Here is a 54,413-nt window from a genome sequence, read left to right on the forward strand (position 1 = left end):
GGTCGGCCTGCTGGACAAGGGCCACCGCCTGCCCAAGCCGTTTCGCCTGGCCGCATTCGTGCTGGTGACTCTGGCCGGCATGAGCGTGGGCCTGTGGCAGTTCCTGCGCGGGCACAGCTACAACCAATGGAACCCCGACCAGACCCGATGAGTGCCTTCATGCCGATCAAGACCAGTCTCAAGCGCGCCAGCGGTTGGTTGTACCTGCACTCCCCGAAGGGCCGCAGCCAGCTGCGCGGCGCCGGGGTCATCCTGATGCTGCACCGGGTGCTGGCCGACGACGCCAGCGCGGCCCTGCCCCATCGCAACGAACTGTGCGTGGGCCCGCAGGCCTTCGAGCGCCTGCTGCGCTGGCTGCGCCAGCACTTCGATTGCGTACACCTGATGGACCTGCTCAAGGACCATCAGCAGCCCAGGGGCGACAGCCGCCCCAAGGTTGCCCTGACCTTCGACGACGGCTGGCGCGACAACGCGCTCAATGCGTTCCCGTTGCTGCAGCAGTACCAGGTACCGGCCAGCATCTTCCTGTCCACCGACTACATCGGCAGCCGCCAGCGCTTCTGGTGGGAAAGCCTGGGCGAAACCCTGTGGGGCAGCCATGGCGAAGGCCCGCGCCACACCCTGATCGAAGCGTTGCGCAAGATCGGCCGGCCGCTGCCGGCTGCCTACTTCATGAACCAGCGGCCCAACGCCCGCAGCCAGGCGCTGGCCGGCTACCTGCAAAGCCTCAAGACCCTGAGCCCGGCCGCCCTGCACCAACTGACAGACGCCTGCCCGGCCGAATCCCTGCCCCAGGCCCTGGACTGGCAGCAGGTGCGCGAACTGGAAGGCTCCGGGCTGATCAGCTTCGGCCCGCACGGGGCCAGTCACGCGCTGCTGCCGGGGCTGGACAACCAGCGCCTGGATGAAGAACTCAGCCGCAGCCACCACGCCTTGCAGCAAGGCTGCCAGCAGCCGCTGCCGGTGTACTGCTACCCCAACGGCGACCATGACGCCCGGGTACGCGCTCGCCTGGCCGCCCATCGCTACCCCTTCGCACTGAGCACCCGCGCCGGGATCTGCCAGGGTCATGACGACCCACTGGCGTTGCCGCGCATCGGCGTCAGCCAGCGCAACGCCAGCCGCCCCTCGCTGCTGGCCTGGCGCATCAGCCGCGGAGGCCGCTCATGAGTCGTGGCAACTACCTGCGCCACCTGCTGCTGAGCATGGGCACACGCCTGGCGATGATCGCCCTGCGCCTGGCGCGCAACGTGCTGCTGGCGCGCATCCTGGGGCCCAGCGAGCGCGGCCTGTTCGCCCTGCTCAGCACGCTGCCCGACCTGATCAGTGCCGCCACCAGCGGCGGGCTGAACACCGCGGTGGGCTATCAGGCGGCGCAGCAACGCTCGATGGGCCTGCTGCTGAGCCAGGTGCTGATCTACGGGTGCCTGCTGGCCGGGGTGCTGACCCTGATCTGCGTGGCGCTGATGCGCGAATTCGGCACTGAGCTGGAAGTGACCCTGCAACTGGGCCTGCTGGCCTGGCTGTTGCTGCTGGCGGTGCCGCTGACGGTGCTCAAGAGCGGCCTGCTCACCCTGCACAACGCCACCGGCGGGGTGGGCGCATTCAACGCACTGCGCCTGACCGAATCGCTGGTGCCGCTGCTGCTGTTCGTGGGCATGTTCTGGATGTGGCAGCACGCCGCGCTGGAGGCCGCGCTGATCAGCTGGCTGCTGGGCCTGGGGCTGGTCGCGCTGCTGGGCCTGGTGTGGCTGGGCCGCCAGCACGACATCACGCTGTGCTGGAACCGCGGCGGGCAGCGCGAGCTGCTCGCCTACAGTGCGCGCAGCCACCCGGACGTGCTGTTCCAGCAGGTCATCCTGCGCTCGGACTACCTGTTCATCAGTGCCTTCCTGGGCAGCGCCGCCCTGGGGCACTACGCCATGGCCAGCGCCGCCGCCGAACTGCTGCTGATCATCCCCGAGGCCGTCACCACCCCGCTGATGAAGCGCCTGCTGCAGCAGGATGCCGGCATGGACAAGCTCACCCCGCTGGCCCTGCGCCTGACTGCCACCGTGATGCTGGGGGCCTGCCTGAGCATGGCCCTGGTGGGCGAATGGCTGATCGTCACCCTGTTCGGCGCGGCCTACCAGCCGGCCTACCCGGCCCTGCTGGCACTGCTTCCCGGCTTGTTCGGCCTGTGCTACGCAAGCATCCTGCGCCTGGACCTGCTGGGCAAGAATCGCCCCGGCGCGGTCTCGCTGATGATGGGGGTGGGCGCGGCGGCAAACCTGATTCTCAACGTGGTCCTGATTCCCCGTTTTGGCATCGCGGGTGCGGCCCTGGCCTCCTCCATCGCCTACCTTGGGGTGACGGTGGCCATGCTCGTGCTGTACTGCAGGCTGAGCGGCGTACCGTTGCTGCGGACCTTGTTTGTGTTGCCTAGCGATCTGTTGCCTTTGCGCCAGATGCTGCAACGGAGAACGGTATGAAACGTACATGGATGTTGTTACCCGGCCTGCTGCTGGCCGCCACTGCCCACGCCGCCACCCTGCGCTGGCCGGACATTCGCGACGGCAGCCTGTACCTGGCTCCGCAGCGCAGCGCCCCGCTGCAACTGAGCTGGGTGCCGGCCTGGCAGGCCGATGCCAACCAGGAACAGGTGTACCTGCTCGACGCCACCGGCAAGCTCGATGCGCAACGCATCATTGCCCCCCATGAAGGCCGCGGCCAGCTGAGCTGGCCACTCACCGCCGGCACCGGCACCTACCAGGTGGCCATCCCCGGCTACAGTTTCAGGCGCTACCGCCTCGAATACGACGACACCACCAGCGCCCAGTTCGCCCCCGCCAAGGTGCACTTCAGCCTCGAAACGGACCGCGCCACCACCCTGTACTTTCGCGTGAAAGCCGGTGAAACGGCGGTGCTTGCCGGCAAGTATCACGACGGTGTGCGCAACCTGACCCTGGAGCGCGTGGACGATGGCAAGCGCCTCAGGCTGGCGCTGCTCGAACACCGGGCCTACTGGCAGTTCGATCAGGTGAACCTGCCCGCAAGCGCCCAGGACCAGACATGGCGCCTGAACTTCGAAGGCACCGGCAAGGTGGCCTTCTGGCTGGACGGCAGCGCCAACCTGTTCGCCCTGCGCCCCCAGGACCTCGCCCCACTGGTGCACCGCGACGGCCAGGTAAGCCTGCGCAGCAGTGCCAAGGTACTGGGCCCCACGCCCAGGCTGGGCAACAACCTGCCCTACGTGATGCCGCCACCGTCCAGCCATGCGGTGATCGATGCGCTGCAACTGCAGGCCGCCGGCTACTACACCTTTGCCGACGTGCTGGCACGCAAGCCGCGCTACGAACTGCCGTTTCGCCAGCTGTACCAGGAACGCTTCGGCATTCACCACGACATCACCCTGATGGCCGCCACCGGGCGCAAGTCCGACCTGATGCGCAGCCGCGCCAACGATGGCGCGCTGGACGACTGGCTGGCCACCAGCGTCGCCCTGGGCGGCAAGGGCCTGCATTACATCGCCTTTGCCGACGAACCCAACCTCAACTACGCCGACTACGCCACCTACCGCACCTTCTTCGCGGCCATGGCCCAGCGTGTGCGCGCCTACCCCGGCGCCCATGAAGCCGGCGTGCGCATCGCCATGCCGGCCAGCTCGCGGCTGGTCAACGGCCCGTTGCGCGGCGATGCGGCGCAGCGCGTCGGCCTGGACTGGGCACGGCGCCTGCTCAAGGAATTCGAACCGCAGATCGACGCCATGGCCTGGCACGAGTGGATGGTCCGCGACCTGCTCGCCACCCGCACCTACCGCGACTCGGTACGCCGCGCCGCCGAACTGGTGGGGCTGGACGCCTACGGTCGCCCGCGCAAGGCGCTGCTGCTCGACCAGACCAACCTGTCCAGTGGCTCGACCCTGAGCCTGTACGAGCAGAACACCCACTATGCCGGCGTATGGTGGGCCTCGGTGGTCATCAATGCGTCCCAGGACGGCCTGCTGGACATGCTCAACTGGTTCCACATCGCCGACGAGCCCGAGTGGCCCAAAGGCATGGTCAAGGTGCTGGGCAACAACCGCTTCGAGCTCAAGCCGGTGGGCCTGGCCCAGCAGTTCATCGCCCAGCACTGGCTCGACCAGGTGCTGCACCTGGACAACGACGCCTTCGAGGTCGATGCACTGGCCATGGCACGCGGCGCACAGCGCAGCCTGCTGGGCGTCAACAAGGGCGAACGCCTGCAACACGTCAGCTTCGCCACCCCGGCCAGCCGATGCCCGCAGGCCGCTGCCACGCTCACCCTGTTCGGGCCGGACAACCAGCCGCGCGCCGCGGCACTGGATTGCCAGCACGGCCAGGTACGTTTCGAACTGCCCGGGCAGACCCTGTTTGCCCTGCGATGGAGCGCCTCATGAACACAGTGCCGAAGATCTCTTCCCCTGCCGGATACGGGAGCCACCATGAATATCGTCAGCAAGTTCAGCCAGCGCGTACACCAGAAAGGCCTGCGCGCCACCCTTCGCAGCGCGTACAAGCGCTACGTGTTCTTTCACTGGGAGCTGCTGTGGATGGAGCGCGACCTGGTCAGCCCGGTGCCGCCGCATACCCTCAAGCCCTATGCGCCACTACGCGTGGAGCGCATCACGGTGCACAACGTGCAAGGCTTTGCCAAGCACTTCGGCGACCGAGTCGAAACCATGCGTGAACTGGCCGCCGAAGGGCATACCGGGCTGATGTTCCTGGACGAAGACAGCCACGTGGTGGCGTTCATCTGGGGCAGCCCGCGTCACTACCACGACCGTCATTACTATGGCTGCTGGTTCCCGGTCGAGCCGGGCGAGTTCTTCGAGTTCGGCGGTGAACTGGCGCGCCAGTACTGGGGTACGTCGCTGTCGGTCGACCTGCAACTGGCCCTGTGGCGCGCCATGGCCGAACAGGGCTGCGACAAGGTGGTCGACGTGTGCGAGACCCACAACATTCCGGCGCTCAAGCTGCACCTGCGCATGGGCTACGTCGAGCAGGGCCGTGTGATGCACGTGTACTGCCTGTTCGGTCGCTGGAAATTCTTCCGCGAAACGCGCTACAGCGGCTCGCGCCTGGATGCCTTGCGCAAACCGGCGCCGCGCAGCACTACTGCCACGGTGTCCTGAACCGATGACCCTGACCTTTACCTGGCACGCCTCGCTGCGTGCCGACGACTTCCCCGCCGACGCCTACGAGCAGTTGCGCGAGCGGCTGCCCGATGCCACCCCCTTCAACAGCCTGGCCTGGCTGCGCGCCGCCGAGGCTGCCTTGCCGGCCAGCCAGCACCTGCAGGTGCTGCTGGGGCACGCACAAGGACGCCTGGTGCTGTGCCTGCCGTTGGTCCGCACCCTTGAGCGCCACGGGCCGCTGGACTTTGCCGTGGTGCACCACCTGGGCTACCCCATGAGCGACCGCATCGGCCTGCTCATCGACCTGCCGACCAGTGCCGCCGGCCAGGTATTGGCAGCCATTCGCACGCGCCTGCCCCATGCCCTGCTGCAACTCAACGAGGTAACGGGCGATTCGCCCTGGCTGCAGCAGTGGGCACGCCGCAGTTCCACCCACGAACAGCGCACCGCCTGCCGTGCGCCGGTGCACCAGATAAGCGAGGCCGACCGCCAGGAAGTCAGTGGCGACCCGCGCTACAAGTTGCGCCGCGCGCGCAAGCGCATCGCCGCCTGCGGGGCACAGGTGCGCCGAGTAACCCCCGATGCCGCCAATGCAGCTTCCTGGCTGGAAGCCGTCAGCGCGGTCGAGGCCGTGAGCTGGAAAGGCGACGACGGGGTCGGCATCTTCTCGGTGCCCGCGCAGCGCCAATGGATGTTCCAGGCCTTCACCGCGCTGGCGGCCGATGGCCGTCTGCGCCTGGTGGTGCTGGAACTGGACGGGCGCTGCATCAGCTACCGCCTGGGCCTGCTCGAACGGGGCCGCCTGTACGACTACAACCTCGCCTTCGTGCCGCAGTATGCCGACCTTGGCAGCGGCCGGGTGCTGCTGCAGGAATGGATCGACTGGGGGCTGGACGAAGGCTGGACGTGGATCGACGCTTCAAGGGTGAGCCTGGAGAACTCCAGCCACCAGTTGCATGAGCGCATGACCGGCCAGGTCGAGCACCTGCGCCACAGTTTCTACAGCTGGCGCCCGTCGGGCCTGTGCCTGGGCATGGCGCTGCGCCTGTGGCAACGCATCAAGCCCTGGCTCAAACGCCGCCAACAGCAGCCCGTGCCGGCACCTGCCACTACCCCCACTGCCACACCGACAGCACAGGAGCGCCCGGATGCCGTCCCAAGTCATAGTCAACGCTGACGATTTTGGCCTCAACGAACACACCAACGCGGTGATCCTGCGCGCGTTCCAGTGCGGCCTGATCAGTTCGGCCACCGCCATGGCCAGCATGCCGGCATTCAAGGCCGCCTGCGCGCTGGCCCAGCAACCGGCCCTGCGCGGGCGCGTGGGCCTGCATTTCAACCTGACCTACGGGCGCCCGCTGAGCGAGCCGATCCGCGCGCTGGCGCAGTTCTGCAATGCCGAGGGCGAGTTCGACCTGGGCCTGTCGCGCAAGCGCCTGTGGCTGGGGCGCGCGGCCCGCCAGGCGGTGCACGAGGAACTGGCCGCGCAATGGCAGCGCTGCCTGGACCATGGGCTGACCCCCAGCCACCTGGACTCCCACCAGCACGTGCACAACCTGTGGCCCATCGGCGAAATCGTCGCCCGCTTCGCCGCCCGCGAAGGGGTGCCGATACGCCTGGCCCGCAATGTGGGGCACAACATCGGCCCGGCAAAACGCCTGTTCAAGACGTTGCTCAACCAGCGCCTGCGCCAGCTGGCCAGGCTGACCGCCGACCATGTGTGTACCCCGGTCGACCTGCGTGACGGCCTGGCCCCACGCCATGGCGTGCTCGAAGTGGTGGCGCACCCCAGTGCCCTGGGCAGCCACGACTTCGGCGATGCCTACCTGGGCAGTGGCGAGTCCTTGCAGGCCTTGCTCGACCAGCGCCTGGCGGGCGTGCCCAGGGTCGGCTACGCGTCGCTGCGCGAGGCGCGCCAGAGCACCCTGGACACTGCCTCCAACAGATAACTACCACCGCTTCGCCCGGCTGATCGGTTGTGCTGTCGGTCCACGGACCGGAGCACGACCATGCCTACCTCCCCTTCACGTATTCCCCACTCAACGTTCATCGTCCAGCGCCTGCCCACCTGGCTGAAACACACCAGCGCCCAGGACGCCGAAGACCTTCGGCGCCATCTGGCCCTGACCCATGTCATCCCCGATGCCGAACCGGACTGGCTGGCCAACGGCCTGCCCGATCAGCGTGACGCCGTGCGCGCAGCCAGGCGTCGCTATCGGCGGGCCAGCCAGACACTGGCAGGCACCCTCAAGGCCTTCCAGGGGTTGCTGGCATTTGCCGAGCCGCTGCTGCAGGCGCGCCTTGACGCCGAAATTGGCGAAACCCTGAACCTGCACACTACCGACCTGGTGCAGTTTCACGAAGAGGCCGACCTCTGGCAGCTCGCCACACGTACCACCTACCAGAAGCAGAGCCTGCTGCAGGCAGCGCTGCAGAACTTCGGTGACGACGTGACTTTCCTCGGCAAGAGTGCGATCACCCTGCAAGGCCATTTCCACCTCGACCTGACCGACGCCGGGCTTGCCTACCGCTATACCCGCCATCGCCTGTCACCCGCCGTGTTCGCCCGCCTGTGCCGCGAACTGGACCTGGGCGCCCGCTACCAGCAGCACCTGCAGGCAGTCTTCGAAACACCTGCCACGCAAGACAGGGTGCGTCGCGACTCGATCGATGCCAATCGCCAGTTGCTGCGCCTGGAGGTCACCGTGGCGAAAGCGCGCCAGCGCATCGGGCCAACCGCCTGCCGCCGGTTGCTGGCGCTGCTGGACGCGCCCGCCGCAGCAGGCGCCGAGGCTCCGCCAGTGCAGGCGAGCCTGCTGAGCATGAGCGGCGTACCGTTGCACGACATCCTGCTGTTTGCCCTGGCATCTGAGCAGCAGGCAGACAGCCTGCTGCTGTACTTGCCCGGCGACCCGGACGATGCCCTCACCGAGCATGCGTCGATGCCGGCGCTGGAGCGCTACCTCAAAGGGCGCCTCAACCACCCCGGGTTTCGCAGGCTGTTTCAGCGCTACGTACCGCTGCAACAGCAGCAACACCTGTTCGATGTGCTCGGACACAACCTGGCCCGGCAGGTGGTCGACAAGGACGGACCGTGGCACTCGCAGGAGCAGGACAGCCTGTACCTGAGCCTTGCCCCGGTTGCCGGCGAGCTGTTCGGCGTGCTGCAGGACCGCCACCTGCAACGCCTGAAGGATGAAGCACGGGTACTGATGGTGCCCACCGCTGAAGCCGACGAGAAAGCGCGCAAGGCCCGCCTGGAACAATGGGAGACACGCGCGCTGAACGTGCTCAATGCCGCGGCGATGTTCGTGCCGGCGCTGGGCCCGGTCATGCTGGCGGTCACTGCGGTACAGCTGATCAAGGAGGTGTATGAAGGCGTGGAGGACTGGCAGGACGGCGACGTCGAGGGCGCCATGGCGCACCTGCAGTCGGTGGCGATCACTGCCGGCATGCTGGCCGGTTCGGTGCTGGCGATCAAGACAGCACCAGCGCTGGTCGATGCGCTGATCGAAGTGCCGCTGCCCGATGGCAGTACGCGCCTGTACCTGCCCGACCTGGCACCCTACCGGCTGGACACGTCGCTGCCCGCCGAGGTGACAGCCAACGACCAGGGCCAGTACCGGCACGCGGACCGGCACTACATCAGGCTCGGCGCCGACCTGTACGAGCAGCAGTTCGATGCGCACCAGCAGCAATGGCAACTGCGCCACCCCGAGCGTGAAGACGCCTATCGCCCCGCGCTGGAGCACAACGGCCAGGGTGCCTGGCGCAGCGTGCATGAACAGCCGCTGAGCTGGTCGCGGGCCACCCTGCTGCGCCGTCTGGGCCCGCTTGCGCAAGGCCTGAGCGATGCAGAACTCGAACAGGCCTGCCAGGTCAGCGGCACCCGCGAAGACGCGCTGCGTCGGTTGCACGCCGCCAATCTGGGCCTGCCACCCTTGCTGGCCGATACGCTGCAACGGCTCAGGATCGTCCGGCAACTGCGCGCCGAAAACGTCACGGGCAACGTCGGCAAGGCCCTGTTCGAGCAGCGTTACCTGGCCCTGGTGCCCCCGCAGCCGCACATCACGGCCCTGTGCGCACGCTTGCCCGGGTTGAGCCCGGTGCTGGCCCGCAGCCTGCTGGACACTGTCGGCCCGGCCCGGCTGGCACGCTGGGTGCCACCGGCAGCCATCCCCACCAAATTGCTGGAAGAGGCCGCCACGCTGGCCGCCCGTGTTCCCCTGGTACGCGCGACCGAAGGCTTGTATTGGCCAGCCCTGGCAACGCCGCAAAGCACGCGCCTGGCGCTGTTGTGCCTGGAGCACGCCCCCGGCTGGGACACCTCGGTGGTGCTGGAAGCACGCACGGGTGGCCCGCGCGGCCCCCTGCTGCAGCGCGTGGGTCGTGCCACCCAGGCGCAGCGCAGGGTTCTGGTGCACGGTGCAGAAGGCTACCAGACCTTCAAGGACGACCTCCCGCTGCACGCGCCCGGCGACGACCTGTTCGCGGCCCTGCATGACAGCATCGCTCCCCGCTATCGCCAGGTGCTGGGCCTGGACACCAGGGCGGCGCTGCAGCAACGCGTGCTGTCGATGCTCGAACGCCCCCGCGGCGAACTTGCCACCTGGCTGTGGTCCGGCGAGGTCCGCGGCTGGGCCAGCGAAGCACGCCTGCTGGGCGGCAGTGACCGCCCCGGCTACCCGCCGGTGTCGCCTGCCAGCTCCTCACAGGAGGCCCGCTACCGCACGCTCTACCCGCATGCCAGCGGCGAAGAGGCGCGTGCCACACTGGCGGCCTGGGAGGCCAGCGAGATTCCTGCACAGGCGCGCTTGCGCACGCTCGAACAAACCCTGCAACGCCTGAAAAGCGCGTTGACCCTGTGGGCCCTGCCCAGTACAGCCCGGCAATCGGCGCGGGAAGAAATCATCGCCGCCTGGCAGCGCCTGTCGGTGCGCGAGGTCGCCGACGGCGAAGCCATCATTCAACTGAACCTGGACTTTCTAGACCTGACCGACGGTGACCTGGAAAGCTTCCCTGTGCTGGAGGCCAACTTCGATCACGTGAATGAGCTGTCGCTGGAGCAGAACTCCCTGACCCGGCTGCCTGACGCCTTCCTGCGCCACTTCACCCAGCTGCAGCGCGTCAGCCTGAACGGCTGCGAACTCACCAGCCTGCCCACCGGGCTGGGTGATCGGCTCAGCGTGCTGGACCTGGCCAACAACCGCCTGGTCTGGGACGAGCACCTGCAGCACGCCCTCGAAGGTTACCCGCAGTTGCGCGACCTGAGCCTGGCGAACAACCCGCTGGCCACCCCGCCCGACTTCGCCCGCCTGAACCGGCTGCAGGGCGTGGACCTGTACAACTGCAGCCTGGCGACCTATCCGACAGGGCTTGATCAGCTGGACGCGCCGAACCTGGTGGACCTGTCCGGCAACCAGCTGCAGGAGCTGCCACCGACCGCCATCCTCTCACCTCCGCTGGCCCGGGCGCTGCGCCTGGAACACAATCCGCTGAGCGATGCTGCCCTGCAGGCGGCCGATGCCTACTACACCACCCACCGTATCGACCTGCTGGTGGCCGAGATCGATTACAACGAACTGCTCGACGACGCCACGCCACAACAGCGGGCCAGCTGGCAACGACTGCAGCAGAGCCTGCCGTCGGGGTTCTTCCGGGACCTGCGTGCCATGTTCGACAGCCCGCCCTACATCGTCGCCCCACTGACCTACCGGCGCCGCCTATGGCGCCTGCTGACCTGGATGGACGCCAATGGGCCCCTGCGTGAGCAGATTCTCGCCCGCACAGGCGGCACCCTGCTCGACCTCGAACAGTTGGGCGAGGTGTCACAGGCCCTGGCCATCCCGGACCTGGCAACCCGCTCGCGCACCTTGCTGGCGACCATCGTCAACCACGTGCGTCTCAGAAAGCTCGGCTTCGGCGTGCTGAGCCTTTCGTTCAACATGTCCGAAGACAGCTACGCGACGCTCTACCAGTGGGCGCTCAAACGTATCACCCGGCTGCCGGGCCTGGACCTGGCCCAGGCGGCGCGTGCCGACGAGCCGGTGATCATCGACGCACTGGTCGATGTGATGCCGCTGCCGGGCGAAGCCTGGATAGAACAGCAGCGCAACCTGCTGCTGGCGGTTGACCCGACCACCTCCCACGGCCTGGACGAAGTACTGGCCATGAACCATGAAGAGGAACCGGTCTACCCTGCATGGGAGCACCACTTGCGCGAACGCTTCGCCGCACAGTTCGCCGCCTCGCGGGCAGCGCTGGACGACAGCCTGGAGCAGGCAGCCGAAACGCTGAGCGAAGGTGAACTGCTGGTGGAGGCGCAGCGCTTGCGGCAGGTGTACGAACAACGCCTCGTCGACCTGCGCAGAACCCTGACCGAGGGAGTGGCGCGAGGCACCATCGACTGACAGGCGGGCGCCGGCCCGGAGCGCACCCGGGCCAGGCTGGCTTTTGTGCCGGGGCCGGCGTTATGCTCGGCTGAACCGTTTCATTCACCATGGAAAAGAGGTATTGCGTCATGGATCGTCTGGACTCGCTGTTTCCCGCTGCCACGGATATTCCCGAGGCCTATCGCCTGGGCGACCCGCTCGAGCAGCGCGACTACCTGGTGGATGGGCAGCTGCACCGCTGGGAAGGCCCGCTGGCCACGGTGCGCAGCCCGGTGTGGCTCAAGACCGACGACGGTGAGCAGCAGGTGATACTCGGCAGCGCCCCGCTGCTGGACGCCGATACCGCCCTCACCGCCCTGGACGCCGCCGTGCGTGCCTACGACAAGGGCCGCGGCGTGTGGCCGAACATGCGCGTGGCCGAGCGCATCCAGCATGTGGAGGCGTTCCTGGCCCGCATGCGCGAGCAGCGCGCGGTGGTGGTCAAGTGGCTGATGTGGGAAATCGGCAAGAACCTCAAGGACTCCGAGAAGGAGTTCGACCGCACCTGCGACTACATCGTCGAGACCATCGGCGCCCTCAAGGAACTCGACCGGCGCTCCAGTCGCTTCGAACTGGAGCAGGACACCCTCGGCCAGATCCGTCGCGCGCCCCTGGGCGTGGCGCTGTGCATGGGCCCCTACAACTACCCGCTCAACGAGACCTTCACCACCTTGATCCCGGCGCTGATCATGGGCAACACCGTGGTGTTCAAGCCGGCCAAGTTCGGCGTGCTGCTGATTCGCCCGTTGCTGGAGGCGTTTCGCGACAGCTTCCCGGCCGGGGTGATCAATGTCATCTACGGGCGTGGCCGCGAGACCGTCAGCGCGCTGATGGCCAGCGGCAAGGTCGACGTGTTCGCCTTCATCGGCACCAACAAGGCCGCCAGCGACCTGAAGAAGCTTCACCCGCGCCCGCACCGCCTGCGCGCCGCGCTGGGGCTGGACGCCAAGAACCCGGGCATCGTGCTGCCCGAGGTCGACCTGGACAACGCGGTCAACGAGGCGGTCACCGGCGCCCTCTCGTTCAACGGCCAGCGCTGCACGGCGCTGAAGATCCTGTTCGTGCACGAGCAGGTGGTGGACGCCTTTCTCGACAAGTTCCAGCGCAAGCTGGCCGACCTCAAGCCCGGCATGCCATGGGACCCGGGCGTCAGCCTGACCCCGTTGCCCGAAGCAGGCAAGGTCGACTACCTGGGCGGCCTGGTAACCGATGCAGTAGCCCACGGTGCCAAGGTGATCAACCAGGGCGGCGGCCAGAGCCGCGGTTCGTTCTTCTACCCGGCGCTGCTGTACCCGGTGAACCCACAGATGCGCGTGTACCACGAAGAGCAGTTCGGGCCGGTGATCCCGGTGGTGCCCTACCGCGACCTGCAGACAGTGATCGACTACGTGCTGGATTCGGATTTCGGTCAGCAGTTGAGCATTTTCGGCACCGATTCGGCCACCGTGGGCCGGCTGGTCGACACCTTCGCCAACCAGGTCGGGCGCATCAACCTCAACGCCCAGTGCCAGCGCGGGCCGGACACCTACCCCTTCAACGGGCGCAAGAACTCGGCCGAAGGCACCCTGTCGGTGCATGACGCATTGCGCGTGTTCTCGATCCGCACCCTGGTGGCCACCAAGTTCCAGGAGGCCAACAAACAGCTGATCAGCCAGATCATTCGCAACCGCGAGTCGAGTTTCCTGACGACTGACTACATCTTCTGATTGCGTGGTGGGCAAAACGGTACAAGCATAGGCTTGGATCGCGGCGCACCTATCGCGGGTCAAGCCCGCTCCCACAAAGGCAGTGATGAACACGTGGGAGCGGGCTTGACCCGCGATAGGGCCCGTGTAGGCAACACACTTTTTGCGTACCAATGGAGGAAAAAATGGCCACCCAACCCATCCCCGACGGTCAGCACAGCATCACCCCCTACCTGGGCATCAAGGACGCTGCCAGGGCCATCGACTTCTACAAGGCCGCCTTTGGCGCCACCGAAATGTTCCGCCTCGACGCCCCCGATGGGCGTATCGGCCATGCCGAGCTGAAAATCGGCGATTCCTCGCTGATGCTGGCCGACCCCTGCGACCAGGCCGGCGGGCTCACCAGCAGCCAATCCCTGCAGGGCAGCGCCATCGGCCTGCACCTGTACGTCGAAGATGTCGACGCTACCTTCGCCCAGGCGCTGAAGGCCGGCGCCACCCAGGTCAACGCCGTGCAGAACCAGTTCTACGGCGACCGCAGCGGCACCCTCAAGGACCCTTTCGGCAACCTCTGGTTCGTCGCCACCCACGTCGAAGACGTGTCGGTCGAGGAAATCCGCGCCCGCGCGGCAAAAATGTTCAGCCCGCAATGAACGCCACCTGCACGCGGCGATGGTCGCGTGCAGGGCTTTGAATTAAGGTGGCAGGCACAGGAAGGCTGGCCAGGATCGTCCATGCGAATCATCGAGAAAAACGCCGCGCTGGTGCGCACCCTTACCCCCGCCGAAGAGGAACTGCTGCGCGGGTTCGTGCTGGGCGCCCTGGAGGGCCCGCGGCTGCTGCAGGCCAACCAGTTGCTGATGAAGGTACGCGCCGCCGGGCAGTGGCTGGCCTGTGACTGCCAGCCCAAGAGCATGCCGGTACTCAACGTCAACCTCAACGGCAGCACCGGCACGCTGTTTCTCAAGAACAACCCCGGCACCGCCGAACATGCGCCGGGCTGTGCCTTCACCAAGGACGAACGCGACACCGACGCCAGCCACAACGAGGCCGACACCCCGCCGGCGGCCTGGCTGGCACCGGACGCGCCGTTGCGCCTGATCGGCGATTTCCAGCGTGCCGCTGCCGGCAGCGGCGACGGCAACGGCAACGGCAGCGGCGACAGGCGCGAACAGCATCGCCTGCTCTCGCTGCTGCTGACCCTGATCGAAGCCAGCGGCCTGAACGTCTATGCCACCCACCTCAAAAAGGACCTGACCGCCCAGTTCGCCGAGCTGCGCAGCGTCGCCACCCGCTACCCGCTGATCGACCGCGTGCCCGCCAGCAACTACCTGGAAACCCGCCTGGACATGAAGCACATGATGATGCTCAAGGCACGTCTGCGCGACGCCACGGTGTTCGGCACACATCGGCGCCATGGCCTGCTGCTGGACTGCGTCAGCCAGATCAAGGCGCGCAAGGTGCTCACCGAACGCAGCGAAGACGGGTTCGACTTCCAGGGCCACCACCTGCTGTGGGGCGGTAGCCGCACCCCCGGCCCGCTGCTGGCGCTGGCCATCTATTCCCCCGCCACCGCCGGCAGCCACTTCTACGAACTGATCCATGTGGCCAGCGTGCCGGTGCTGTCGCGCGCTCACCTGTTCCCGGTGTACCGCGACGAAGAGCGCGAACCGCTGAAGATGCTCGTCTCGCTGATCGACTGGATGGCCGGCAAGGGTGTGAAGGTGGTGATGCGCCGGCCGGTGATCGGCGGTCGGGTGATGGACGAACTGGTGCTCAGCTCCGACCAGGACCGGGTGCTGTCCGTGTCGCTGACCGAACAGCCGCTGGGCCCGGAGCCCGAAACGGAAAACTTCAGGCGCTTTGCCGATTTCAAAGGCCTGGACACCTTCCGCAAGTACGTGGCGGGCTTCTTCATGCGGGGTCGCGACTAGACCGTCCGTCGCTCACGCCGCACCCTCGGCGCATGACGACGGACCAATGTCAGGTAGCCCACATGAAAGGAGTTCGACCATGACCCGCACCCCGATCACCGCTCTGCTGTTCGCCGCGCTGCTGGGCGCCCAGGCCACCGTGGCCCTGGCCGCAGGTACCGGCCCGACCAACCCTGCCCCCGGCAACGGCGTGCCCAACTCCACCCTTCCTGGGGCCGGGGTGGATGTGCCGGCCCCGTCCAACGAGCCGTCGATGCCCAACGGCACCGACCCACGTACCCAGGGCAACGACGACGGCCGCCAGGGCGGCATGAACACCGATGACACCCGTGGGCAGATGCCCGAGGGCACCGGCTCCGAGAGAAATGGCCACGAAGGCTCCGAAAGCAACAACAGCGGCGGTGTCAGCGGCCCGGCCGGCAGTTGACCGCTGCGCCCGCAAGCTGGCTCCTACCGGCGATACACACCCTGTAGGAGCCGGCCTTGCCGGCGAAGGCCCAAGCACTGCAACCGCTTGAGTGCCGCCCCTGCTGCCCCTATCATCCCCAGCCTCTTCCACCTGGGGCTCCCCGTGTCTGACCCTCGCCTGAAACGCCTTGGCGCTTGCCTGCTGGCAATCCTTGGCAGCGCCTACCTGGCGCAGAACATCGTGCCATGGCGCCAATTGATGGCCGATGAACGCACCGGGCCGGCCCAGACACGCCTGCTGCAATTGAGCGATGGCAGCCAGCTTGCGCTCAACCACGCCACCCATGTGGACATCCGCTTCACCGCGCAGCAACGACGCCTGGTGCTGCACGACGGCGAAGTGCTGGTGCAGGCCAGCAGCGACCCGCGCCCGCTGATCGTCGAAACCCCGAGCGGTGAAGTCCGCGCACACTCCGGGACGTTCAGTGTCGATCATCTGCACAGGGGCTCCCAGGTCAACGCCTACGCGGCTGACGTACAGGTCCTGCCACGGCTGGGCACCCCCAGCCTGCTGCCCAGCGGCAGCGGGCTATGGTTGCGCCGTGCCGGCAGCAGCTGGCAATGGCCAGCCCGGCCCAGCCGAATCAACACCCGGGCCTGGCCCGCCGGTAGCTAGCAGTCGAAGCGGTCCACCGCGCGGCGCCGCTCGTTGTCGTCGCGCATGTCGTAGTTGGCCGTGGTCTGGATGTTGCTGTGATGCGCCAGCTTCTGCGCTATCGACAGGTCGTGCTCCTCGATCACCCGGGTGATGAACGAACGGCGAAAATCGTGGGGCATGATCTTCACGCCCACCTGGGTTCCGCGTTGGCGGGCGATGTAGTAGATCGCGTGCTTGGTGATGCGCTCGCGGGTGATATGGCTGCCGCGGCGGATGCGGTTGAACAGGAAGGTATCGTCGGCCTGGCCCTCGGGCAGCTGCGAGCGGCGAAACTCCAGCCAGGCATTGAGCTTGTCGAAGGCCCACACCGGGGCGTACTTGATCAGCTGCTTGTTGCCCTTGCCCAGCACCTGCAGGCTGCGCTCGGCAAAGTCGATCTGCTTGAGGTCGAGGTTGACCGACTCGCTCTTGCGCATGCCGGTGCCGTACAGCAAGGCGATCACCGCCGCGTCGCGCAGCCCCTGCGGGCGCGGGTCGGCAGCGCAGGCCTCCATCAGTTCGCGGATCAGCGTGCGCTTGAGGTTGCGCCCCACCGGCAGGCGCGTGCCCTGGGCGGCCTTGACCGTGCGCATGCGCAGCAGCTGGTCCTGGCTGATCAGGCCCAGGCGCCAGGCCTCGTTCATCACCCCGCGAATCGCGTTGACGTACAGCGACGTGGTGTTGGGCGCATAGCCGTCGGAGCGCAACGCCGCCACCAGTGCAGTGACATGCCCCGGTTCGAGCAAGTGCCAGGGCACCTCCTTGATGTCGATGTCCTCGAAGTCCAGACGGTCGGCGGCGTCCTGCAGGATGTACTTCATGGTCAACTGGCTCGACGGGGCCAATCGGGCGAGGTATTGCAGCAGGGGGTTGTGGAGCGATGCGTGCAGTGAATCAGGCAAACCGTGGGGTTCCTCTAGCGCAGTAGGGCAAATTCAGCCGGGGATGATACCCCTAGTCCACCAGGTAAAGCTTGATGGTTTCCCGGGTCAGCGAGATCACCTCGTGGGTGTAGCCCTCGGCATCGCTGGTGCCGTATTCCAGATACCCGTCCTTGCGCTGGATCACGTAGGCCACGCGTGGCAGTGGCCTGCCGGTTTCGCTGTCGGTGATGGGCAGGCGTGCACTGTAGAGCGGCGCCTCGACCTGCCTGGCGAAGGGTGCCAGCGGCGTGGCGTCGTCCAGCGTCGGCGCGGCCCACACAAAGGGTGGTATGTACGGGCTGTAGTCGTGCTTGTTCACTTCGGCCAGCAGCACCGAAACCGGGATGCGCATCACCAGTGAAAAGTACGCGTGATACGGGAACGCGGTGATGTACAGCTTGCACGGGATTGTGGTTCTGTTCTCGAGCAGGCGCTGGATGGTTTCGCGGGTCAGTTCAGTGCTGCTGGAGCGGCTCGGCAGGGTCTTGTCGAAGCTCATCTGCGCCAGGTAGTTGAAGCTGCCATCGGGCGCGCGGCTTTCGAACTCGGGCGAGCCGGACAGGTTGTAGGTGATCACGTGCTCGAGGTCGAAGTTCTCGTCGCCGTCCAGCGCGCACACCAGCCGCTCGCTGATCTGGCCATTGCCGGTGTGGCGTTCGAACAGGCTGAGCAGGTCTTCGTCGGCCTGAAAACGCAGGTCGTAGCGGTACGGGTTGTCGCTGAACGACACAAAGCGCAGGGGCAACGGGTCGATGCCGTGGTCCTTGACGCAGCCACTGCTCAACAGTGCACCGGCGGCCAGCGTGAAGCCGAGGGCGAAGCGGTGAAACACAGGCATGCGCCCTTCTTCCATGAGTGTGGCGGGCGCGCAGGATGCCCTAGCAGGCACTCTGCGGCAAGTGTCACGGCGCTTTGTGCGATGCCTCGTGAACCGCTGGCGCAGCGTGACCAACTGGTGTATCAAGGCGCCCTCCCGCCCCATGGATGACACATGCGCCTGCTTCCACTGATCGTACTTGGCCTGCTGGCTGCCCAGCTCAGTGCCTGTTCACTGTTCATCCCGCGCGCCAAGGCCACGGTCGAACCGATTTCCCTGCAAAAGCAGCTCGACAGCAACCACAGTGTGTACACCCTGACCTTCGCGGCAGATGTGGATGTGCTCGACGCCTTCCGGGGCAAGACCAGCCAGTTGGGCACGCGCATCGAATGCTCGATCACCGAGGATGAGAACCTCGCCTATGACCACCGCATGACGTATTCGCTGATCGGTGAGATCGAACGCGATGACCGACCGCCCCGTGATGGCCTGTTCACCTCGAAACTGAGCTTTCAGAAAAAAGACCAGTACCGCGACCTGAGCGACGCAGCGGCCCTCGACATGCTGGCAAGAAAGCCGGTACTGCCATGCACCATGAAGGCGTCCGGCTTCTTTGTGGGCTACTACTATTCGAAGCCGTTCACCTTGCAGGCCAGCGACCTGATCCGACTGATCAAGGGGCCGGTGCCTTCGCAGCGCCTATTTCTCAAACACTACTGAAGAACGTGCGGCGCCCTTGAAAACAGGTGCTTGACCTCAACCTAACTTGAGGTTTTACCCTTGCGCCTCCCTTGAGTGGAGTCGCCCCATGAGCACCAGCCAACCCGCCGTATTTGTGTTGTCCAACCCCGAAGGCCTGTACGACCCCAGCGCCAATGCCTATTCACACGTGGCCGAGGTCAGCACCGCCGCCAAGCTGCTGTACATCGCCGGCCAGGGGGGTGAAGACCCTGCCGGTACGCTGTCGCCCGACTTTGCCGAACAGGCGCGCCAGGCGCTGCTCAACCTGCGCACCGCGCTGGAATCCAGAGGTGCGAGCCTGGCCGATGTATTCAAGCTGACCCTGCTGATCGTGGACCATAGCGAAGCCAGGCTGGCGCTGTGGGTGGCGGCTGCGAACGCCGCCTGGGGCCAGCTCAGCAAACCGACCTGCACCCTGATACCTGTGCCGCGCCTGGCACTGGACGGCATGCAGATCGAAGTCGATGCGGTGGCGGCCCTGCCCGCTTCGAGCTGATGGCCCCTAGCGCAGCGTGCACTGCGTCTGCACGATCGAGCGGTTGATGCGGTCCAGCTCGCTCTCGGCAACAACCCTGTTGTGGACGTTGAAGGCCATTTCATAGGCCTGGTTGGCAAACGCGGTGCAGTTGGGCCGTTCGAGAATCACCGCATCCATGCGCAACGCGTAGATGACCAGGGCGTCCGCCGACTGACCGGCGCGTTCGCGGTAGGCATAGCGTTGCTGGCGGGCCTGCTCGAAGTTGGCCTGCACTGCCTTTTCATAGTTGGCCTTTTGCGTGCGCTGCACAGTGGCCACCGGCACAGTGAGCAATTGATACACCGCCTGCTCGTAGGTCTTGGGGAAGCGGACTTCGTTGGTTTCGTGCAGCAACGTCTGGTTCATCACGTACAAGGTGGTGGTCGGACAGTAGTCGAAGCGCCCGCAGGCCTTGCTTGCCTTGGCTTGCAGGGCATCTGGCTGAAACCGCTGCGCCGACCAGCCCAGGGCCAGGTTGTACTGCTTGAGCGCCGTGTAATCGGCCTTCAACGCCTTGTTGAACGCCGCGAAGCACGCCGTGGTCTGCGCCGTCTGCGCATCGCCACAGCCTTTCACGCCAGAGATGTCGTCCAGCGAGTCGCCGCTGTAGTCGAGGGTCAGCGCTGGCCGTGCAGGCGTTGTCGACACCGCCACACCCTGGGTCTTGAGTGCACCGTAGCGGGCCGTCATTGCTTGCAACCTGGCACCGTCGGCTTTCTGCACGGCGGCGATTTCCAGCAGTTGCTTGACCGCGTCGAGGTCCTGGGGCTTGAGGTCCTTGTTGCCGGTCAGTGCCTCCAGCAGGTCCAGCGTGGCATTGGCATCACCAGCCTCGGAGTCCATGCGCAGCGCGCTCAAGGTCGACGCATAGCGGCTCTGTTGCACGAACTCGCCAAGGTTCATTTCTTCAAGGCTTGCGTACTTGAGCGGCTGTGCAATCTGCTGGCTCATGTCCTGGGCACACGCCAGCGAGGCGTACAGCAGGGTGATGGCAAGGGTAAGGCTGGTCTTCATGGACGTCCTGACAAGGCAACGCCACCGCAATGGTCGCGGTGGCCCACACCTGCATCGGCACGGCTGGCGCTTCCTTTAACTCAGTACACGGCCCCCACCGGGTACACGAATGCATTCACGTCATAGAAGGGCGTGCGCTGGTAAAACCAGTGCAGGCGCGCACTCGGGCTGTCGGCGAACGCCTTGTCGTCCTTGAGGCGGGCCTCGAACTCGGCCTTGAGTGCCGGGCTCTCGGCCAGCATCTTGCGCGCCATCGGCTCCATCACGTATTCCTCTGGCTCCTCCGCCGCCACCAGGGTCGCGTTGAAGAAACCCCAGGCCCAGAACGAGTCGGGGCTTTGCGGGTGCAACAGGTTGATCGCCAGCACGCCCAACGGCTGGTCGACGTCGATCAGCACCGAACCCGCCGCAAAGGTCTGCATACGCTCCAGCGGGTTGGCCACGCCACTGACCAGCAGATGCCCTTCATAGCCCGGAATCTCGTTGGCTGCCGCACGGTCCGGCTCGAAGCCACCGGCCACCTTCACCTCATCCATGCGGTACAGCGTCACCGCCATCGCCGTGGGCTGCTCGAGGGTGCGCATGCGGATGCCATGCGCCTTGAGCCGCGCGATCACCTCGGCCCACTGCGCCGGCACCACGTACTGGCGTGGGCGCTTGACCACCAGGTCGGGCTCGGTGTTGCCAGTGACCGGCACCGTCAGCGGCTTGGGCACGTTGCTCCACACGATCGTCCTGGCACCGGTGATCGGCGACTGTTCGTAGCGGTAGTCGCCCACCTTGAAGTCCACCTGCTCCTCCTTGCCCGGCTTCCAGGTCAGCACCACCTCGCGCTGGGCCGCGAGCCGGGCACGGTCACTGGCAATGGCCTGCTGCAGCGAAGCGGCCTGCTCGCCGATCACCTGGAACATCGTCTTGAGCATCACGTAGTTGCCCAGCACCTGGGTCTGGTACGGGTGCAGTGCATGCTGCTCGATCAGAATCGACGGCACGTTGCGGATATCGCCGTACTGGTTGGAGAAGCGCGCCAGGTCGGTGCGGTACGGGTAGTAGCCCTGGGTCGGGTCCTGGTTGTCGTTCATGCTGATGCACTCGTGCACCACATGCCCCTCGCCCTCCAGCGCCTGGTACACCGGCGCACGCATCACCGTGTCCATCCACGCGCTGCTGGCCGGCGACCAGCCATTGCCGTTATGGCAATACGAGCTGTCGTAGGGGTACATCGCGCCATCGGTGGAGTGGGTGTCGGCGAAGAAGCTCAGCTCGTAGGTGTTGAACACCCAGGCCACGTTGCGGATCTCGGCGCTGTCGAGCTTGGTGAAATCGCGGTTCAGGTTGAGGTTGCGCCCGTTCACGCGCCAGCCACTCTGGCGGGGGCCGTTCTGGTTGATTCGGCCATAGGCGCTGCGACGGATATCGCCGTCCACGTTGACACTGGGGATGAACAGGATGTTGACCTTCTGCAGCAGGCCGGCCAGCGGCTTGCTGCCGGTGGTCATGTCGCGCAGCAGCATGAACATCGCGTCCTTGCCGTTGGACTCGCCGGGGTGGATACCGGCCTCGATAAAGAGCGTCGGCTTGCCCGAACGCTTGAGCGCGGCGGGTGACTTGTCGGCCTCCAGCGAGGCCACCACCAGCAGCATCGGGTGGCCCTCGGCGCTTTTCTCCGGCAGCTCGCTGAGCACGATGGCGCCATTGGCGGCGGATGCCAGTTGCTGAAGGTAATCGCGGGTTTGCGCGTAGGTGCTGGTGTCGGCAAAGCCGGTGGCTTCGGCGACGGTGATCAGGGGGTTGCCGGCGGGCGCGATATAGCGGGTGCTGGTGAGGGTCTGCTCGAACATTGCCGGCAGAATGCGTTGCTTGGCGGCCTCGGGGTAGTCGCTGTCATCGATATAGGCCGGGGCGCCGGGCAAGGCCGCAAGGGCGGGCAGGCTGCCGAGCAACAGCAAGGTGGCCAGCAGGGGCTGCGGGTGCAGGTCGTTCATGATGGGTCCTTATCATGCGTAAGCAGGCAACCTTAGCTGATAAGGGGCAATGTCACCGCGATGGGATGCCGGCGAAGCGCCGCGCGAGCGGCGCTCGGTGCCAGGAGCGCCGTTGCGCCACGCCGTTCTACCGCGCCGCCAACCCCATCTGCCAGAAATCCGCCTCCAGCCGCGACGCCTGGGCAAAGATCGCCACCAGCTCGGTGAAGCGCTGCTCGGTCATGCTGCGCGCCGCCAGCTCGTCCAGGTGCAGGCGCGCTGCAGCAGCCACGCCCTGATACCCCTCCCCGGCATACTCGCCAATCCACTCGCGGTACGGATGATCACCCAGCGCCGCCACCCCGTCGGGGCTCAGCGCCCGGCCGATCTCGGCGTAGCCGATCACACAGGGCGACAGCGCCACATGCAGGTCCAGCAAGTCGCCCGCCGCGCCGCAATCGAGCACGAAGCGCGTATAGGCCACGGTGGCCTGGTGCTCCGGCGCGGCCTCGATGTCAGCCTTGGACAAGCCCCAGCGCGCGCACAGGCGTACATGCAGGTCGGTCTCGTCCAGAATCGCCGCAAGCCCCGCCTGGGCGGCACGGATGTCCGAAGGCCGGCGGCTCTTGTACGCGGCCAGCGCCCAGGCCCGCGCGAACTGGATCAGGAACAGGTAATCCTGCACCAGGTAGGTACGAAACGCCGTTTCGGGCAAGCTGCCCTGGCCCATCTGGCGCACGAAGCTGTGGTCCACGTAACTGGCCCACTCGGTCGGTGCAGCAGCTTTCAAACGGTCGAAAATATCCATCGTTCACTCCCCCTGTGGGTACACGGCATCGAAAAACTCAAGCTCCAGCGCCACGGCACGCAAGAAGAAATCGGTGCTCAGCGCCTCTTCCTGGGGGCCCACACGGTCGAGTTCGGCGCCCAGGAACGCAACGAAGTCGGCGAAGGCCGGGTTGTCGTGCAAGGTGATCCACTCGGCGTGCACGAAGTTGTCCGGCAGCGGCCTGGGCGCCTTGAGCGCCCAGTCCAGGTACAGGCCCTCGGCCACGTTGAGCACCGCCAGCACTGCCGCATAGGATCGGGTGGCCGCCGCCTGGCGCATGATCGCCTTGAAGCCGGCCGTGGGCTGTGTGTCGGCCGGCGCGGTGCGTTGCGCCTCGCTCACGCCCAGTGCCTCAAAGGCGCGCAGGAAATAGGTGTTTTCATCGCTGGCGATCATGCCGGCGAAACGCGCCAGGCGCAGGCGTGCATCGAAGGTGTCGGCGGTGGCAATGGCCGCGCCGAGCAGGGTCAGGAAGCTGTCGATGAAGCGATGGTCCTGCACCAGGTAACGCACCATCACCGGGTCCGGCAGGCTGCCGTCGCACAGCTGGGTGACGAAACGGTGGCCGACGGCGGCCGACCAGGTGGGTTCGCTTTGTTTGCGCAGGTGTTCGGTGAAACGTGGGGCAGTCATGGAGCGGCCTCGCAGTGAGACCGGCAAAGAAGGCAGGCGCTAGATCCCATCCCTTCGCCGGCATGATCCGGATCAGGTTCGAAGGGTCACCGCGCTGCAGATGCCAGCGGTTTCTCAGCCCGTTGCCGGGGCTCCCCTTGGTGCGCACACTGTATACAGCGATGTGGGCAATGTGCAATGCGCAGGCACCGCATCGATGCCATCGCGGGTCAAGCCCGCTCCCACAGGAGCTGGCGCCGTCCTTGTGGGAGCGGGCTTGACCCGCGATAGGCATTCACACCGAAACCGGTTTCAACATCCCCCGCTCGACAATGAACCCGATCACCGCCTGCAAGCCCTGCCCCGTCTTCAGGTTGCTGAACGTCCACGGCCGCTCGGGCCGCATGCGCCGGGTGTCCTTTTCCATGACCTCCAGCGACGCACCCACATAGGGCGCCAGGTCGATCTTGTTGATCACCAGAAAATCCGACTTGGTGATCCCCGGCCCGCCCTTGCGCGGGATCTTCTCGCCCTCGGCCACGTCGATCACGTAGATCGTCAGGTCGGCCAGCTCCGGGCTGAAGGTGGCACTCAGGTTGTCACCGCCACTCTCGACGAAGATCACTTCCAGGTTGCCGAACTTGCGCGCCAGATCCTCCACCGCCGCCAGGTTCATCGAGGCATCTTCACGGATCGCGGTATGCGGGCAGCCGCCGGTCTCCACGCCGACGATGCGCTCGGGTTCGAGCGCGCCGGCTTCGGTAAGGATGCGCTGGTCTTCCTTGGTGTAGATGTCGTTGGTGACCACGGCGATCTGGTAGTCATCGCGCATGGCCTTGCACAGCGCTTCGAGCAGCGCGGTCTTGCCGGAGCCGACCGGGCCGCCGACACCGACGCGCAGGGGTTGCTGGTAGCTTTGCATGGCAGTTTCCTCAGGATCGGAACAATCGGGTGTATTGGGTTTCATGGCGGGCAGAGGCAATCGCCAGCAACGGCAGGCCGCCGCCCAGGTGTTCATCAGGTACGTCCAGCGCCCACTCCAGTACCGCAGGCAGCTCCTCGCACAACTCGCGCAGCAGGGTCTGGGCTGCCTGCTGACCGAACGGCACCAGCTTGACCCCGGCCATCACCGCCCCTTCCAGCCAGGCAAAGCCATGCCCCAGGGCCAGCTCACGCAGCGGGATCTGCCAGTGCACGGCCAGCCAGGCCATGCCGCCCAGCTGGCTCAGCTCGACGCTGCTGCGCCAGGCCGGCGCCTGACACAGCTGCCAGCCATCGAGCAGGCGCGCCAGGGCCTTGCCACGCTGGCGTTCCTCCAGGCGCAGCTCGGCGGTTTCGCGGTTGGCCAGCAAAAAGCTGCTCCAGTGGGCGAACGCATCGGCATCTTGCGCGCGGCACGCGCTGTACAGCCGTTGCAGCAGCGGCCAGTCGAGGTGGCCGAGGGTGTCGTGCAACTGCTCGCGCTGCCAGGCGCCAAAGCCGTCGGCCCCCGTCACCCAGCCCGCCTCCACCGCCCACTCCAACCCCTGGGAATAGGTGAAGCCCCCCACCGGCAGGTTGGCGCTGACCAGTTGCAGCAGGCGCAGCAACTGCAGGTTGGCGCTCATCAGCCGGCCAGCACCAGGGCGGCACCGGCCAGCAGGCCGCCGCCACAGGCCTTCTGCAGCCCAGGGTGACGGTGCAACAGGCGCCCGGCGCCATAGCCTGCCAGCAGCAACAGGCCGCTGACCGCGACAAAGCCTGCGCTGAACACCCAGAACGCGCCCGGGCTGGCTTCGACGCCGTGGGCCCAGCCGTGAAACAGCGCGAACACCGGCATGACCAGCGCCAGCAGCACCTGGCGGCTGGGCAGCAGCAGCGCCGCGGCGGCCACCAGCAGCGAGCCGATGATCATGCTCTCCATGCCGATCACGCCCCCGAACAGATGGCCCATCAGCGCGCCGCCGAACATCGCCGCCAGCGTGGCCAGCGGCAGCGCCAGGGTGCGCCCGGTCAGGGCGGCCAGCACCCCGGTGCCCAGCAGCATCAGCAGGTGATCAAGCCCGGTGAGCGGGTGCAGCAACCCGTCCTGCAGGGGGTTGCTGTCGTGGCCGGGGTGGGCGAACGCAGGGACGGCGATCAGCAGCAAGGCAAACGCGAGGGTCTTTTTCATCGTGCAACTCCATGTCGAAATCAGTGGGCGTGGCCAGGCACGCGAACAAAGGGGTGATCGTTGTGGCTGTGGCTGTGCGGCGCGCTCTGGTAGGCGCCGGCCTCGGGCTCGAACGGCGCCTGCTCCACCGTCACCTCAAGGCCGAAGCCACGCACCATGTCGTCCAGCACATGGTCGTGCTGGTACCGCACGAAATCGCGCTCGATCTGCAACGGCACATGCCGATTGCCCAGGTGATAGGCGGCGCGGGCCAGCGCCAGCGGGTCGGCGCAGCGCACCGTCGAAACCTGCTCCGGCGCCGCCAGCACGCGAATCACCTCACGCCCCTGGGCGTCGGCCAGCAGCTCGCCGCCGCGAATCAGCTGGCCGCGTTCGAGCATCAGCCCGGCCTCGCGCCCGTCATCCAGGGTGATGCGCACGCGGCTCTTGATGCGCGTATCCAGGCTCAGGGTGGCAGTGGCGCCGATGTGTGCGGCCTGGTTCAGGCGTTGCGTCAACAGGATCATGCTCGCTCCTCAAAACAGAAAATAACGCTGCGCCATCGGCAGCACGCTGGCCGGCTCGCACACCAGCAGCTCGCCGTCGGCGCGTACCTCATAGGTTTGTGAATCCACTTCGATGGTGGGCATCAGCCCGTTGTGCAGCATGTCGGCCTTGCGCACCGTGCGACAGCCCCGGGCCACGCCGATCAGGCTGCGCAGGCGCAGTTCATGGTGAACGCCACGCTCCACCGCGGCCTGGGACAGGAACGTCATGCGCGTGGCGTTGCGCGCCTGGCCCAGGGCGCCGAACATCGGCCGGTAGTGCACCGGCTGCGGCGTCGGGATCGAGCCGTTGATGTCGCCCATCGGCGCCATCACGATCATCCCGCCCTTGAGCACCAGTGCGGGCTTGACCCCGAAGAACGCCGGCGACCACAGCACCAGGTCGGCCAGCTTGCCGGCCTCCAGCGAACCGACTTCATGGGCGATGCCATGGGTCAGCGCCGGGTTGATGGTGTACTTGGCGATGTAGCGCTTGACCCGGAAGTTGTCGCTGCGCGCGGTGTCAGGCGCCAACGGGCCGCGGCGCAGTTTCATCTGGTGCGCCACCTGCCAGGTGCGCAGCACCACCTCGCCCACCCGGCCCATGGCCTGGGAGTCGGACGAGGTCATCGAGAACGCGCCGATGTCGTGCAGGATGTCTTCGGCGGCAATCGTCTCGCGGCGGATGCGCGACTCGGCGAAGGCCACGTCCTCGGGGATGCTGGTGTCCAGGTGGTGGCACACCATCAGCATGTCCAGGTGCTCGTCCACGGTGTTGACGGTGTACGGCAGGGTCGGGTTGGTGGAGGACGGCAGCACGTTGGCGTAGCCCGCCGCACGGATGATGTCCGGCGCATGCCCGCCGCCCGCACCCTCGGTATGGAAGGTGTGGATGGTGCGGTCGCCGATGGCGGCCAGGGTGTCTTCGATGCAGCCGCTTTCGTTGAGGGTGTCGCTGTGCAGCGCCACCTGCACGTCCATCGCCTCGGCCACGCCCAGGCAACAGTCGATGGCCGCCGGGGTCGAGCCCCAGTCTTCGTGCAGCTTGAGCCCCACCGCCCCGGCCTCGATCTGCTCGCGCAGGGCCTGGGGTTGCGAGGCATTGCCCTTGCCCAGCAGGCCGATGTTGATCGGCAGTTCGTCGGCGGCCTGGAGCATGCGCGCCAGGTACCAGGTGCCCGAAGTACAGGTGGTGGCGTTGGTGCCGGTGGCCGGCCCGGTGCCGCCGCCGATGAAGGTGGTGATGCCCGACACCAGCGCCTCGTCGACCTGCTGCGGGCAGATGAAATGAATGTGCGAGTCGATGCCGCCGGCGGTGACGATCTTGCCCTCGGCGGCGATCACCTCGGTGCCCGGCCCCACCGCCAGGGTCACGCCGGGCTGCACGTCGGGGTTGCCGGCCTTGCCGATGCCGAAGATGCGCCCGTTCTTCACGCCGATATCGGCCTTGACGATGCCCCAGTGGTCGATGATCAGGGCGTTGGTCAGCACCAGGTCCATGGCCTCGGCGGCCAGCATCTGGCCCTGGCCCATGCCGTCGCGGATCACCTTGCCGCCGCCGAACTTGACCTCTTCACCGTAGACCGTGAAGTCCTGCTCGACCTCCACCCACAGCTCGGTGTCGGCCAGGCGCACACGGTCGCCCACGGTGGGGCCGAACATGTCGGCATAGGCACGCCGGGAAATACGGCTCATGCCACGGCCTCCAGCTTGCCCATCACCCGGCCCTGGAAACCGTACACCTCGCGCTTGCCGGCATAGGCCACCAGGTTGACGGTGCGCGCCTGGCCCGGTTCGAAGCGCACGGCAGTGCCGGCGGCGATGTCCAGGCGAAAGCCGCGGGTGGCCTCGCGCTCGAACACCAGAAAGGCGTTGACCTCGTAGAAGTGATAGTGCGAGCCGACCTGGATCGGCCGGTCGCCATGGTTGGCCACGCTGACGCTGATCGTGGCGCGACCGGCGTTGAGTTCGATGTCGCCGTCGGCGACCTGGATTTCTCCGGGAATCATGGGCTGCTCCTGGGCAGGTCAGACGATAGGGTCGTGGACGGTGACCAGCTTGGTCCCGTCGGGAAAGGTCGCTTCCACCTGCACGTCGTGGATCATCTCGCTGACGCCTTCCATCACCTGGTCACGCCCCAGCACTTCGCGGCCCAGGCTCATCAGCTCGGCCACCGTGCGCCCGTCGCGGGCACCTTCCATCACGCTGGCACTGATCAGCGCCACCGCCTCGGGGTAGTTGAGCTTCAGCCCACGGGCCAGGCGGCGCTCGGCGAGCAACGCGGCGGTGAACAGCAGCAGTTTGTCTTTCTCTCTCGGGGTCAGCTCCATGGTGCGGTCTCTCAAGTGGCCCAGATGCGCGGCGGGCATGGCGGCAAGCCGACGACGGTCGGTCGCAGGGCGCGCCACAGCCGCTGCAGGGTGGATTGCAGGCGTTGGTTGTCGTGGTCGAGCAGGCGCACCACCAGCAGCTGGCCAAGCAGCGTGGCGCCGGCGGGCACCGGCAGCGGGTGGATCAGTTCGCGTACCTGTTCAAGCAGTTGCTCGTTGGCCGGGGCGGCGCAGAAGGTGGCCAGCAGCGGGTGGCCGCCCAGCTTGTGCAGGTGCCCACCCTGCAGGCGCAGGCGCTCGTGCAGGCCGGGATCGTCGGGCATGTCCACCTGCAGCCGGCTGTCCACGGCGCCATGGCTGAAGGCCTCGCCCATTACCGGGCGGCCCAGGCACAGGGTTTCCCAGGCCAGCAGGCGCGCGCCGGGGGCCAGGCTGAAATGGCTGTGCAGCGATACCCGCGCGCCGGGGAAGCAGATGCTGTCCTGGGGCAGCCACTCCAGGGTGCTGCCCTCGGCCAGGTGAAAGCGCTGGCGCAGCACCGAGGTGGGCCCGGCGCTGCGGTAGAACTTGGTGGCACCGGGCATGGTCAGCAGCGCATGGCTGCCCGGCTCCAGGTGCAGCTTCAGGGCCAGGCGATCCCCCCCCACCACCCCGCCCGGGGGGTGCAGCACATACACATGGCAGGGGTCGCCTTCGGGGTAGAACGGGCGCTGCACCAGAAGTGGGCCGAAATGCTGGCGTGCACCAATTCGGGTCCGCCCCTGACCTGCGACGAAGCGCAGGTTCAGTTCGGCGTTCCAGCCGGCCGGATCAACCGGCGCGGGGATAAATCGTTGAGCTTGCGTCATGCACGGCGGCCCTGGGCAATGGAGTGGCGACACGGCAAGGCCGGTGTCTGACCAATCGATCAGCTATCGATGCCAGGGGCAATGCAGGTTGCGAGCCAATGTTGTGCATTGGCGTGGTCACGGCGTAGGAAACGCCCTGCGATGGTTACTGCTGGCCAAACAGGTCATGGGCGTCGAGCAGCCGGTAGGCGATCTCGGGACGTTTTTCGAGGGCGCGGCGGATGGCCGCCGGTATGCTCTGGCGGGTCTTGCGGCACAACCCTGGCGGGCCCTCGACCTCGATACGGATACCGCGCATGGTGCGCACTTCATTGGGGCCGGGGGCGATGTGCACCTGGATGCCAAGCTGATCGAACAGGCGGCGCTGCAGGTGTTCGAGGTCGGGCAGGCTCTGCAGGTTTTCCAGGCGTTGGAGCAGGCGGTTTTCTTCCTGGCGGGTCAGGCGCAGAATGCGCAGGTCGGCGCCCGGCGTTTCGAGCAGGCGTTCGCGCTCGCAGATGCAGGCACCGGGTGGGCAGGGTTGGCGCAGCGGTATGATGGGCTCCATGAGGCCCAAGCATAGTCACCGGCCCCTGCGCCGGCAACGCCGGCTCCTGCCCGGTTTGCGTCGCCTGCAGGCGCCGGCGTTGCCGGCGAAGGCGTCACTGGAGATCCTTGCATGAAACAACCCGAACTCGACCTGTTCGGCCCACCCGCCCTCGGCGCCCCCGAATGGATCGGCAAGCAGACGCTGCTGCTGCCAGGCTTTGCCCTGGACCTCGTCGAGCCCCTGCTGCCGGCCCTGCGCACGGTGCTGCGCGCCGCACCGTTTCGCAACCAGCTCACCCCCGGCGGGCGCACCATCGAAGTGGCGGTCACCAATTGCGGGCCGCTGGGCTGGGTCAGCGACCGCCTGGGCTACCGCTACAGCCCCTTCGACCCGCTCACCGGCAAGCCCTGGCCTGCCCTGCCCACGCTGCTCGCCGAGCTGGCCGCTGCCGCCGCAGAGGCAGCCGGCTTCGCCCATTTCAGGCCCGACGCCTGCCTGATCAACCACTACCAGCCCGGCAACCGCCTGACCCTGCACCAGGACCGCAACGAACGCGACTTCAGCCAGCCCATCGTGTCGATCTCGCTGGGCCTGCCGGCGGTGTTCCTGTTCGGCGGGCACACCCGCAGCGAGCCCACCCGCAAGGTCGGCCTGCAGCACGGCGACGTGATGGTCTGGGGCGGCGAGGATCGCCTGCGCTTTCACGGGGTCAACCCGCTCAAGGACGGCGAGCACCCACTGCTGGGCGCCCGCCGCATCAACCTGACCCTGCGCAAGGCCGGTCAACCCGATTGAACTCCCGCCGGTCTGCGCCCCTCCCACTTCATAGGGTTTGTATGAACGATGGAGCACGGCAATGGCCAAGCCACTGCAGGAATACCAGCGCAAGCGCAACTTCGACGCCACCCCGGAGCCGGCCGGCAAGGCCCGCCGCGGCGCGCGCGCGCAGGCATTGCAGTTCTGCATCCAGAAGCACGACGCCAGCCACCTGCATTACGACTTTCGCCTGGAGCTGAACGGCACCCTCAAGAGCTGGGCCATCCCCAAGGGCCCGTCACTGGACCCGAAGGTCAAGCGCCTGGCCGTCCACGTCGAAGACCACCCGCTGGACTACGCCAGCTTCGAGGGCAGCATCCCCGCAGGCCATTACGGTGCGGGCGAAGTGATCGTGTGGGACCGCGGCGTGTGGCTGCCCGAGGGCGACCCGGCCCAGGCCTATGCCAGCGGCAAGCTGCGCTTTCGCCTGCAGGGCGAAAAGCTGAACGGCACCTGGCATCTGTTTCGCACCCGCCTTGGCGGCAAGAAGGAACAGTGGATGCTGGTCAAGTCCGACGACGAGGCTGCCCGCGCCGAGGCCGACTACGACGTGCTGCAGGCCCAGCCCGACAGCGTGCTCAGCGAGCGCAGCCTGATCCCGCGCACCAAGGGCAAGGGCAAAGACAAGGACAAGGACAAGCCCAAGGCCGCACCCCCGCCTCGCCGCCCAGCCAGGGCCGGCACACTGAGTGCGGCCAGGAAGGCCACCCTGCCCGCCGCCCTCACGCCGCAACTGGCCACCCTGGTGGAAACCCCGCCACAAGGCGACTGGCGCTACGAGGTCAAGTTCGACGGCTACCGCATCCTGGCGCGCATCGACGGCGACGACGTGCGCCTGTTCACCCGCAACGGCCACGACTGGACCACGCGCATGCCGCTGCAGGCCAAGGCCCTGGCCGGCCTGGGGCTGAGCTCGGCCTGGCTGGATGGCGAAGTGGTGGTGGCCAACGCCGAGGGTATCGCCGACTTCCAGGCCCTGCAGAACGCCTTCGACAGCGACACCGATGCCAACATCGTCTACTACCTGTTCGACCTGCCCTACCTCAATGGCATGGACCTGCGCCAATGCCCGTTGCAGGAGCGGCGCGCCGCCCTGGCGGCCGTGCTTGAACCGGCCGACGAACAACGCCTGCGTTTGAGTGCCGACTTCGACGAAGCCCCCGAGTCCCTGCTGGCCAGCGCCTGCCAGATGCAGATGGAGGGCCTGATCGGCAAACGTGCCGACAGCCTCTATGTATCGCGGCGCAGTCACGACTGGATCAAGCTCAAGTGCAAGCAGCGCCAGGAATTCGTGATCGTCGGCTTCACCGAACCCAAGGGCAGCCGCGCCGCGTTCGGCGCCCTGCTGCTGGGGGTGCACGACGCCGACAGCGGCCAGCTGCGCTACGCCGGCAAGGTCGGCACCGGCTTCAATACCGCCACCCTGCAGAGCCTGCTCCAGCGCCTCACCCCGCTCGAGGTGAAAAAGCCCGCGGTCGCCAACCCACCCACCGGCGCCGAAGCCCGCGGCGTGCACTGGCTCAGGCCACAGCTGCTGGCCGAGGTGGCCTACGCCCAGATGACCCGCGAAGGGGTGGTACGCCATTCGGTGTTCCATGGCCTGCGCGAAGACAAGCCGGCCCGCGCCATCGGCCTGGAGAAACCCGTGAAAGCGCCTACCCGCAAAGCCTCCGACAACACCCTGCGCATCACCCACCCCGACCGGGTGATCGATGCCAGCAGCGGCACCGACAAACGCCAGGTGGCCGAGTACTACGCCCAGGTCGCCGAATGGATCCTGCCGCACCTCAAGCGTCGCCCCGTGGCGCTGGTGCGCGCACCGGAGGGCCTGAGCGGCGAGCTGTTCTTCCAGAAGAACGCCGCCCAGCTGAACATCCCGGGCCTGGAGAGTCACGACAAGGCCGAGGCCGGCCAGGCAGTGATGATCATCGACCGCGCCGACACCCTGCTGGGCGCGGTACAGATGAACACCCTGGAACTGCACACCTGGAACGCCACCGCCAGGGACTTCGACAAACCCGACCGTTTCGTGCTCGACCTCGACCCCGACCCGGCATTGCCCTGGAAGGCCATGGTCGAAGCGACCCAGCTGACCCTGGCACTGCTCGACGAACTGGGCCTGCAGGCGTTTCTGAAAACCAGTGGCGGCAAGGGCATGCATGTGGTGGTGCCGCTGACCCGGCGTGCCGGCTGGGACGAAGTCAAGGCGTTCAGCCATGCCATCGTCACCCACATGGCCGGGTTGTTCCCCGACCGGCTGTCCGCCGTTTCGGGGCCTAAGAACCGCGTGGGGCGCATCTTCATCGACTACCTGCGCAACGCCCGTGGCGCCACTACCGTGTGTGCCTATTCGCTGCGCGCCCGCGAAGGGCTGCCGGTGTCGGTACCGATCCGCCGCGAAGAGCTCACCGAACTCAAGGGCGCCAACCAGTGGAACCTGCACAACCTGGGCGAGCGCCTGGCCAATGGCGACGACCCCTGGGCCGACTACGACAAGACCCGCCAGTCGCTCACCGTGGCGCTGCGCAAGCGCATGGGCGTGGCATGAAGGGCCTGGACTGGATCGACCTGCTGCAGTGGCCGGCCATGCTGCTCACCCTGGTGGCAGCCTGGTGGATCGGCTCGCGTCAGCCGCGTCGGCGGCGCATCGGCTTCTGCTGCTTCATGGCCAGCAACCTGCTGTGGGTGGTGTGGGGCTGGCAGACCGAGGCCTGGGCATTGATCGTGCTGCAGTTCTGCCTGTGCGCCATGAACCTGCGCGGCCTGAAAAAGAATACCTCGACCCACGCTGCGTGCCCCAAGGAGTCCGCCTCATGAGCATTGTTCAAACCTTCGACCTGGGCCGCCTGGACACCCTGCTGCGCCAGTTCGCCGAGCGCCCGCAACCGCTGAACCTGGACAGCCAGCTGCTCGAACTGATGCAGGCCCTGCAGGCGGCCGGCCTGGAACGCCTGCCGTTGCCCGGCCAGGGCCAGACGCTGCAGCGCTGGCAGACCCTGGCACGGGTGGCCGGCGCCGACCTGGCCCTGGCCAAGCTGTATGAAGGGCATACCGATGCCCTGGCGATACTCGCCGAATGCGCCGGGGCGCACCTGGCCGGCAACGGGATCTGGGGCGTATGGGCAGCCGAGCCGCCCAGCGCACGGGTGCGCATCGTGGCTCGCGACAACCAGCGGGTGTACCTGCAGGGGCGCAAGGCCTGGTGCTCCGGCGCGCTGCAGATCGACCACGGCCTGCTCACCGCCTGGGACGAAGACGAACAGCCGCAACTGGTGGCGCTGGACCTTGCCGAGACGGGTCTGCACCGGGTGGCAGACGGCTGGCAGGCGGTGGGCATGGGCATTACCGCCAGCGTCGAGCTGGAACTGGAACACACCCCGGCGCACCTGGTGGGTGGCCCTGGCCAGTACCTCAGTCGCCCCGGCTTCTGGCACGGCGGCGCCGGCATCGCCGCCTGCTGGTACGGCGCCGCCGAGGCCCTGGCCGACTACCTGCGCGAACACTGCCGCCAGCCACGCCCCGACCCCCACGCCGACGCCCACCTGGGCGCGGTGGACGCTGCCCTGTGCGGCGCCGCTGCAGCCCTGCGCGAGTGCGCCGCACAGATCGACGCACAGCCCCAGGCCGATGCCCAGTTCGCCGTACGCCGTGTGCGCGCCCAGGTCGAATACGCCGCCACCCTGGTGCTGACCCACGTGGGCCGCGCCCTGGGTGCCACCCCGTTCTGCCGCAACAGCCACTTCGCCCGGCTCAGCGCCGACCTGCCGGTGTTCCTGCGCCAGAGCCACGCCGAGCGCGACCTGGCCGAACTGGGCCGGCAACTGGCCGGGCGTGAAGCCGGCGGGTGGCAGCTATGAGCGTCGACAACCCGATCAAGGCAGCCGGCAGCGGCACGCCATTGTCGCTGTGGCAGGCGTCCAGCGCCCTGGCCCAGGTCGCCACGGTGCAGGCCGATGAGCTGCTGCCCCCCGGTGCGCGCCTGGTGGTGGTGGCGCCCCACCCGGATGACGAGGTGCTCGGTTGCGGTGGCCTGCTGTCGACCTTCTGCGGCCGTGAGCAGGCGTTGCTGCTGGTGTCGGTGACCGATGGCGAAGGCAGCCACCCCGGCTCGCTCGCCTGGCCAGGCGAGCGCCTGCGCGTGCAGCGCCCCCTGGAAAGCCGCGCAGCCCTGGCCGCGCTGGGGCTGGACGTCGACCGGGTGGCCTGGCAGCGCCTGCACCTGGCCGACAGTGGCGTGGCCGCGCACGAAGCGCAGCTGGCCCATGCGCTGGTGCGTTGCCTGCGCCCCGGCGACCGGGTGCTGAGCACCTGGCGCCTGGACGGCCACTGCGACCACGAGGCCGTGGGCCGTGCCAGCGCACAGGCGGCGCAGACCGTGGGCGCGCAGCTGATCGAGGTGCCGATCTGGGCCTGGCACTGGGCCCGGCCGGACGACCCGCGCCTGCCGTGGCGCCGTGCGCGCAAGCTGGCGCTCAGCCCGCAGCAACTTGCGCGCAAGCGCGCCGCCATCGCCGCGCATGCCAGCCAGCTCCATGCCGATGGCGAGCAGCCACCGGTGTTGAGCCAGACCACCCTGCAACGCCTTCTGCAACCTTTCGAACTGCTGTTTCTATGACGGGTGTTTCCATGAGCGTATCGCCGCAGTATTTCGAACAGCTGTTCGAGCACGATGAAGACCCCTGGGCCTTTCGGACCCGCTGGTACGAGAAGCGCAAGCGCGACCTGACCCTGGCCTGCCTGCCGCGCCAGTACTACACGCGCATCTTCGAGCCCGCCTGCGCCAACGGCGAGCTCAGTGCAGCGCTGGCCGAGCGCACCGAGGCCCTGCTTTGCCAGGACCTCAATGCCACTGCCGTCGAGCTTGCGCGCCGGCGCCTGGCAGCCTGCCCCCAGGCCAGTGTGAGCCAGGGCCACCTGCCCGGCGACTGGCCGGGGGGCGAGTTCGACCTGATCGTGCTCAGCGAGATCGGCTACTACCTCGACCCCGCGCAGTGGCTGCAGGTGATCGAACAGGCCGTGGCCAGCCTGAGCCCTGGCGGTGCGCTGCTGGCCTGCCACTGGCTGCACCCCATCGACGGCTGCCCGCAGGATGGCCGCCAGGTACACGCCCTGCTCGATCAGCGCCTGCCGCTGTACCGCGCCGTGCGCCACGAGGAAGCCGACTTCCTGCTCGAATACTGGTGTTGCCAGCCGTGTGCCATTGACCTGCAGGAGCCTTGCCTATGATCGGCGTGATCGTCCCCGCGCATAACGAAGAACAGTACCTGCCGGCCTGCCTGCGCGCCCTCGGGCAGGCGGCGGCGCAGGCCGAGGCCCTTGGCGAGCGCGTCGAGATCGTGGTGGTGCTCGACCAGTGCAGCGATGCCAGCCAAGCCATTGCCCTGGCGCACGGCGTGCACACCCTGCAGGTCACTGCGCGCAACGTGGGCTACGCCCGGCGTGCCGGCGCCAGCTGGATGCTCGAGCGCGGCGCGCGCTGGCTGGCCTGCACCGACGCCGACAGCTGCGTGCCGGCCGACTGGCTGGTGTGCCAGCTGGACTGCGCCGCCGACGCCGTGTGCGGCACGGTGCACGTGGAGCAATGGCAGGCGCACCAGGATGCGGCGTTGCAGGCGCGTTACCTGGCCCACTACCAGGCCCGCGAGGACCACCGGCACATCCATGGCGCCAACCTGGGCATCTGCGCCAGGGCCTACCAGCGGGTCGGCGGCTTCCGGCCCGTGCCGCTGGACGAAGACGTGCAACTGATCAGCGACCTTGAGCTGAGCGGCGCGCGCATCGTGTGGACGGCACGCAACAGCGTGTCCACCAGCAGCCGTGGCGACTGCCGGGCGCGGGGCGGCTTCGGCGACTTCCTCACCACCCTGGCGGCTACCCCGTGAGCCGTGGCGCGGCGCAGGTGCATATCGGCATCTCGGGCTGGCGCTATGTGCCGTGGCGGGGCGACTTCTACCCCGAGGGCCTGCGCCAGAAGGACGAGCTGCACTTCGCCTCGCGGGCGGTCAACAGCATCGAGATCAACGGCACCTTCTATGCGCTGCAACGTCCCGAGCGTTTCGCCGGCTGGGCGGCCGAAACGCCGCCAGGCTTCGTGTTCAGCGTCAAGGCGCCGCGCTTCATCACCCACGTGAAGCGCCTGCGCGAGATCGACGAACCGCTGGCCAACTTCTATGCTTCCGGCCCCCTGTCGCTGGGCAGCAAGCTGGGGCCGACCTTGTGGCAGTTCCCGCCGAACATGCGTTTTGACGAGGGGTTGTTCGATGCGTTTCTGGCGCGCCTGCCGCACACCGGCAAGCAGGCCAAGGCCCTGGCCGCGCAGTGTGCCGAGCGGATGCAGCGTGCGGGTTACCTGGAGGGCGCCGACCGGCAGGTGGTGCGCCATGCAGTGGAGGTGCGTCACGAGAGCTTTCTGGATCCGGCGTTCGTGGCGTTGCTGCGCAAGTACCGGGTAGCGCTGGTGGTGGCCGACACGGCGAAGAAGTGGCCGCATGTGGAGGACTTGACCAGCGACTTCGTGTACATGCGCCTGCATGGGGATGTGGCGCTGTACAGCAGCGGTTATTCAGAGGCGGCCTTGCGCGGCTGGCAAAAGCGTATCCAGGCGTGGAAACGCGGGGCGCAGCCTGGGGATGCGCGGTTGATCGATGCGGCAAGTGCGGCGCCGAAGGCGGCGCATCGCGATGTGTACTGCTACTTCGACAACGACATCAAGGTGCGCGCGCCCTATGACGCCAGACGGTTGCTGGAGCTGCTGAAGCTGGACAAGGGCCTGGAAGCGACACCGGGTGCTGCGCTGTAGGAGCCCGCCTGGCTGGCGAACCGGACACCGCGAAACACCGGCCAACGCAGCGCGCCCCTTCGCCGGCAACGCCGGCGCCTACATGCCGTTCACATACCCCTTGAGAAAATCGATCCAGGCCCGCACCTTGCGCGGCACGTGGTTGCTGGCCGGGTACAGTGCATACACGCTCTGCTCGACAAAGCGATACCCCGGCAATGCATCCAGCAGGCGCCCGGTACGCAGGTCGTCCTCGATCAACCAGGCCGGCAGCAGCGCCACGCCCAGCCCCTGCAAGGCGAACGAACGCAGGATCGAGGCATTGTCCGCCACCATCACCGCCCGGCCCGATGGCTCGTACACCGCCGCCTCCCCCCTCTGATCGAGCAACGCCCAACCGGCCTGGCGCTCGAAACGCCCATGCACCAGCCTGGGCAAGGCGTTCACCTGGGCAAGCGTCGCCCCTGGCACGCCCACGCCCGGCGCCATCACCAGGTGCACTGCATAGGTCTCCAGGCACACCCCGCGGTAGCCTGAATCCTGCGCCTGACCCAACCGGATGGCCACGTCGAAGCGCTCCTGCACCAGGTCCGCATGGCTGGTGTGGGTTTCCAGCCGCACGTTGAGCAACGGGTGCTCGCGCATGAACAGCTGCAAGGCCGGCGCCACCACGCGCAAACCGTACTCCACCGTGGAGGTGACCCGCAGGCTGCCCTGCAACCCGCCATGCTCGGCACGCGCCTGCTCGATGGCCAACCGCGCCTGCTCCAGCACCAGCAGGCACTGACGGTAGAAGCCCTCGCCGGCATCGGTCAACGCCACCCGGCGCGTGGTGCGGATCAGCAGGGTCACGCCCAGCTGCGCCTCCAGCTGCTTGATACCGAAGCTGACCGCGGCGCGGGTCTGGCACAGGCGTGTGGCCGCCGCCGTGAACGACCCCGCCTCCACCACGGCGCAAAACAGCTCGAAACGGTCCAGGCTGACCATGCAAAGGCCCCTTGATTGTCAAAATAATTCGACCAATCTGGCAGTATTGCGGGGCTTATTCAATCATCAGCACCGCCCTACACTGCGCCCATCGTTCTCCAGCGGCGCCCCGTCATGCCTTTTCGCAGCAAAGTCAGCCTGATCTTCCTGATGGGTTTTGCCCTCGACCTGCTCAACCTGTTCGTGCTCAACAGTGCCTACCCCGCCCTGCAGCGCCAGCTCGGCGCCTCGGTCACGCAGCTGGGCTGGGTCGGCAACGCCTACATGCTCGGCCTGACCCTGATCATCCCGCTGGGTAACGGGCTGGCGCAGCGCATCGGCGAGCGCGCCACCCTGCTGCTGTCACTGGCCCTGTTCGGCCTGGGCTGTGCCCTGGCAGGCTCGGCCCGGAGCATCGAGGCACTGATCGGCTGGCGCCTGCTGCAGGGCCTGGGTGGCGGCCTGCTGATCCCGGTGGGCCAGGCGCTGGCCTACCGCGCCTGCCCCGCCAGCGAGCGCGCCGGCCTCACCTCGCGGGTGATGATGGTGGCCCTGCTGGTGCCGGCGCTGTCGCCGGCGCTGGGCGGGCTGATGGCCGACCAGGGCGACTGGCGCTGGGTGTTCTTCGCCCTGCTTGCGCCCACCCTGGCGTGCGCCGCGCTGGTGCTGGCCTGGCTGCCCGGCGGTCGGCCCCAGCCCAGCGTACGGCCGGCCCTGGACCTGCGCCTGTTGCGCCAGCCACTGCTGCACACCGCCATGCTCATCTACCTGTGCGTACCGGGCGTGTTCATGGGGATCAACCTGGTGGCGGCGCTGTACCTGCAAGGCACGCTTGGCCTGAGCGCCACTGCCACCGGCGGGCTGATGCTGCCGTGGGCCGCCGGTGCGCTGGCGGCGATCGCCCTGAGCCGGTGGCGCTTCAACGCACTGGGCCCACGCCCGCTGCTGCTGGCCGGCATGGGCATTCAAAGCCTGGCGGTGCTGGCGTTGGCCAGCCCCTGGCTGGTCGCCCACCCCGGTTGGCTGGTGCTGCTGTATGCGTTGCTGGGCCTGGGCAGCAGCCTGTGCAGCAGCACCGCGCAGACAGCGGCGTTCGTGGCGATCCCCGAGGCCGCCATGGGCGCGGCCAGTGCGTTGTGGAGCCTGAACCGGCAGTTGAGTTTCTTTTTCGGGGTGGCGTTGCTCGGCGCAGTGCTCGACTGGCGATTGCCGGGGCCTACAGCCTACGCGCAAGTGCTGGCGCTGGGCGCCGCGCTGACCTTGCTGCCCTTGCCCTGGGTGCTGCGCCTGCCGGGCGCCGGGGCCGTGTTTGTTCAACCTGTGGAGTGAGTGCAATGCCAGAGCGTAATGCAGGGTTTGAGGAGGTGCTGGAGGCGCATGTGCAGATCCGCCAGTGGCTGGCCGGCGAGGCACGGCCGCCGTTGCTGGAGCGCTTTGCCGAGGGGTTCTCGATGTTCACGCTCAAGGGCACGGTGCTCGACAAGGCGCAGCTGGAGAGTTTTTTTGCCCAGGCCTATGGCTCGCGGCCTGGCCTGCGCATCGAGATCGATGAGATGCACGACGTGGCGCCGGGGGTGGTGACCTATCGCGAGCATCAGCAGGATGACAGCGGCCAGACCACGCTGCGCTGGTCGACGGTGGTGTTCGATGGGCAGGGCAAGTGGCTGCATTTGCAGGAGACTGCGGCACTTGCGTAAGCCCATCGCGGGTCAAGCCCGCTCCCACAGGGCCTCGCAGTGGGTGTGGGAGCGGGCTCGACCCGCGATGAAGCCGCCGCGGTCAGGCTTTCTTGCGCGAAGGCGCTGCCTTCCTGGCCGGCGCCTTCTTGCCCCCACCCAGGCTGCGCTTGAGCAGCTCGGTGAGGTCGATGATGTCCGCACCCTTGCCCGCTGCCTGGTCTTCGGGTGCCTCCACGGTGGCGATCTTGCCCTGGCTGGCCTTCTCCTCCACCAGCGCCATGATGGTGTCCTTGAAGTCGTTGTGGTACTCCTGCGGCGTCCAGTGCCCGGCCATGTCCTCCACCAGACGCTTGGCCATCTGCAGCTCCTTCTTGTCCACCGTGGCCGCGCTCACGCTCTTGTCCAGCTCCAGCCCTTCGAGCCCGCGGACCTCATCGGGCCAGCGCAGGGTGATCATCACCAGGGCGTCCTCCAGCGGGCGCAGCAGCGCCAGGTGCTGCTGGGTATGCAGCACCACCTTGGCCAGCGCCACCTTGCCGGTGCTCTCCAGGGTCTGGCGCAGCAGCGCATAGACCTTGCCACCGCGCTTGTCCGGCGCCAGGTAGTACGGCGTGTCGAAGTGCTGCAGCGGGATCTCGTCACTGCCCACGAACGAGAAGATATCGATGGTCTGGGTGGCCTCGGGCCGCGCCTTGCGGATCTCGTCCTCGCTGATCACCACATAGCGGCCCTTCTCGAACGCCACGCCCTTGACGATATGCTCCTTGTCGATCTCCTTGCCGGTGACCTTGTTCACCCGCTTGTAGCCCACCGGGTCCATGCTGCGCTTGTCGAGCCAGTCGAAATCGACCCGGTCGCTGCTGACCGCCGTGGTCAGCGACACCGGGATATGCACCAGCCCGAAACTGATCGCGCCCTTCCAGATCGCCCTGCTGGCCATGCTCGTCTCCTCGCCTAAGGCAATGGGTTGCCACCGGTCACGCCAAACACTTCACCGGTGATGTAACTGGATTCCTGCGACGCCAGCAGCACGTACAGCGGCGCACACTCGGCCGGCTGGCCGGGGCGCTTCATCGGCGTGTGCCCGCCGAAGTCGGGGATCTTCTCCGGCGGCTGCCCGCCGCTGGGCTGCAGCACCGTCCAGATCGGCCCCGGTGCCACCGCGTTGACACGGATGCCGCGCTCGATCACCTGCTTGGCCAGGGCCTTGGTAAAGGCCACGATCGCCGCCTTGGTGGTGGCGTAGTCGAGCAGGGTCGCCGACGGCTGGTACGACTGGATCGATGCGGTGTTGATGATGGTGGCCCCGGCCGGCATCAGCGGCACGGCCGCCTGGCACAGCCAGAACAGCGCGTACACGTTGGTCTTCATGGTGGCGTCGAACTGTTCGCTGCTGACCTGGCCCACCTGCTTGCGCGCCACCTGCTTGCCTGCCACGTTGACCAGGATGTCCAGCCCGCCCAACTGGTCGTGGGCCTGGCTGACCAGTTCGCGGCAAAAGGCCTCGTCCTTGAGGTCGCCCGGCAAGGCGATGGCACGCCGGCCCTCGGCCTCGATCAACTGGATGACCTCCTTGGCATCGCTGTGCTCGATGGGCAGGTAGTTGAGCACGATGTCCGCACCCTCGCGGGCAAAGGCGATGGCCACCGCACGGCCGATCCCGGAGTCGGCGCCCGTGATCAGCGCCTTGCGCCCCTGGAGCCGGCCAAAGCCCTGGTAGCTGTGCTCACCGTGGTCCGGCTTGGGTTGCATGCCGCTGTCCAGCCCCGGCGCCGATTGGCCCTGGGCCGGAAACGGCGGTTGCGGGTACTGGGTCAGCGGGTTGCGCATGCTGTACTGGTTGCTGGGTTTTGGCGTCGACATCGGGATCCTCCGGTACGGTTCAGTGCCTCAGTGCGTGGGGGCCTGCCTGGCGCAGCCGCAGCCACTGGCAGAACAGGGTTTGCCGGCCGGGTGATGATCGGCGCAGGCCTGACAGCAATAAGACTTGCCTTCGCGTTGCACGGGGTTGTCGCCGACCTTGCAGTTGCAGTCCGGGCAGGCACAGGTCTGTTGGTCCATGGTCTTGACTCCTGAAGGTGATGGTCGTCATCGGTGGCGCCGTTTGGCGCCCCTGCAAGAAGTGACCGGCCCGCGCGCGCAATGGTTCAAGGCAGTTGGTCCGCTTGCGGCAAAGCCGATGAAACCCTGGCCGCTTTGTGACCTCCACAGAACACGAGGGGCCCTTTCGCCCCGGTACCGGAGACCGCCATGACAAGCCACCTGGTCAAGCTGTTCACCCAACCCAACTCGGCGTGGGCCGATATTCGCCACGACGAGGAAGCCCACCCGCGTCACTACCTGTCACACCTGCTGTTGCTGGCACTGATCCCCACCGTATGCCTGTTCATCGGGATCACCTCGGTGGGCTGGAGCCTGGCCGAAAACGAGAACGTGCGCCTGAGTGCCAGCAGCGCGTTGCAGCTGTGCATCCTGCTGTTTCTGGCGATCATGGCGGGCACGGTGCTGATGGGGGCATTCATCCGCTGGATGTCGCGTACCTTCGATGCACGCCCCACCCTCAACCAGTGCATCGGCTTTGCCGCCTACACCGCCACACCGTATTTCGTAGCCGGGCTGGCCGGGCTGTACCCGAGCCGTTGGCTGGCGGTCACGATACTGGGCGCGGCCACGGTGTACGCGACCTTTCTGCTGTTCACCGGTCTGCCGACCTTCATGCGCATCCGCAAGGAAGACGGCCTGCTGTACTCGGCCAGCGTGTGGGGGGTGGGGTTGCTGGTGCAGGTGACCATCCTGGTGTCGATGATCCTGTTCTGGTTCAACACCCTGCAACCGGAATACCTGCGCCCGGCCGGCCTGGGCTAGCCGGGCGCATGGGGGTCAGGCGCGGTACAGCCTGCGCGGCTGCAGGCCCATGGTGCGGCGCTCTTCGCGGATCTGACCCACCAGGTCCGCGATGGCCCGCACGTCGGGCAAGGCGCTCAGCTGGATACCCGTGACCGTAAGCTCGGCATACTCGGCATCGGCCGGCAGGTGGATGGTCAGCGCCAATCCGTCGCTGCACGCCACTTCACAGCGCCATGGCAGAAAGGCGCCTTCTATCAGGCGACGCAGTTCCAGATCACACACTCCGTTCATTGGCATGATGCAACCCTCGATGTCTCAGGTGTAACCACTAGTAAGGGCCCCCCGGGCCCGACATTCAAATCGAAAACTCCAATACAGCCCCCGGCATCTGATTGACCGGGGCAATGAAACCGCACCGGCGTGTTCAGCCGTTGCGCGTCACCGTCAGCCCCACCGCTGCAATGCGCTCGACCTGCTCGTAGCCAGGTTCGAGCAGTTGCTCGCCAAACACGTCAGGGTCCAGCTCCTGGTAGTGCCACGACCATTGCGGGGCGGTGAGCTGGGCACGGATGGCGGCAAGGAACGGGTCGTGCCCGTCGACCATCGCCACCCCGGTGTACAGCAGCAGCGTGCCGCCCTGGCTCAGGCGCCCGATTGCCTCGTTGACGATGCGCAGCGACAGGTCGGCGCCCAGGCTGCCGCCACCGTGCCGATAGGCGCGGCGGCCGGCATCGAGCATGTACGGCGGGTTGGCGACGATCAGGTCGAAGTTGCCGGTAATGCCCTGCAGTACATCGCTGTGCGCCACCGACACATTGGCCAGCCCGGCCAAGGCCACGTTGATCGCGCTCAGGCGCAGGGCGTCGGGGTTGATGTCCAGCGCGGTGACCTGGGCATGCCGGCGTGCACGGCCGATCAGTATTGCCCCTACCCCGGCCCCGCAGCCGATATCCACCGCGTGGTTGATTTCGCTGAAGCGGCCCTGCAGGTGGCTGGCGATAAAGTGTGCGAAACGGTAGCTGTCGGGCCCGAAGAACACCGCATCGGCCTGCGTGGTGGGAAAGCCCGAATGCACGAACAGCAGGTCCTCCAGGCTCGACCAGCGCACCCGGCTGCGCCAGCAGTCGCCGTCTTCGTCGAGAATCTGTGCCACGCGCATCTGCGCCAGTTCGTCGGCCGACAGCAGCGAAGCGGTGAACGGACGGTTCCAGCCAAAAATGTCGCGCAGGGTGCGCGCCCGCGCCGCGCTCTGGCGCTCGTTGTTGCGCTGCTGGGTCAGCGGGGTGACGCAGGTGAAGCGGTAGCCGTCGGCCTGCAGGCGCCGGCCCAGTTGCAGCAGGGCCTTGTCCGCTTCAGGCTGGCAGGTGTTCAGCAGCATGGTGCACTCCTTCAGTTTAGGCCGGTGAGCTGGCGGTACATCCGCGTGGCCTGCAGGCCGCGCGGCAGTGCATGGCGGTTGCCGGCCATGGCGTCGATCAGGCGTTCGATACGGCACTGTGCGGGCAGCGCCTGCAGCTCGATGTCGAGCGCGGTGTCGTCCGAAGGCATCGAGGGTTGCAGGGCGCTGCCCTGGGTACGCTCGGGGTTGCCGGCCGGCTGCCAGTCGCCGGCAATCCAGTCATGCAGCAGCTGCTTCTCATACACGCTGAACACCCCGAACATCGCCGCGCCCGGCCCCTCGATCACCTGCCAGAAGCGGCTGAGCTGTGGGTCCTGCCCGCGTTTGATCCAGCCCTTCTGTTCCAGCACGCCAAGAAAGCCCGGCATGCTGCCCGGCTCGGCCAGCCATTGATTGACGGTGCGCCCCTGGAAGCGGCAGTAATCCGAATGCATGTGCTGGCCGAAGGCGCGTTTGCGTTCGAGCAGCGCTACCACCTCGGCCTCCAGGTCAAAGCCTGCGATGATCGCCGCCGAGCCCTGGCCCAGGTCGTTGAGCCGGTAGCCGGCGGCCACGCGCTGGTAGAAACGCCCGTCGTCCTGCTCCGGGCTCAACTGCTGCAGGGCCTGCACGGCCTTGCGTGCATGGCCGCTGCTGGCGTTGTCGATGGTGACGTGCAGGCGAAAGTACTGGGCATCCAGGCCCAGTTCGTCGAGCTCGTAGGCGCTGATCAGCAGGTGCAACGGCAGTTGCTCATAGCCCAGGTTGTAGCCGATCACCTCGGGCAGGAACATGTCGCTGTTGGCCCCCAGCGCCAGTTGCAGGCAGCCTTGCAGGTAACGCTCGTCGGGCAGCGGCACCGGCTCGTGGCAACCGGCCTCGGCCAGCAGGCGGCGATAGATCAGCACATGGTTGCAGGCCGGGTCGCCATCGCCCAGCTCTTCGAGGTAGATACGGATCAGCCCGTGATAGCGCGGGTCGGCCCAGTGTCGCAGCAGCCCGTGCAGCCAGGCGCCGTCCACCGCCTTGGTGGGGGCCACATGGTGCAGAAAGTACAGCGCGTGGGCGCGAGTGCTGAAATAGCGCCGGGGCGCGCCGGCCTTGCGCCCGGCCAGGTACTCGGCGTATTCGCCGGCAACTGCGGCGGTGCGCCGGTCGGTCCACGCGTCCAGTTCGCCCGGGGTTGCCGGCAGGTCGTCCTGCAGACCCTGGGTGCGCAGCAGTTGCTCGGCCAGCCAGGCGGCACTGCCCACCAGGTCACCGCGCAGCAGCGCCTGGTAGCGGTTGAGCAGGTCGCCGGCCTGAACCTGCGCCAGGTCGGCAGTCGGGCGGGTTGCGTTCATCACGGTCATGGCCGTTGTCCTCTTGGCTGCCCCTTGCAGTCGATATGCAAGGGAATGGGCGCTGCGCTGCAAAGTTCCACAGCCCCGCCAAGCGGATGAAAAAGTCGTGCGGGCTTACCGTTCGTCTCATGCACGCAAAGATTTTAAAACTTTGCCCCGTGGCCTATCTCCACACCTATGTGAGGTCCACAAGGCTTCGCATCCCAATGACATGAGGATCAGCATCATGGACAAGAAAGAAAACTCGGGAAACTTTGCCAACGACAAGAACAAGGCGTCGGAAGCCGGCAAAAAAGGTGGGCAGGCCTCCGGAGGCGGCGCTGGCAGCCAGGGCAACAAGAAGCCTGACGCCACCAAGTCTGACACCCGCAAACCAAGTGGTGGTGGTCGTAGCTGACGCTCGAGCGACCGGCGCACCGAGGGTGCGTCGGTCTTGAGGACTCTTGATGAAGCAGTACGTCATCCACTTTCATTGCCCGATCGATCAGGGCACCACCGAGCGCTTTCGCGACCGTTGCCTGCAGGCGATCGACGAAGGGGCCAGCGCCCTGCTGCTCAACCTGTCGACCATCGGCGGCAGCACCCACCTGGGGTTCTCGATCTACAGCTTTCTCAAGTCGCTGCCGGTGCCGGTCAGCGCGGTGAATGCGGGCAACATCGAATCCATGGGCATCGTGATGTACCTGGCCGCCAGCGAACGCCTGGCCGTGCCCCACTCGCGGTTTCTGATCCACCCCATGACCTGGCACTTCAGCCAGAGCGCGGTGGACCACTCGCGCCTGCGTGAATACCTGTCGAGCCTGAACAACGACCTGGAGCGCTATGCGCGGATCTTCGAACTGGAGACCGCCCATGCCGAGCGCAAACTGGACATCATCCACTGCCTGTCGGCCGAGGAACGGGTGATCCCTGCCTACGATTCGCTGGCCTGCGGCATGGCCCACCGGCTGGAACAGGTAGTGTTCGACACCGATGCCCGCCACCTCACCGTCAGCGCCGAACACTGATGTCGAACAATCAGACTGAATTATTTGGTGGCTGGAAGGTACTTAGTTAGGCGGTATGAGTGAACACGCATCGGTCACCACGTTGAAAGGATTTTCAGGGAACCATGAACAACGCAAAACTCTTCGTCATCGACTATCAATTGCACGGCAAACAGAAGTCCTTCGTGATTCGTGCCGAGGCGATGGACAACGCCGAAGCCTGGCACTGGGCCAGCTGTGACGCCGGGGTGGGGCATATTCCGCGCTATGGGCGCGAGAAGGTGAAGAAGGTCAGCAAGCCACTGGCCGAGCGGTACGGAATCACCGAGGTGACGTGGCGCCAGAGCCACTGAGACGGCGCTGCGGTCAGCGCGGGCCAGGCCCGCGCTGACCGCAGCACAACCCGGTCAACCCGGAATCAGCAAGCCGCGCTGCACTGCCGGCCGCGCCAGAAACGCCTCCAGCACGCGTCGAACCTCGACGAACTCTTCGATCCGCACCAGATCCCCCGCTTCGTAGAAACCGATCAGGTTGCGCACCCACGGCAGCGTGGCGATGTCCGCGATGCCGTACTCGCCCATGATCCAGTCGCGCCCGTGCAGGCGCCGGTCCAGCACGCCCAGCAGGCGCCGCGCCTCGTCCACGTAGCGCTGCAGCGGGCGCTTGTCTTCATAGGCCTTGCCGGCGAACTTGTTGAAGAAGCCCACCTGGCCGAACATCGGGCCGATGCCGCCCATCTGGAACATCAGCCACTGGATCGTCTCGTAGCGCGCAGCCGGGTCTTCAGGCAGCAGCTGGCCGGTCTTCTCGGCCAGGTACAGCAGGATCGCCCCCGACTCGAACAGCCCCAGCGGCTTGCCCCCCGGCCCGTGCGGGTCGAGGATCGCGGGGATCTTGTTGTTGGCACTGAGCGAGATGAACTCGGCGCTCAGTTGATCCTCGGTGGCAAAGTCCACCTTGTGCGCCTCGTAGGCCAGGCCCGTCTCTTCGAGCATGATCGACACCTTCACCCCGTTGGGCGTGGGCAGCGAATACAGTTGCAGGCGCTCGGGGTGGCGGGCAGGCCATTTGCGGGTGATGGGGTAGGCAGAAAGATCAGTCATCGGCAGCCTCTGGTTCGGCAGTGGCGCAGGCGCGCACCATCACCCAGTCACGGTGACGTTCCGGCCCGCAGACAAAAATGGCCTCGCCCACCTGGCGGAAGCCATTGCGTTGGTAAAAGCGGATCGCCCGGCTGTTGTGTTCGTTGACCGTCAGGCGGATCGCCCCACCCACCTGGGCCAGGGTGTCCTCGAGCAGGCGCTGGGCCGCGCCCTGGCCATGGTGCTCGGGCAGCACGTAGCAGCGGCTCAGTTCCGGCAGGCCGTCGGCCGCCTCGATACCCAGCGCCTGCGCCGCCTTGTCGATCAGGGTGTAGCCCACCACCACGCCGTCATGCTCCAGCACGCGCAATTGCTTGGCGCGGCTGATCAGGTGCAGGCAGAAGTGTTCGGGCTGAAGATGGCCTCGGATATAGGCGGCAAGCGCCTTGGCCGACGAATCGGCGGGGCTTGCCAGGGCGAAGGTCTGGCTGGCGATGTCGCTGAGGGCTTCAGCATCGGCCGGCCGGGCAGTACGGGTACTGAAAAGCATGCTGCAACATCCTGTCCAACGGGCGAACCTGCATGGTAGCCCGTTCCATCACCGACGCGACAGCACCCTACGCACTCAACGTCGCCGAAACAGCGGCCTGGGCTCGATCACCGAACGCCCGTAGAGCACGCTCATGCCCTGCAGGCCCTTGAGCGCGTCGGCTGCCGACTTGTCCTCGCGCACGGCAAAACTGTCGAAACCGCACTGGCGCATATGGCTCAGCTGGTCGCGCAGCACATCGCCGACGGCACGCAATTCGCCCTGCCAGCCCAGCCGCGTGCGCAGCAGGTAGGCCTGGCTGTAGCCACGGCCATCGCGAAACGAGGGGAAGTCGATGGCGATCAGCGGCAGCACGCCCAGCCACAGCTGCAGCGACTCGACATCGTCATCCGGCCCCAGCCACAGCCCGTGATAACCACTGGGCTGCGCCAGCCAGCGGTGCAGCGGCAAAATCAGCGCGCCCGTCGGCAGCGGCGCCTCCTGCTCGCGCAGCAACTGCCAGCTGTCGCCCTCCACAAGCTGCGCCTGCCCTTGGCGTATCGCGATCACATTGCGCATGTGGACACCTCCGGCTGCCTGGCATAGACGCGCTCCTTGAACGGCTCCAGCCCCACCCGCGCCACGGTGTCGACGAAGGGCTCGTCGAGTTCGCGGTAGGCGCAGTAGGTGGCCACGATCTGCTCGATCACGCGGGGGATCTCGGCGGCGCTGAACGACGGGCCGATCACCTTGCCCAGTGCGCTGGCCTTGCCCTGCGCCCCGCCCAGGGTCACCTGGTACCACTCGCTGCCGTTCTTGTCGACGCCCAGGATGCCGATGTTGCCGATGTGGTGGTGGCCACAGGCGTTGATGCAGCCCGAGATGTTCAGGCTCAGCTCGCCCAGGTCGTGCAGGTAGTCGAGGTCGTCGAAGCGGCTCTGGATGGCCTGGGCGATGGGGATCGACTTGGCGTTGGCCAGCGCGCAGAAATCGCCGCCCGGGCAGGCGATGATATCGGTCAGCAGGCCGATGTTGGCGGTGCCCAGGCCCTGCTCGCAGGCCAGACGCCACAGCGGGTACAGGTCGGCCTTGCGGACATCGGGCAGGATCAGGTTCTGCTCGTGGGCGATGCGGATTTCACCGAAACCGAAGTGCTCCGACCAGTCGGCCACGTTGTCCATCTGCTCGGCGGTGAGGTCGCCGGGGGGCGCCGCCGGGCCGGGCTTGGTCGACAGCACCACGCTGGCATAGCCGGCCACCTTGTGCGGCTGCACGTTGCGCGAGACCCAGCGGGCGAAGGAGCGGTCCATGGCCAGGTGGGTGCCGTAGTCCAGGTCGCCGTCAGGCTGCGCGGCGTAGCATGGCGGCGCGAAGCCTTCGGCCACCCGCTGGAACTCGGCTTCGGTGAGCTGCGCCGGGCCGTCCTTGATGTGTTGCCATTCCTGTTCGACTTCACGGGCAAAGGCCTCGATGCCCAGTGCCTTGACCAGGATCTTGATGCGCGCCTTGTACTTGTTGTCGCGCCGGCCATGGCGGTTGTACACCCGCAGGATGGCCTCGACGTACGACAGCAGGTGCTCCCACGGCAGGCCCTCGCGGATCTGCAGGCCCAGGATCGGCGTGCGCCCCAGGCCGCCGCCGACCATAACCCGCAGGCGCATCTGCTGGCGCCCGTCGCGGTAAAGGTACAGGCCGATGTCGTGCATCATGATCGCTGCGCGGTCCTGGCGGGCCGAGCAGATGGCGATCTTGAACTTGCGCGGCAGGAACAGGAACTCGGGGTTGATGGTCGACCACTGGCGCAGGATCTCGGCCAGCGGGCGCGGGTCGATGATCTCGTCGGCGGCGACGCCGGCGAAGGCCTCGGTGGTGATGTTGCGCACGCAGTTGCCGGAGGTCTGGATCGCATGCATGTCGACCTCGGCCAGGCGCTGCAGGATATCCGGCACCTGGGCCAGTTCGACCCAGTTGAACTGGATGTTCTGGCGCGTGGTGAAGTGGCCGTAGCCGCGGTCGTAGTCGCGCGCGATGCTGGCCAGGGTGCGCATCTGGCGGGCGCCGAGGGTGCCGTAGGGGATGGCCACGCGCAGCATGTAGGCATGCTTTTGCAGGTACAGGCCATTTTGCAGGCGCAGTGGCAGGAATTCTTCTTCGCTCAGTTCACCGGCAGTGAAGCGCTGCACCTGGTCGCGGAACTGGGCTACGCGCTCGAACACCAGTGCACGATCGTATTCGTCGTAGTGATACATGGTCGGACCTCATCAGGGAGGCCGCTACTATGGCTTCGAGGTGTACTGGGTTACAGATTCAGGTTGGGGGGATTAATGCGGATCAGTTGACCCGGTGGCGCCTGTATCGCGGGTCAAGCCCGCTCCCACAGAACGTTCACAGCCCCTCAAGTCGGTGCACAACCTGTGGACCCGCGAAGGGCCCTTACAGGCCGACAGTATCGCTACGCTTGAGCTCGCCGATCTTCTCCAGCCGCGCCCGCACGATGTTGCGGCTGATGTTGAGCAGGCGCCCGGTCTGCAGCTGGTTGCCGTGGCAATAGCGGTACGCGGTGCGAAACACCGTCTCTTCGATATGCTCGTACAAATCCTCGACGTTCTGCTCGAACAGCGCCGTCAGCGCCGCCTCCAGGCTTGGCGCCTCGGGCGTCTGCAGGCGCAGCGGCTGGGCGCTCTCCTCCTGGCGGATACCCACCGAACGCATGTCCACCAGGTGCAGGTCGGCCGGCTGCACCACCTGCTGGCGGCACACCAGCAAGGCATGGTGAATGGCATTCTCCAGCTCGCGGATGTTGCCTGGCCAGCTGTGCCCCAGCAGTTTGCGCTCGCTCTCCAGGCTCAGGCTGGCGCGGCTGTAGCCCAGGCGCTGGCAATGCTCCTCGAGAAAGAACTCGGCCAGCGGCAGGATGTCGCCGGGGCGCTCGCGCAGCGGCGGCAGGCGGATGGTCGCCACGTGCAGGCGGTAGAACAGGTCTTCGCGAAAGTGCCCCGCCACCACCGCATCGGCCAGGTTGACGTTGGTGGCCGCCACCAGGCGCACGTTGATCGGGATCGGCGTGCGCGACCCCAGCCGCACCACTTCGCGTTCCTGCAGCACACGCAGCAGCTTGACCTGCATGTTCAACGGCAGGTCGCCGATCTCGTCGAGAAACAGCGTGCCGCCATTGGCCGCCTCGAACCAGCCCGCCTTGCTGTTGGTGGCCCCGGTGAATGCGCCCTTTTCATGGCCGAACAACTCGCTCTCCACCAGGGTTTCGGCAAAGGCGCCGCAGTTCACCGCCACGAACGGTTCGCGACCGCGCCGGCTCAACTGGTGGATATGCCGCGCCACCAGTTCCTTGCCGGTGCCGGTCTCGCCGATGATCAGGGTGTTGGCCTCGCTCGGCGCCAGGCGCTCGATACGGGCCAGCAGTTCCTGGGAGCGAGGGTCCTTGAACACCAGCACGGTGGCACGAACGGATTTGGTCAGTTCCCGGGCATGGGGATGGGTAATCAGCGACATGGTGCATTCCTGGCATTGATAGCGCCGGCCCATAGTGCACGAAACAAATTAGAACAAATAATTATTAATTCATCTTTGTATATTCCAATTTCACCTATCAGAAACCACCTGCTGAGGCACTGCTGCCACAGCAGCAATCCGGCCCCGGGGGTTGCTTGCGAATCAGCAGCGCGGTGCTGGGAAGCGACTGGATAAAACCAGGAAAACCCTTTTTATTCAGCAAGTTGCGTGAACATTTCAGCATCTGGCACGGCTTTCGCTCTGCACCCGGCATCGTTGTTTCGCCCAAGGAAGCCCCTGATGAAATTCCCGCACTCCGTGGCCTTCGGCCTGAGCCTGCTCGCCCTCTCCTGCGCCGCCATGGCCGCCGACACCTACGCCCCCACGCCCGACCCGCTGCAGGGCGACGGGCGCGTTTCGGCGTTCTACCACTGGGAACAGGCGATCCCGGCCACCCCCGGCAGGTTGCTGCGCAGCGAGCCGCTGGAGCAGACCCTCAGCCTGCCCGGCGCGGCCAGCCAGTTGCGCATTCTCTACAGCTCCACCGACGGCATCGACGGCAAGACCCCGATCGCGGTCTCCGGCGCGCTGTTCATTCCCCAGGGCAAGGCCCCGGCCGGCGGCTGGCCGGTGGTCACCTGGGGGCATGGCACCGTCGGCGTGGCCGACATCTGCGCGCCGTCCTGGTCGGGCCGCTCGTACCGCGACGTGCAGTACCTGGCGCGCTGGCTGAACGAGGGCTATGCCATCGTCGCCACCGACTACCAGGGCCTGGGCGTGCCCGGCGGCCACCCGCTGCTGAACAACCGCATGGCCGCCTACGGCATCCTCGATGCGGCCCGCGCCGTGGTCAGCGGGGTGCCGGGCCTGGCCAACAAGGTGCTGGTGGTCGGCCAGTCCCAGGGCGGCGCCGGGGCCTTCGCCTCTGCCGCCTATGCCCCCACCTACGCCCCGGACCTGGGCCTGAAGGGCAGCGTCGGTACCGGGGTGATCTACACCGTGGGCGCCAGCAACGTGGGTGAGCAGGACCCGAACAAGGTCGACGCGTCACTGGCCTACGGTTTCTACACCCTGCTGGCCGCGCAGCAATACGACCCGAGCATCGACCCGCGCGACTTCTACACCGACAAGGCCCTGCCACTGTTCGAACAGGCTCGCACCACCTGCCTGGCGTCGCTCACCGCCGATGTGATCGGCACCGGGCTGACCCCGGCCAACACGCGCAAGGCCAACGACGGCGCACAACTCAAGCCGTGGCTGGCGCAGGTCTCCTACCCGACGCTCAAGCTTGCGCAGCCGATCTTCATCGGCACCGGCGCCGAGGACAAGACCCCCGCTGCCGTCACCCAGGTCAGCCTGATGAAGGACGCGTGCGCTGCCGGCTCGGTGGTCGAGGGCCACCTGTACAAGGGCCTGGGCCACAGCGAGACGGTCAATGCCTCGCTCAAGGACTCGCTGCCCTTCGCGCGCAAGGTGTTCAGCGACCAGCCCGTCACCCCTATCTGCAACCCCAGCGTGCAATAAGCCAGGAGCCTGCCCATGAGCATCGAATTCTTTACCCGCCTGCCGCTGCACGGTGAAACCCAGTTCCTGCCCGGCGACCCGCGCAACCGCGGCGACTGGCATGCCGACGGCGCCAGCACCGGCGCGGTGTCGGGGTTTGCGGTCGGTGACCACTTCACCTACATCGACTACCTGGGGCAGATTGCCCGGGCCGCCGAAATCAACGGCTTCGGCGGTGCGCTGATGGTCAATGCGCCGTCCGGCGAAGAGCCCTGGACGGTGTGCTCGCTGCTGGCCCGCGAAACCCGCACGCTGAAGTTCGTCACCGCGTTCCAGCCCTACCACTACACCCCGTGGGTGGCGGTGCAGCAGGCCGCCACCTACCAGCGCGCCAGCGGCAACCGGCTGGTGTGGAACATCATCAACGGCGGCTCGGACGCCCTCCAGCGCCAGGTCGGCGACCTGGCCGAGCACGACGAGCGCTACGCCCGCGCCACCGAGTTCATGGATGTGGTCAAGGGCTACTGGCACTCGGAGCACTTCCACTACGACGGGCGCTTCTACAAGGCCGAAGGCGGCGGCCTGCGCGGGCCGCAGAAAAAGGCCGAGCTGCCGCTGATCTGCACGGCCGGCTCGTCGATTGCCGCCCGCGAGTTCGCTGCAAAGCATGCCGACTTCTACCTGATGCGCGCCGAGCACCCCGACGAGATCGCCGCGCTGATCGCCGACATCCGCCAGCGTGCGCTAACGTTCGGCCGCAGCGACATCCGCTTCGGCCTGTCGATCGACGTGATCGCCCGCGAGACCGAGGCACTGGCGCTGGCCGAAGCCAAGCGCTTTTTCGACGAGGGCGTGGCCAGGGGGGCCGCCAAGGCCAAGGCGGCCCACGAAGGGCTGCGTACCGCGC

Annotated in this window: 58 protein-coding genes and 1 riboswitch (2 of these 59 running past the window's edge); of the genes, 31 read left to right on the forward strand and 27 right to left on the reverse strand. The window is 66.9% G+C overall.

Annotated features, from left to right (window positions below):
• From DN387_RS05575 to DN387_RS05635, 13 genes are all read left to right on the forward strand, one after another.
• Positions 1–151: the 3' portion of a glycosyltransferase gene (locus tag DN387_RS05575; RefSeq protein ID WP_043860601.1), read on the forward strand. The gene continues 986 nt to the left of window position 1, outside the view; only the last 151 of its 1,137 coding nucleotides appear in the window; its start codon lies beyond the left edge, outside the window; the stop codon is at positions 149–151.
• Positions 152–159: 8 nt separating this feature from the next.
• A complete protein-coding gene (locus DN387_RS05580; protein WP_043860619.1) occupies positions 160–1,170 on the forward strand; it encodes a polysaccharide deacetylase family protein in 1,011 nt (336 codons plus the stop codon).
• Positions 1,167–2,471 (forward strand): oligosaccharide flippase family protein, encoded by a 1,305-nt coding sequence (locus DN387_RS05585; protein WP_054914457.1) that lies wholly within the window; start codon positions 1,167–1,169, stop codon positions 2,469–2,471. Before DN387_RS05580 ends, DN387_RS05585 begins: the two co-directional genes overlap by 4 nt.
• Entirely contained in the window at positions 2,468–4,396 is a 1,929-nt protein-coding gene (locus tag DN387_RS05590) for a hypothetical protein (protein ID WP_054914456.1), read from the forward strand. The genes DN387_RS05585 and DN387_RS05590 overlap by 4 nt, the downstream gene beginning before the upstream one ends.
• A 45-nt stretch (positions 4,397–4,441) precedes the next feature.
• Positions 4,442–5,131 carry a GNAT family N-acetyltransferase gene (locus tag DN387_RS05595; protein ID WP_043860598.1) on the forward strand — a complete coding sequence of 230 codons (690 nt, stop codon included), beginning with the start codon at positions 4,442–4,444 and terminating at the stop codon, positions 5,129–5,131.
• 4 nt (positions 5,132–5,135) lie between these two features.
• Positions 5,136–6,311, forward strand: coding sequence for a GNAT family N-acetyltransferase (locus tag DN387_RS05600; RefSeq protein ID WP_054914455.1), 1,176 nt, complete (start codon positions 5,136–5,138; stop codon positions 6,309–6,311).
• Entirely contained in the window at positions 6,283–7,083 is an 801-nt protein-coding gene (locus tag DN387_RS05605; protein WP_043860596.1) for a carbohydrate deacetylase, read from the forward strand. Before DN387_RS05600 ends, DN387_RS05605 begins: the two co-directional genes overlap by 29 nt.
• Before the next feature lie 60 nt (positions 7,084–7,143).
• On the forward strand, positions 7,144–11,544 hold the full coding sequence (locus DN387_RS05610; RefSeq protein WP_054914454.1) for a leucine-rich repeat domain-containing protein: 4,401 nt from the start codon (positions 7,144–7,146) through the stop codon (positions 11,542–11,544).
• Between the two features lie 110 nt (positions 11,545–11,654).
• Positions 11,655–13,271 (forward strand): NADP-dependent glyceraldehyde-3-phosphate dehydrogenase, encoded by a 1,617-nt coding sequence (locus DN387_RS05615; protein ID WP_054914453.1) that lies wholly within the window; start codon positions 11,655–11,657, stop codon positions 13,269–13,271.
• Positions 13,272–13,435: 164 nt separating this feature from the next.
• Complete coding sequence (locus DN387_RS05620) at positions 13,436–13,903, forward strand: VOC family protein (RefSeq protein ID WP_043860593.1); 468 nt, start codon at positions 13,436–13,438, stop codon at positions 13,901–13,903.
• Positions 13,904–13,984: 81 nt separating this feature from the next.
• Positions 13,985–15,184: a hypothetical protein gene (locus tag DN387_RS05625; protein WP_054914452.1), complete on the forward strand. Its 1,200-nt coding sequence runs from the start codon at positions 13,985–13,987 to the stop codon at positions 15,182–15,184.
• Positions 15,185–15,263: 79 nt separating this feature from the next.
• Positions 15,264–15,611 (forward strand): hypothetical protein, encoded by a 348-nt coding sequence (locus DN387_RS05630; protein WP_043860591.1) that lies wholly within the window; start codon positions 15,264–15,266, stop codon positions 15,609–15,611.
• A 144-nt stretch (positions 15,612–15,755) separates the two neighbouring features.
• On the forward strand, positions 15,756–16,268 hold the full coding sequence (locus DN387_RS05635) for a FecR family protein (protein WP_054914451.1): 513 nt from the start codon (positions 15,756–15,758) through the stop codon (positions 16,266–16,268).
• On the opposite strand, the gene DN387_RS05640 is transcribed toward DN387_RS05635, so the two are convergent.
• Together DN387_RS05640 and DN387_RS05645 are read right to left on the reverse strand one after the other, a co-directional pair.
• Positions 16,265–17,110, reverse strand: a complete 846-nt coding sequence (locus DN387_RS05640; protein WP_236172026.1) for a tyrosine recombinase XerC — start codon at positions 17,108–17,110, stop codon at positions 16,265–16,267. The two genes, DN387_RS05635 and DN387_RS05640, sit on opposite strands and share 4 nt — an antisense overlap.
• 133 nt (positions 17,111–17,243) lie before the next feature.
• Positions 17,244–18,050, reverse strand: a complete 807-nt coding sequence (locus tag DN387_RS05645) for a hypothetical protein (RefSeq protein ID WP_043860589.1) — start codon at positions 18,048–18,050, stop codon at positions 17,244–17,246.
• A 153-nt stretch (positions 18,051–18,203) separates the two neighbouring features.
• Between DN387_RS05645 and DN387_RS05650 the strand changes: the two genes are divergently transcribed.
• Together DN387_RS05650 and DN387_RS05655 are read left to right on the forward strand one after the other, a co-directional pair.
• Complete coding sequence (locus DN387_RS05650; RefSeq protein ID WP_043860588.1) at positions 18,204–18,749, forward strand: hypothetical protein; 546 nt, start codon at positions 18,204–18,206, stop codon at positions 18,747–18,749.
• Positions 18,750–18,837: 88 nt separating this feature from the next.
• Positions 18,838–19,266: a RidA family protein gene (locus DN387_RS05655; RefSeq protein WP_054914449.1), complete on the forward strand. Its 429-nt coding sequence runs from the start codon at positions 18,838–18,840 to the stop codon at positions 19,264–19,266.
• Between the two features lie 6 nt (positions 19,267–19,272).
• Here the strand turns inward: DN387_RS05655 and DN387_RS05660 are convergent, their stop codons facing one another.
• The 13 genes from DN387_RS05660 to DN387_RS05720 form a co-directional block, all read right to left on the reverse strand.
• Positions 19,273–20,301 carry a hypothetical protein gene (locus tag DN387_RS05660; RefSeq protein ID WP_054914448.1) on the reverse strand — a complete coding sequence of 343 codons (1,029 nt, stop codon included), beginning with the start codon at positions 20,299–20,301 and terminating at the stop codon, positions 19,273–19,275.
• A gap of 80 nt (positions 20,302–20,381) precedes the next feature.
• The gene (locus tag DN387_RS05665) at positions 20,382–22,286 is read right to left on the reverse strand and encodes a M14 family metallopeptidase (protein WP_054914447.1); all 1,905 of its coding nucleotides are present in this window, start codon (positions 22,284–22,286) and stop codon (positions 20,382–20,384) included.
• 127 nt (positions 22,287–22,413) lie between these two features.
• Positions 22,414–23,073 carry a TenA family protein gene (locus DN387_RS05670; RefSeq protein WP_043860584.1) on the reverse strand — a complete coding sequence of 220 codons (660 nt, stop codon included), beginning with the start codon at positions 23,071–23,073 and terminating at the stop codon, positions 22,414–22,416.
• A gap of 3 nt (positions 23,074–23,076) precedes the next feature.
• Positions 23,077–23,727, reverse strand: coding sequence for a TenA family protein (locus tag DN387_RS05675; protein ID WP_054914446.1), 651 nt, complete (start codon positions 23,725–23,727; stop codon positions 23,077–23,079).
• A gap of 32 nt (positions 23,728–23,759) precedes the next feature.
• Positions 23,760–23,875, reverse strand: a riboswitch (TPP riboswitch).
• 126 nt (positions 23,876–24,001) lie between these two features.
• Complete coding sequence (ureG, locus tag DN387_RS05680) at positions 24,002–24,628, reverse strand: urease accessory protein UreG (protein WP_043860582.1); 627 nt, start codon at positions 24,626–24,628, stop codon at positions 24,002–24,004.
• 10 nt (positions 24,629–24,638) lie between these two features.
• Positions 24,639–25,313, reverse strand: coding sequence for an urease accessory protein UreF (locus DN387_RS05685; protein ID WP_054914445.1), 675 nt, complete (start codon positions 25,311–25,313; stop codon positions 24,639–24,641).
• A complete protein-coding gene (locus tag DN387_RS05690) occupies positions 25,313–25,858 on the reverse strand; it encodes a HupE/UreJ family protein (protein WP_054914444.1) in 546 nt (181 codons plus the stop codon). The genes DN387_RS05685 and DN387_RS05690 overlap by 1 nt, the downstream gene beginning before the upstream one ends.
• Positions 25,859–25,878: 20 nt before the next feature.
• Positions 25,879–26,364 (reverse strand): urease accessory protein UreE, encoded by a 486-nt coding sequence (ureE, locus tag DN387_RS05695; RefSeq protein WP_043859638.1) that lies wholly within the window; start codon positions 26,362–26,364, stop codon positions 25,879–25,881.
• A 9-nt stretch (positions 26,365–26,373) separates the two neighbouring features.
• Positions 26,374–28,077: an urease subunit alpha gene (ureC, locus tag DN387_RS05700; protein WP_043859639.1), complete on the reverse strand. Its 1,704-nt coding sequence runs from the start codon at positions 28,075–28,077 to the stop codon at positions 26,374–26,376.
• On the reverse strand, positions 28,074–28,391 hold the full coding sequence (locus tag DN387_RS05705; RefSeq protein ID WP_054914443.1) for an urease subunit beta: 318 nt from the start codon (positions 28,389–28,391) through the stop codon (positions 28,074–28,076). Before DN387_RS05705 ends, ureC begins: the two co-directional genes overlap by 4 nt.
• Positions 28,392–28,409: 18 nt before the next feature.
• On the reverse strand, positions 28,410–28,712 hold the full coding sequence (locus tag DN387_RS05710; RefSeq protein ID WP_043859641.1) for an urease subunit gamma: 303 nt from the start codon (positions 28,710–28,712) through the stop codon (positions 28,410–28,412).
• An 11-nt stretch (positions 28,713–28,723) separates the two neighbouring features.
• The gene (locus tag DN387_RS05715) at positions 28,724–29,560 is read right to left on the reverse strand and encodes an urease accessory protein UreD (protein ID WP_054914442.1); all 837 of its coding nucleotides are present in this window, start codon (positions 29,558–29,560) and stop codon (positions 28,724–28,726) included.
• 145 nt (positions 29,561–29,705) lie between these two features.
• Entirely contained in the window at positions 29,706–30,107 is a 402-nt protein-coding gene (locus DN387_RS05720) for a hypothetical protein (protein WP_054914649.1), read from the reverse strand.
• Positions 30,108–30,218: 111 nt separating this feature from the next.
• Here DN387_RS05720 and alkB point away from each other — a divergent pair, with 111 nt between their 5' ends.
• The 8 genes from alkB to DN387_RS05760 all read left to right on the forward strand — a co-directional run bounded on the left by alkB (position 30,219) and on the right by DN387_RS05760 (position 37,704).
• A complete protein-coding gene (gene alkB, locus DN387_RS05725) occupies positions 30,219–30,884 on the forward strand; it encodes a DNA oxidative demethylase AlkB (RefSeq protein WP_054914441.1) in 666 nt (221 codons plus the stop codon).
• A 61-nt stretch (positions 30,885–30,945) separates the two neighbouring features.
• Positions 30,946–33,453: a DNA ligase D gene (gene ligD, locus DN387_RS05730; RefSeq protein ID WP_054914440.1), complete on the forward strand. Its 2,508-nt coding sequence runs from the start codon at positions 30,946–30,948 to the stop codon at positions 33,451–33,453.
• Positions 33,450–33,722: a hypothetical protein gene (locus tag DN387_RS05735; RefSeq protein ID WP_078481216.1), complete on the forward strand. Its 273-nt coding sequence runs from the start codon at positions 33,450–33,452 to the stop codon at positions 33,720–33,722. The genes ligD and DN387_RS05735 overlap by 4 nt, the downstream gene beginning before the upstream one ends.
• A complete protein-coding gene (locus DN387_RS05740) occupies positions 33,719–34,762 on the forward strand; it encodes a hypothetical protein (protein WP_054914439.1) in 1,044 nt (347 codons plus the stop codon). The genes DN387_RS05735 and DN387_RS05740 overlap by 4 nt, the downstream gene beginning before the upstream one ends.
• Positions 34,759–35,520 (forward strand): PIG-L deacetylase family protein, encoded by a 762-nt coding sequence (locus DN387_RS05745; RefSeq protein WP_054914438.1) that lies wholly within the window; start codon positions 34,759–34,761, stop codon positions 35,518–35,520. The genes DN387_RS05740 and DN387_RS05745 overlap by 4 nt, the downstream gene beginning before the upstream one ends.
• 11 nt (positions 35,521–35,531) lie before the next feature.
• Entirely contained in the window at positions 35,532–36,131 is a 600-nt protein-coding gene (locus tag DN387_RS05750) for a trans-aconitate 2-methyltransferase (RefSeq protein ID WP_054914437.1), read from the forward strand.
• On the forward strand, positions 36,128–36,787 hold the full coding sequence (locus tag DN387_RS05755; RefSeq protein WP_043860031.1) for a glycosyltransferase family 2 protein: 660 nt from the start codon (positions 36,128–36,130) through the stop codon (positions 36,785–36,787). Before DN387_RS05750 ends, DN387_RS05755 begins: the two co-directional genes overlap by 4 nt.
• Positions 36,784–37,704, forward strand: a complete 921-nt coding sequence (locus DN387_RS05760; protein ID WP_043860032.1) for a DUF72 domain-containing protein — start codon at positions 36,784–36,786, stop codon at positions 37,702–37,704. The genes DN387_RS05755 and DN387_RS05760 overlap by 4 nt, the downstream gene beginning before the upstream one ends.
• A 78-nt stretch (positions 37,705–37,782) precedes the next feature.
• Here DN387_RS05760 and DN387_RS05765 read toward each other — a convergent pair whose 3' ends face one another.
• The gene (locus tag DN387_RS05765; protein ID WP_043860033.1) at positions 37,783–38,670 is read right to left on the reverse strand and encodes a LysR family transcriptional regulator; all 888 of its coding nucleotides are present in this window, start codon (positions 38,668–38,670) and stop codon (positions 37,783–37,785) included.
• A 114-nt stretch (positions 38,671–38,784) separates the two neighbouring features.
• Here DN387_RS05765 and DN387_RS05770 point away from each other — a divergent pair, with 114 nt between their 5' ends.
• Both DN387_RS05770 and DN387_RS05775 read left to right on the forward strand, forming a co-directional pair.
• Positions 38,785–39,978, forward strand: coding sequence for an MFS transporter (locus DN387_RS05770; protein WP_054914436.1), 1,194 nt, complete (start codon positions 38,785–38,787; stop codon positions 39,976–39,978).
• A gap of 5 nt (positions 39,979–39,983) precedes the next feature.
• Positions 39,984–40,346: a hypothetical protein gene (locus tag DN387_RS05775; protein WP_054914435.1), complete on the forward strand. Its 363-nt coding sequence runs from the start codon at positions 39,984–39,986 to the stop codon at positions 40,344–40,346.
• Positions 40,347–40,428: 82 nt separating this feature from the next.
• Here the strand turns inward: DN387_RS05775 and DN387_RS05780 are convergent, their stop codons facing one another.
• The 3 genes from DN387_RS05780 to DN387_RS05790 are packed head-to-tail and all read right to left on the reverse strand — an operon-like array spanning position 40,429 to position 42,389.
• Entirely contained in the window at positions 40,429–41,268 is an 840-nt protein-coding gene (locus DN387_RS05780) for a Ku protein (RefSeq protein WP_043860036.1), read from the reverse strand.
• Between the two features lie 14 nt (positions 41,269–41,282).
• The gene (locus DN387_RS05785; RefSeq protein ID WP_043860037.1) at positions 41,283–42,191 is read right to left on the reverse strand and encodes an SDR family oxidoreductase; all 909 of its coding nucleotides are present in this window, start codon (positions 42,189–42,191) and stop codon (positions 41,283–41,285) included.
• A 27-nt stretch (positions 42,192–42,218) separates the two neighbouring features.
• Entirely contained in the window at positions 42,219–42,389 is a 171-nt protein-coding gene (locus DN387_RS05790; RefSeq protein ID WP_043860038.1) for a metallothionein, read from the reverse strand.
• Between the two features lie 189 nt (positions 42,390–42,578).
• On the opposite strand from DN387_RS05790, the gene DN387_RS05795 reads away from it, so the two are divergent.
• Positions 42,579–43,193: a Yip1 family protein gene (locus tag DN387_RS05795; RefSeq protein WP_054914434.1), complete on the forward strand. Its 615-nt coding sequence runs from the start codon at positions 42,579–42,581 to the stop codon at positions 43,191–43,193.
• Positions 43,194–43,208: 15 nt separating this feature from the next.
• Here DN387_RS05795 and DN387_RS05800 read toward each other — a convergent pair whose 3' ends face one another.
• The 3 genes from DN387_RS05800 to DN387_RS05810 all read right to left on the reverse strand — a co-directional run bounded on the left by DN387_RS05800 (position 43,209) and on the right by DN387_RS05810 (position 45,905).
• Positions 43,209–43,472, reverse strand: coding sequence for a DUF1652 domain-containing protein (locus tag DN387_RS05800; protein WP_043860040.1), 264 nt, complete (start codon positions 43,470–43,472; stop codon positions 43,209–43,211).
• Between the two features lie 127 nt (positions 43,473–43,599).
• Complete coding sequence (locus tag DN387_RS05805; protein WP_043860041.1) at positions 43,600–44,553, reverse strand: class I SAM-dependent methyltransferase; 954 nt, start codon at positions 44,551–44,553, stop codon at positions 43,600–43,602.
• 11 nt (positions 44,554–44,564) lie between these two features.
• Positions 44,565–45,905, reverse strand: a complete 1,341-nt coding sequence (locus DN387_RS05810; protein ID WP_054914433.1) for an iron-containing redox enzyme family protein — start codon at positions 45,903–45,905, stop codon at positions 44,565–44,567.
• A 217-nt stretch (positions 45,906–46,122) separates the two neighbouring features.
• Between DN387_RS05810 and DN387_RS05815 the strand changes: the two genes are divergently transcribed.
• From DN387_RS05815 to DN387_RS05825, 3 genes are all read left to right on the forward strand, one after another.
• A complete protein-coding gene (locus tag DN387_RS05815) occupies positions 46,123–46,293 on the forward strand; it encodes a KGG domain-containing protein (protein WP_078481227.1) in 171 nt (56 codons plus the stop codon).
• Between the two features lie 49 nt (positions 46,294–46,342).
• Complete coding sequence (locus tag DN387_RS05820) at positions 46,343–46,903, forward strand: ATP-dependent Clp protease proteolytic subunit (RefSeq protein WP_043860043.1); 561 nt, start codon at positions 46,343–46,345, stop codon at positions 46,901–46,903.
• 104 nt (positions 46,904–47,007) lie between these two features.
• Positions 47,008–47,235: a DUF6555 family protein gene (locus tag DN387_RS05825; RefSeq protein WP_043860044.1), complete on the forward strand. Its 228-nt coding sequence runs from the start codon at positions 47,008–47,010 to the stop codon at positions 47,233–47,235.
• 54 nt (positions 47,236–47,289) lie between these two features.
• On the opposite strand, the gene DN387_RS05830 is transcribed toward DN387_RS05825, so the two are convergent.
• From DN387_RS05830 to DN387_RS05850, 5 genes are all read right to left on the reverse strand, one after another.
• Entirely contained in the window at positions 47,290–47,985 is a 696-nt protein-coding gene (locus DN387_RS05830; protein ID WP_043860045.1) for a glutathione S-transferase N-terminal domain-containing protein, read from the reverse strand.
• Positions 47,978–48,514 carry a GNAT family N-acetyltransferase gene (locus DN387_RS05835; RefSeq protein ID WP_043860046.1) on the reverse strand — a complete coding sequence of 179 codons (537 nt, stop codon included), beginning with the start codon at positions 48,512–48,514 and terminating at the stop codon, positions 47,978–47,980. Before DN387_RS05835 ends, DN387_RS05830 begins: the two co-directional genes overlap by 8 nt.
• A 75-nt stretch (positions 48,515–48,589) precedes the next feature.
• Positions 48,590–49,072: a DUF934 domain-containing protein gene (locus DN387_RS05840; RefSeq protein WP_043860047.1), complete on the reverse strand. Its 483-nt coding sequence runs from the start codon at positions 49,070–49,072 to the stop codon at positions 48,590–48,592.
• On the reverse strand, positions 49,060–50,742 hold the full coding sequence (locus DN387_RS05845) for a nitrite/sulfite reductase (RefSeq protein WP_043860048.1): 1,683 nt from the start codon (positions 50,740–50,742) through the stop codon (positions 49,060–49,062). The genes DN387_RS05840 and DN387_RS05845 overlap by 13 nt, the downstream gene beginning before the upstream one ends.
• 184 nt (positions 50,743–50,926) lie before the next feature.
• Positions 50,927–52,003: a sigma-54-dependent Fis family transcriptional regulator gene (locus DN387_RS05850; RefSeq protein WP_043860049.1), complete on the reverse strand. Its 1,077-nt coding sequence runs from the start codon at positions 52,001–52,003 to the stop codon at positions 50,927–50,929.
• Positions 52,004–52,303: 300 nt separating this feature from the next.
• Between DN387_RS05850 and DN387_RS05855 the strand changes: the two genes are divergently transcribed.
• Positions 52,304–53,527, forward strand: a complete 1,224-nt coding sequence (locus DN387_RS05855; protein WP_054914432.1) for a lipase family protein — start codon at positions 52,304–52,306, stop codon at positions 53,525–53,527.
• 15 nt (positions 53,528–53,542) lie between these two features.
• Positions 53,543–54,413 carry the 5' portion of an LLM class flavin-dependent oxidoreductase gene (locus DN387_RS05860; RefSeq protein WP_054914431.1) on the forward strand. Its footprint extends 326 nt past the window's final position, so 871 of the gene's 1,197 nt are visible here — the first part of the coding sequence; it begins with the start codon at positions 53,543–53,545; its stop codon lies off the right edge, out of view.

This window comes from Pseudomonas sp. FBF18 (assembly GCF_024261405.1).
GTDB lineage: Bacteria > Pseudomonadota > Gammaproteobacteria > Pseudomonadales > Pseudomonadaceae > Aquipseudomonas > Aquipseudomonas palmensis.

Bases quoted from the DNA above. Each gene is read 5' to 3' on its own strand.
- DN387_RS05710 (WP_043859641.1), bottom strand. From the start codon at position 28,712: ATGGAGCTGACCCCGAGAGAGAAAGACAAACTGCTGCTGTTCACCGCC.
- DN387_RS05645 (WP_043860589.1), bottom strand. From the start codon at position 18,050: ATGCCTGTGTTTCACCGCTTCGCCCTCGGCTTCACGCTGGCCGCCGGT.
- ureC (WP_043859639.1), bottom strand. From the start codon at position 28,077: ATGAGCCGTATTTCCCGGCGTGCCTATGCCGACATGTTCGGCCCCACC.
- alkB (WP_054914441.1), top strand. From the start codon at position 30,219: ATGAAACAACCCGAACTCGACCTGTTCGGCCCACCCGCCCTCGGCGCC.
- DN387_RS05755 (WP_043860031.1), top strand. From the start codon at position 36,128: ATGATCGGCGTGATCGTCCCCGCGCATAACGAAGAACAGTACCTGCCG.
- DN387_RS05665 (WP_054914447.1), bottom strand. From the start codon at position 22,286: ATGAACGACCTGCACCCGCAGCCCCTGCTGGCCACCTTGCTGTTGCTC.
- DN387_RS05745 (WP_054914438.1), top strand. From the start codon at position 34,759: ATGAGCGTCGACAACCCGATCAAGGCAGCCGGCAGCGGCACGCCATTG.
- DN387_RS05830 (WP_043860045.1), bottom strand. From the start codon at position 47,985: ATGACTGATCTTTCTGCCTACCCCATCACCCGCAAATGGCCTGCCCGC.
- DN387_RS05670 (WP_043860584.1), bottom strand. From the start codon at position 23,073: ATGGATATTTTCGACCGTTTGAAAGCTGCTGCACCGACCGAGTGGGCC.
- DN387_RS05620 (WP_043860593.1), top strand. From the start codon at position 13,436: ATGGCCACCCAACCCATCCCCGACGGTCAGCACAGCATCACCCCCTAC.
- DN387_RS05605 (WP_043860596.1), top strand. From the start codon at position 6,283: ATGCCGTCCCAAGTCATAGTCAACGCTGACGATTTTGGCCTCAACGAA.
- DN387_RS05685 (WP_054914445.1), bottom strand. From the start codon at position 25,313: ATGAGCGCCAACCTGCAGTTGCTGCGCCTGCTGCAACTGGTCAGCGCC.
- DN387_RS05615 (WP_054914453.1), top strand. From the start codon at position 11,655: ATGGATCGTCTGGACTCGCTGTTTCCCGCTGCCACGGATATTCCCGAG.
- DN387_RS05825 (WP_043860044.1), top strand. From the start codon at position 47,008: ATGAACAACGCAAAACTCTTCGTCATCGACTATCAATTGCACGGCAAA.
- DN387_RS05850 (WP_043860049.1), bottom strand. From the start codon at position 52,003: ATGTCGCTGATTACCCATCCCCATGCCCGGGAACTGACCAAATCCGTT.
- DN387_RS05630 (WP_043860591.1), top strand. From the start codon at position 15,264: ATGACCCGCACCCCGATCACCGCTCTGCTGTTCGCCGCGCTGCTGGGC.
- ligD (WP_054914440.1), top strand. From the start codon at position 30,946: ATGGCCAAGCCACTGCAGGAATACCAGCGCAAGCGCAACTTCGACGCC.
- DN387_RS05820 (WP_043860043.1), top strand. From the start codon at position 46,343: ATGAAGCAGTACGTCATCCACTTTCATTGCCCGATCGATCAGGGCACC.
- DN387_RS05585 (WP_054914457.1), top strand. From the start codon at position 1,167: ATGAGTCGTGGCAACTACCTGCGCCACCTGCTGCTGAGCATGGGCACA.
- DN387_RS05790 (WP_043860038.1), bottom strand. From the start codon at position 42,389: ATGGACCAACAGACCTGTGCCTGCCCGGACTGCAACTGCAAGGTCGGC.
- DN387_RS05795 (WP_054914434.1), top strand. From the start codon at position 42,579: ATGACAAGCCACCTGGTCAAGCTGTTCACCCAACCCAACTCGGCGTGG.
- DN387_RS05780 (WP_043860036.1), bottom strand. From the start codon at position 41,268: ATGGCCAGCAGGGCGATCTGGAAGGGCGCGATCAGTTTCGGGCTGGTG.
- DN387_RS05640 (WP_236172026.1), bottom strand. From the start codon at position 17,110: ATGAAGTACATCCTGCAGGACGCCGCCGACCGTCTGGACTTCGAGGAC.
- DN387_RS05625 (WP_054914452.1), top strand. From the start codon at position 13,985: ATGCGAATCATCGAGAAAAACGCCGCGCTGGTGCGCACCCTTACCCCC.
- DN387_RS05785 (WP_043860037.1), bottom strand. From the start codon at position 42,191: ATGTCGACGCCAAAACCCAGCAACCAGTACAGCATGCGCAACCCGCTG.
- DN387_RS05690 (WP_054914444.1), bottom strand. From the start codon at position 25,858: ATGAAAAAGACCCTCGCGTTTGCCTTGCTGCTGATCGCCGTCCCTGCG.
- DN387_RS05805 (WP_043860041.1), bottom strand. From the start codon at position 44,553: ATGCTGCTGAACACCTGCCAGCCTGAAGCGGACAAGGCCCTGCTGCAA.
- DN387_RS05735 (WP_078481216.1), top strand. From the start codon at position 33,450: ATGAAGGGCCTGGACTGGATCGACCTGCTGCAGTGGCCGGCCATGCTG.
- ureG (WP_043860582.1), bottom strand. From the start codon at position 24,628: ATGCAAAGCTACCAGCAACCCCTGCGCGTCGGTGTCGGCGGCCCGGTC.
- DN387_RS05655 (WP_054914449.1), top strand. From the start codon at position 18,838: ATGAGCACCAGCCAACCCGCCGTATTTGTGTTGTCCAACCCCGAAGGC.
- DN387_RS05855 (WP_054914432.1), top strand. From the start codon at position 52,304: ATGAAATTCCCGCACTCCGTGGCCTTCGGCCTGAGCCTGCTCGCCCTC.
- DN387_RS05600 (WP_054914455.1), top strand. From the start codon at position 5,136: ATGACCCTGACCTTTACCTGGCACGCCTCGCTGCGTGCCGACGACTTC.
- DN387_RS05815 (WP_078481227.1), top strand. From the start codon at position 46,123: ATGGACAAGAAAGAAAACTCGGGAAACTTTGCCAACGACAAGAACAAG.
- DN387_RS05705 (WP_054914443.1), bottom strand. From the start codon at position 28,391: ATGATTCCCGGAGAAATCCAGGTCGCCGACGGCGACATCGAACTCAAC.
- DN387_RS05590 (WP_054914456.1), top strand. From the start codon at position 2,468: ATGAAACGTACATGGATGTTGTTACCCGGCCTGCTGCTGGCCGCCACT.
- DN387_RS05715 (WP_054914442.1), bottom strand. From the start codon at position 29,560: ATGACGCAAGCTCAACGATTTATCCCCGCGCCGGTTGATCCGGCCGGC.
- DN387_RS05595 (WP_043860598.1), top strand. From the start codon at position 4,442: ATGAATATCGTCAGCAAGTTCAGCCAGCGCGTACACCAGAAAGGCCTG.
- DN387_RS05720 (WP_054914649.1), bottom strand. From the start codon at position 30,107: ATGGAGCCCATCATACCGCTGCGCCAACCCTGCCCACCCGGTGCCTGC.
- DN387_RS05740 (WP_054914439.1), top strand. From the start codon at position 33,719: ATGAGCATTGTTCAAACCTTCGACCTGGGCCGCCTGGACACCCTGCTG.
- DN387_RS05800 (WP_043860040.1), bottom strand. From the start codon at position 43,472: ATGCCAATGAACGGAGTGTGTGATCTGGAACTGCGTCGCCTGATAGAA.
- ureE (WP_043859638.1), bottom strand. From the start codon at position 26,364: ATGATCCTGTTGACGCAACGCCTGAACCAGGCCGCACACATCGGCGCC.
- DN387_RS05845 (WP_043860048.1), bottom strand. From the start codon at position 50,742: ATGTATCACTACGACGAATACGATCGTGCACTGGTGTTCGAGCGCGTA.
- DN387_RS05765 (WP_043860033.1), bottom strand. From the start codon at position 38,670: ATGGTCAGCCTGGACCGTTTCGAGCTGTTTTGCGCCGTGGTGGAGGCG.
- DN387_RS05675 (WP_054914446.1), bottom strand. From the start codon at position 23,727: ATGACTGCCCCACGTTTCACCGAACACCTGCGCAAACAAAGCGAACCC.
- DN387_RS05580 (WP_043860619.1), top strand. From the start codon at position 160: ATGCCGATCAAGACCAGTCTCAAGCGCGCCAGCGGTTGGTTGTACCTG.
- DN387_RS05810 (WP_054914433.1), bottom strand. From the start codon at position 45,905: ATGACCGTGATGAACGCAACCCGCCCGACTGCCGACCTGGCGCAGGTT.
- DN387_RS05610 (WP_054914454.1), top strand. From the start codon at position 7,144: ATGCCTACCTCCCCTTCACGTATTCCCCACTCAACGTTCATCGTCCAG.
- DN387_RS05775 (WP_054914435.1), top strand. From the start codon at position 39,984: ATGCCAGAGCGTAATGCAGGGTTTGAGGAGGTGCTGGAGGCGCATGTG.
- DN387_RS05840 (WP_043860047.1), bottom strand. From the start codon at position 49,072: ATGCGCAATGTGATCGCGATACGCCAAGGGCAGGCGCAGCTTGTGGAG.
- DN387_RS05660 (WP_054914448.1), bottom strand. From the start codon at position 20,301: ATGAAGACCAGCCTTACCCTTGCCATCACCCTGCTGTACGCCTCGCTG.
- DN387_RS05770 (WP_054914436.1), top strand. From the start codon at position 38,785: ATGCCTTTTCGCAGCAAAGTCAGCCTGATCTTCCTGATGGGTTTTGCC.
- DN387_RS05750 (WP_054914437.1), top strand. From the start codon at position 35,532: ATGAGCGTATCGCCGCAGTATTTCGAACAGCTGTTCGAGCACGATGAA.
- DN387_RS05835 (WP_043860046.1), bottom strand. From the start codon at position 48,514: ATGCTTTTCAGTACCCGTACTGCCCGGCCGGCCGATGCTGAAGCCCTC.
- DN387_RS05650 (WP_043860588.1), top strand. From the start codon at position 18,204: ATGCGCCTGCTTCCACTGATCGTACTTGGCCTGCTGGCTGCCCAGCTC.